We start from the raw sequence: 57,671 nt of genomic DNA, 5'->3' as shown, positions 1-57,671 counted from the left end.
CGATGCCTGCGCGGTGCCGGGACCGCCGGGCTGCCGGTGCGATGTATTATCCGCGATCGCCATCGCCCTCGTCCCCCCGGTCGCCCGAGCCGTCGGCGGAGACGGCCGAGCCGCTTTCGGACCCGCCGACCTCCTTGCCGGACCCGCCGACCTCCTCCCAGAAAACACTGCGCCGGGACTGCGCGCCCTGTGTCAGGGGCATCGGGTCGGAGGCCACCCGGCGTGCGTTCTGGCGAAGGAACTCCACGACCACCATGGCCTGTTCGCCCAGTTCCCAGCGTTCCAGCAGCCCGCCGTCGATCAGCCGGGACATCACCTCCATCACGTCCTGGCGCTCATCCCGCTGCTCCTTGCGGAACATCTGGCGGATCGCCTGCTGATCCTTCGGATTACCCGCGATCATCCGCGCCATCATGGCGTCGTCGTCGGCCTCCAGCGCACGCTGGAAGTCGCGGGCCCAGCCTTCGATGAGTTCCCTCTTGCTCTCGTCCCGGCCCAGGCTCTCGCCGTGGTCCTGGATCAGCTGGTCCGAGGAGATCGTGACGAAAACGTCCAGCTCCAGGCCGAACCGCCCGCCGAGCCGCTGCCCGCTGAGCGCCTCGTGCACGGCGTCGCGGACCCTCTCGGCGTGGCGGATGGAGAACGTGCGGGAGACGTCGCGCAGCCGCTGCTCCAGTTCCGGCAAGAGCAGCGTGGCGACATCGGAGACCTGGCTTCTCGCCACCAGGCAGGGGTCGTCCACCTGCCAGCGGACGCGCACCTCGGCGGGGAAGGACCGGCCGGCCTCGGCCGCCGGCAGCTGGGCCTTGAACGACACGGTGTGCCAGCCGAGTTGCAGCTCGAAGGCGGTGTAGGGCCGGGTGAGCCAGCGCAGCAGGAAGCCCTCCTCGCCCTCGGGGCCCACGGCCCGGGGGGGGCGGTTGCGGTAGTAGAGGACAGCCACGACCTGGGCGCTGCGGTGCCGGTACGGCCAGACCGGTCGGTACTCCCGCAGGAACGGCCCCGCCAACTCCTGTGACGCGGCGGGAAGTTCGGCGGGCTTCGTCGAAGACCGCAGTGTCCAGGCGGGTGTCGCCGACGCGTCGGCCGATGCGACGGGCCGTGCCGCAGCGGCGACGAGAGAGGCCGGAGCAGCGACCTGGGGCGCGGCCGTCGGAGTCGGCGGGGCGACGTGCATCGGGTTCTGGGCGTTCATCTCACTCTGCCTTCTCTGCGCTCCGGCCGGACGGATCCGGCTGCCTGATCACGGTCACATCGCCGGGCGGCTGCCCGGGTATCGCTGCACGCAGCCGACGTACGGTCGCCTGCGTCAGAGCTTCGTCAGGGTCGCGTTCCATACGACGCACGACGTTCAGCAGCCGCTCCGCGTCCCCTGCGCTGCTCACCAGCCGGGGCAGGAAGTGGCACAGGGTGTCCAGCAGTTCGGCATTGTCGTCCGCCCGGCGCATCCACTCGGCGAGGGACGCCTCGAGCTCCGCACGCCACCGCGCGGTGTCCAGCCCGCACCACACCAGGTCGGCCACCATGCGTGCATCGTTGATGCGCGCCGCGAGCAGGGCCGCGATCAGCGGCCAGTTGAGGTGGCTCTCGAGCTCGGGGACGTTCCCCAGTCCCCACAGACGCGAGGGGCGCTGCCAGACCAGCCGGTCCACGGTGCACAGGGCCAAGTCGCGGCGGTTCTGGCGACGGTCGCCCAGCCAGGCGCCAAGACGCCGCAGCACCGTGCCCGGCTCGGTCCCGGCCGCCAGCCGCGCCACGCTGTGCGAGGCGTTGTCGAGCAGGTCCCAGTCCTCCCGGCCGACCAGTAGGCCCAGCTCGTCCAGCGAGGCGGAGACCGACGGCTCGACGGTGCCGTATCCGTGGACCAAGGCCGCCGTGCTGAGGCGCGCCACGTCGTCGTCGTACCGCGCCCAGGTCCGCACCTCCTCCCGTACGACGCGCCGGACCGAGTCGTCGAGGGCCGCCGCCTGGGCGAGTGCCGTGGCGGCCGCCATGCGCTGGGAGAAGGAGTCGGCGGACGCCATCGGGAACAGAACGTTGTGCCGTACGTAGGGGTAGTCGAGAGTGCACAGCGTTCCGGCCGTGATGGCGGCCGGGATCCACACCATGGGGCGGGAGTCGTCGCACAGGGTGCGCAGCCAACGGCACATCGGTCCACGGGCGTTGTGGTACTCGTCCCAGACATGGGACAGCACGGCCCAGGACAGGGCCCGTCCCTGTAGCCGTACGCTGCGGGTCTCGAGCCGGCGGTCGTCGTACGTGACCGTGCCGGTGACGATTTCGGCCCGTGCGGCCGCCAGTCGGGACTGGCGGTGGTCGTGGAAGACGGCGCGTCCGGGCTGGTGTTCGGGGTCCAGGGTCAGCGCGAGCTCCCAGGACAGTTGCTCTGCCGCCTCGGCGGCCACGCTGTAGGGGGCGCCGTTGTAGACGGCCAGTGCAGTGCGGAAGGCCGACTGCCGTGTCGCCGCCGCCACGGCGTCCCGGTTGCGCGGGTCGGTCCGTCCGGTGGCGGCGAACCACATCCGCGCCTGCTGCCTCGAGAAAGAGCGCAGGGCGGCGAGGAGTTCGCCCTCGGAGGTCTCGCCGCTCAGGTGCGCGACCAACAGCCGGGCCAGCGTCTCGACCTCGTGCGGTCGCAGCCGGTCGAGGCCCGTCGCGTCCACCACGTCCTGCCGCCGGGACAGTGCAAGCGCCTGCTCCAGCCCCTCCTCGTCGGCGTGGCCCAGCAGGGACACGAGATGCTTGCGCAGCATCCCGTCGGCGGACGGCGGTCGGAACAGCCGGCCGTAGCGGCCGCGCAGCAGTTCGTCGGCGAAGCTGCCCGCGTCGATGACGAGGACGGCGTAGGCACCGCGTCGCTTCAGCAGGTCGCTGAGCCGGTCCAGGTGCAGCTCGGCGGGACGCTCGGTGTGGCGCCGCCGCTCCTCCTCGCGTCTGTCGTGCTTCGGGCGGTGGGCGGGGGCGAACAGCTCGTCGCCGCTGATCGCCACGTGGTAGCCGTGCTCCGCCTCCAGGTCGGACTCGGTGATCCGGTCCAGTTCGGTGCGCGGGTCCATCCGCTCGACACGACCGTGGGTGACCGCGTCGAGCAGGGACAGCGCCGCGTATTTGCGCCCGCTTCCCGGGTCGCCGCACAACGCGATCAGCCGCTGCTGCTTGAGGAGTTCGAGTAGTTCCGCATGGTCGGGCGGCTCCTCGAAGACCAGGCGCAGCCGCCGCAGCTCGTCCCGGTGCACGGCACCGGACACCAGGCGGGGGGCGCCGTCCTGGGCTCCATAGTGGTGATGGTGGTCGCCCAGATTCACATCACCGTGGCTGCCGTCGACGATCGCGTTGCGCCCGTGCACATCGACGAAGTTGGCGAGCGTATGCCGTATGGCGTCGAAGGCGCCGACTTCCGCATGGTCTCCGAGCGGACCGCCGCGTTGCGCACCGGACTTGCGGCCGTCGTCGGACTGTGCGCCCCGACCGGTGCCGGCCGCGGGGCCGTCCCCGCGGCCGGGCGCGCCGCCACCGGCCTTGCCGCCCGCGCCCTTTCCCCCGCCGCCACCGCCGCCCTTGGGGCCCCTGCCGCCTCCGGCGCCGCCACTCTGCGGACTCTTGCCGCCACTGTCGCCGCTCACGCCCGCTCACCCCCGTCCACGCTGTCGTCCTCCCGTGTCACCCGCACGCCGTTGATGTCGCCGTGCACCTCTGCTCCGTCCACGACCTGGTTGGTTCCTCCGTTGACGGTGATCGAGTACTTCGTCGGCCGCTGCGGACCGGAGTCCGCGCCGGGCCGCCCCGCAGCGGCCGGGACATCGCGCCGGCCGGGGCCCTGCGGCGCCTCGGCCTGCTCGGGCTCGGGCAGCGGCGGTCGGCTGCGGCGCGGCACATGGAACCAGGCTGTCTCGTCGGTCTCCTTGCTCCGCACCCGGTGCGGCCGGTAGTGCTCGGGCTCCACGAACCGGCCGCCGTCGGCGACGACCGAGTGGTAAAGGCTGTCGGAGACCACGAAGACCAGGTCGATACCGTCGTCGGCGTCCAGGACCGCGCGGGCGGGTTCGCTGTCGCACAGCCGGCAGGTCAGGTCCACGGCCCGGCCCACCAGCCCCCGACCGTCGTGGCTGACGGGGCCGCCGTGCATCGCGATCCGCAGCCGCAGCGGGTCTCGCTCGCCCGCGTTGTGCTCGCGCAGCCCCTGGTAGACCTCTTCGAGCCAGATCCCGACCAGGAGTGACGGCGGTACCTGGGGTGCCAGCGCGGCCAGCACTCCGTCGCCGCGGTCCTCCAGGTGCAGCAGGTTGCCGCTCGCCCCGACCGCGTCGAAGGCGGCCTCGAAGACCTCGTACATCCCCCGGCGCGCCCGGAGTCTGGCCTGCTGCCCCAGGCTCCCGGAGCCTTTGAGATCGGCGCTGACCACCAGCCGGTGGACCGCCTCGTGACCGTTCACTTCGCTCCCCCTCGACGACGTTCCGGCACGGACAGGATGGCCCCGGGCGGCTGCGGTGTATGTAGCCGTTTACACAAGCCGCGGTGCAGGGCCTGTTCACACGGCGGGGCCTCCCGGCGGGGCACCGTCCCCGGCCAGCAGCCGCAGCGGTTCGACGTCCATGACGACCAGACGCCGGGCGGCGGTGCGCACGATGCCGCGCTCCCGCAGGACGCGCAGCGCCTTGGCGACCGCCTCGCGGGTGGCACCGACGGAGGCCGCGAGATCGTGCTGGGGCAGCGCGAGGTCGATGGTGACGCTGCCGTCGGGGTTGGGATGCCCGGTCCGGTGAGCGAGTTCGAACAGGCGCGCCGCGAGCCGCTGCAGCACCTTCTCCGAGGCAAGCGAGCGGCGTTCACCGTCGGCGCTGCGCAGCCGGGAGCTGAGCTGCCGGAGCACCAGGGCACCGGCCGCGGGATTGCCGGCGAGGAACCCGCGGAACCGGTCGCCGGGAATCACCACGGCGTCCATCCGGCCCAGCGCGGTCACCGTGGCGCTGCGCGGCCGGCGGTCCATCGCCGACTGCTCGCCGACCAGTTCACCCGCGCCGCGCAGCGCGAGGATGACCCGGTTGCCGCGCCCGGTCTCCACGAAGACCACGGCCAAGCCGCTGAGAATCGCGACGACGTACGAGGTAGTGGCCTGCTCGGAGAGGATCACCTCGCCGGCACCGTAGCGGCGCGGGACACCCAGCGCCAGCAGGGCCACCCGGTCCTGGGGCCGCAAGGCGTCGAGGAGGGGCTGTCCCTGTTCTATGAGACTCACCGTGACCACTCCTGACCGGCACCGACCTGGAATACACCGCACGACCGTCAAACTCCCCTGAAGTTACAGGAGTTGCTTCAAGAGGGGGACGGCTTCGCCGGGCGGTGGAATGACGGGTGCGCTTGGGGAGTCTTTCCCGTGGCGTCGGTGATCAGGCACCTGACTCCGCACCATGGGAATGCAGAAGAACTCCCGGCCATCCGAGGGCCCGTCCGGGATTGACCACCAGTGCCGCCTGCCGCTGTCGAGTGCCCCCTCCGCAGCCACCTGGTCCACGTTCCGGCCCGGATCGCCCGCTCAGCGCGACGCATCACCCTGCACCTGCCATACAAACCGCGAGGGCAGCGCCCCCGACCGGGGCCTCGTCGTCGCCATGGGCCTCGACAACGACTACTACCAGACCTTCCAGACGAGCGGCCTCGGCAGCCTCGAGCTGCGCGTTCCCCAGGGGACGTACGCCCTCTTCGGCGGGCTCACCACCGGGGATCTGACGAAGGTCGCCGGGGCGAAGGTCTCGGTGAGCTACGACGGTGGCAAGACCTGGCGCCCGGCCACGGTCGAGCGTGCGGACGCGGACTCCTTCGGAGTCTCCTACCGGCAGCCGAAGCTCTCCGAAACCAATGGATACGTGGCCGTCAAGGCCGAACTCTGGGACAACGCGGGCAGCCGCACCGTCGAAACCCTCGACCAGGCCTACACGCTGAAGTAGCCCGGGGCCGAGCGTGGGCGCCGCACCGGAGCCCCGTCCGGTGCGGCGCCATCACGACCGGGGCCGGAAAGAACCACGAGGACGATCAGAACCACTCCTCACGCGCGGGTGGTTCACAGAGCTCGAAGACCACCTCGCCCGCATCCGGATCGCCACCGGCGACCGGGCGGACCCGGGCGCCGGCCGACACCAGGTGCGGCGCGGCGCCGACGACGCGGCAGCGGAACACGAAGCCCTCGGGGAGCCGGACGAGGGACTCATTGCGCGCCGCTTCCGTGTAGCGGTGCACGACCCCGGACCTCACCACGACGCCCAGCCCGGCGCTGTGTTCGGGCTTCAGATCACTCGATGCGCACACCGGACACAGCAGCCTCCGGAAGGAGGCCGTGCCACACCAACGGCACCGGTGGTAGTGCAGGCCGGCTTCCTCATGCACCGTCTGCACGGTGCCACTTGATGACTGGGACATGTTCGACCCCCTGCGCTCGGCTCGGATGCGCCGCGCCTGCGCGTCGACGCGTCCGCACCATAGGACACTGAGTGCCGAAACGTAAAGGCACTCAGTGCCTTTAGGCGGTGCGGTCCGGTGTCAGTCCTGCCCGATGGCCGACTCGATCTGCTGCACGACGCGCCACATCGGAGCACCCTTCGCCGCGACCATGACGACCACATCGCCGTCGGGCGAGGGCGTGGACGCGCCCCCGGCCGTCGCGCTCCCCCACACCTGGCGCACCAGCCCGAGGGCGTGATCCACCGCGGCCTCCGCGTCCCCGTGTCCGCCCGAACGCAGCCAGGTCCGCAGCCCGTTGTTGTGCGCGGCGACGACGGACGCGGCGATCACCTCGGCCCGCAGCGCGCCGTCCCCCGACTCGCCGTACCGGTCCCGGAGATAGCCGGCCAGCGTCTGCTCGTACCGGCGCACCACGGACAGTTCGTAGGTGCGCAGCCCGGGCACCTCCCGGGTGAGCCGGTAGCGCTGGACGGAGAATTCGGGGTTGGCGGAGTACATCCGCAGGACGAGCCGGGCCGCGTCGCACACCGCGTCGACCGGCTCCGCGTCACCGACCGCCGCCAGGAAGGCGGTCATGTCGGCGAGGCAGCGTTCGTGGTCCGGGAAGACCGCGTCGTCCTTGGACGGGAAGTACCGGAAGAACGACCGGCGCCCGACCCCGGCCCGCGCCACGATGTCGTCCACCGTGGTCTGCTCGAAGCCCCGCTCCAGGAAGAGCTGGAAGGCCGCTTGGGCGAGCACCTCCCGCATGGGGGCCTTCTTCGCCGGTCTGCGTGCGTCAGTCATGCGGGGAACGTAGCACCGGAGAGCCTCTTCTGGCACTAGGTTCCTTTACAGAGGGTACTGAGTGCCATATCGTCATCCCTGCGAACCATACCCAGGTAGGAGAGCCGGCGTGAGCTTGAGGATCGTTGTCTGTGTGAAGTACGTGCCCGACGCCACCGGGGACCGGCATTTCGCCGATGACCTGACGCTGGACCGTGAGGATGTCGATGGTCTGCTGTCGGAGCTCGACGAGTACGCGGTGGAGCAGGCGCTGCAGATCGCGGACGAGGCGGCCGATGCGGAGATCACTGTGCTGACGGTGGGTCCGGAGGATGCCAAGGACGCGTTGCGCAAGGCGTTGTCGATGGGTGCGGACAAGGCTGTTCATGTCGAGGACGACGATCTGCACGGCTCGGACGTGATGGGTACGTCGCTGGTGCTGGCGAAGGCGATCGAGAAGGCCGGTTATGACCTGGTCATCGCCGGTATGGCGTCCACAGACGGCACGATGGGTGTGGTTCCGGCGCTGCTGGCGGAGCGTCTGGGTGTTCCGCAGGTCACGCTGCTGTCCGAGGTTTCCGTGGCGGACGGGGTCGTCAGGGGGCGTCGTGACGGTGACACGGCGTCCGAGCAGCTGGAGGCTTCTCTCCCGGCGGTGGTGTCGGTGACGGACCAGTCGGGCGAGGCGCGGTACCCGTCGTTCAAGGGGATCATGGCGGCGAAGAAGAAGCCGGTGGAGTCCTGGGATCTGGAGGATCTGGAGATCGAGGCGGACGAGGTCGGTCTGGCGGGTGCCTGGACCGCGGTCGATTCGGCGGCGGCGCGTCCGGCCCGTACGGCGGGCACGATCGTCAAGGACGAGGGCGAGGGCGGCAAGCGGCTGGCCGAGTTCCTGGCGGGCCAGAAGTTCATCTGACCCCGGTCCCCCCGTTCCGTTCCCGTTCTCGTTTTTCTTCGCAACTCGCAGGAGATTGAAGTCCCATGGCTGAAGTTCTCGTCTTTGTCGATCACGTGGACGGTGCCGTCCGCAAGCCCACGCTGGAGCTGCTGACGCTGGCGCGCCGTGTCGGTGAGCCGGTCGCGCTCGCGGTGGGTTCCGGTGCCGCGGGTACGGCCGGTGTGCTGGCGGAGCATGGTGCGGTGAGGGTTCTGACGGCTGATGCGCCGGAGTTCGCCGAGTACCTGGTGGTGCCGAAGGTCGATGCGCTGCAGGCGGCGTACGAGGCGGTGTCGCCGGTCGCGGTGCTGGTCCCGTCGTCCGTGGAGGGCAAGGAGATCGCGGCCCGTCTCGCGGTCCGTATCGGTTCGGGGATCATCACGGACGCGGTGGATCTGGAGGCCGGTGAGCAGGGCCCGGTCGCCACGCAGTCCGCGTTCGCCGCGTCGTTCACCACCAGGTCCCGGGTCTCCAGGGGCACCCCGGTGATCACGGTCAAGCCGAACTCGGCGCCGGTGGAGGCCGCTCCGGCCGCGGGCGTGGTGGAGGCGCTGGCCGTGTCGTTCTCCGAGAAGGCCACGGGTACCAAGGTCGTCTCCCGTACCCCGCGTGAGTCGACGGGGCGGCCGGAGCTGACCGAGGCCGCGATCGTCGTCTCCGGTGGCCGGGGTGTCAACGGCGCGGAGAACTTCGCGGTCATCGAGGCGCTGGCCGACTCGCTCGGTGCGGCGGTCGGCGCCTCGCGTGCCGCGGTCGACGCGGGCTGGTACCCGCACTCCAGCCAGGTCGGCCAGACCGGCAAGTCCGTCTCGCCGCAGCTGTACATCGCGTCCGGCATCTCCGGGGCGATCCAGCACCGGGCGGGCATGCAGACGTCCAAGACGATCGTCGCGATCAACAAGGACGCCGAGGCCCCGATCTTCGACCTCGTCGACTACGGCGTCGTCGGCGACCTCTTCCAGGTCGTGCCCCAGCTCACCGAAGAGGTCAAGACCCGCAAGGGCTGACCCGCCCGCTTGAAACAGTGTCCCCACGGTCCGGGGCCGCGTGGTGTGCACTCACCGCACGGCCCCGGACCGTCCTGTCGATGAGACTCACCCCGAACTCGCCCCGGCGGGAGGGCGTCAGCCGCTGTCGGCGGCACGGGCCGTCCAGCGTTCCTCGACCTTCGCGATCCTCCAGTACGCCAACGCCACCGCCCACACCAGCACGAAGAGCCCGACGATGATGTATCCGACGTTGCCCAGGTCGAGGCCGGAGATCCGGCCGGTGACCGAGTCCCGGCAATGGCAGGCACAGGATCGCGTACCAGGGCACACCGGCCGCGGCACCGCTGCCCGCCAGGACCATCAGGGTGACCTCCGTGGCGGTGTCGAAGCCGAGACCGAAGAGGAAGCCGAGCGGATACATCTGGCCGGGCCTGGTGATGGAGCGGGTGAACCGGCCGAGGATCCGGTTCATGAACCCTCGCGAGTCCAGGTGCTGCTCCAGTTCGGCCTCGTCGAAGCGGCCGGCCCGCATCGCCCTGAACACCCGCAGGATGCCGACGAGCGCGACGAGGTTCAAGGCGGCGATCAGGGACCCACTCGGCGGTTGGCAAGGCCAGCGGCCCGACATGCCGCTCGGCTGTTCGTAACCACGTCTGTTCGGACATCGGACTGCGTCCTCGCTCGTACGGGCGGTGTGGGACAAAACTCACCGCCGGCCTGGGCGCGCTCGCCCCGGTGCGCCCGCACACCTCTGGCTGCCGCCCCGGGCCAGCGACTGGGGCCGGAGCCGGAGCCGTTGCGGCTCGTGTTCGAGGCTCTGGCCGGGGCGGTGACCTGGGGGACAGGGCCGGGGCGTTGTAGTGCCGGATGCGCACGGTCGCCGTGGGCTCCCCGGGGGTTCACGAAGGGCCCTCTCCTCACAAGGCTTTCAGGGCGAGCCACAATGCGGCCAGATCACCGGTATTCGCGACCTGCCTGCCGGTCAACTGCTCCACGCGCCGGACGCGGTAGAGCACCGTCTGCCGGTGGACGTGCAGGGCTTCCGCTGCCCGCTGCCAGGACCTGCCGTTCTCCAGGAAGACCCGCAGGGTCATCAGCAACTCGTTCGCCTGCTCGGAGGGGAGGTCGAGGACGGGACGCAGCACGCGATCAACGAGTGCCCGTGCCTCGGCCGGGTTGCGGGGGCCGAGGAGTGGGATGGCGTCGGCGTAGCGCAGCAGCAGCGTGCCTTGCTCCTTCGCGATCTCGAGTGACCAGGTGGCCTCGCGGGCCGCGTCGACCATCCGGTCGGAGCGGACGATCAGGTCGCTGACTCCGGCCTGACCGCCCTGTCCGAGAGCCTGCACGAGCACCTGTACAGCAGCGTCGTCGGGCAGCACCGTGAGCGACGTGCCTCCGCGGTGCACCGTGACGTGGCTGACGGCCGAGCGCCATAGGCTGAGGTGCACGCTGCTGAGCAGGTCCGGGTCGTCGTCGTTCCGTGCCGCCACGCACACTGCTCCCTCGAGCCGCAGGCCGAGTTCTTCCAGCTGGCGCTGGGCTACGGCAGGCGCCAGCTGCGCATCGAGGATCTGGAGCAGAAGCTCTGCACCTGTCCTGCGGTCGTACTCGATCGTCAAGCGGGCTTGGGAAAGCGCCAGCGCACACACCGTCGCGGCGTGCTGCAGGAGCAGCGCATCCGGCTGCTCTGTGGGCTCGGGGAGGGCGACGAGAACCGCGTCCGGATGCGTCGGCACGTCGACCAGGAGTGCGCGACGGTCTCCACCGAGACGGACCGCGATGACGCCGGCGCGGAGCCTTCCGCGGTGCTCGGCCACGGCGCCGCGGATCCCCTCGGGGAGCGGAGCGACGCCGGGGTACCAGTCGAAGCCGGTGGCGCGGTCGCACACGCGGACGTCGCAGTCGATCTCGCGGGACAGTGCACTCGTGAGCGTCTTGAGCCCGGAGTTCTGCAAGGAGATCCGCTGCAGCGCTTGATAGATCCGCTCGGTCCGAATCAGACGTTGGGACTGTTCCAACAGGGTCGCCTCGGCGACGGTGCGAGAGATCGCTACGAACGGCATGGGGTAGGCGATCCAGAGCACCGGGAAGCCCAGCTCGTCGCTCGTCCGCGTCAGCCGCTTGGTCAGCGGCGGGGCGTACATCTTCTCGCCGATGGCCAGCGCAGCGACGCCGTGCTCGACCAGTTGGCGGACGAATTCTTCCTGGCCGGACGCGCTCCGGGGAATCGGCATGCCGTTCGTCATGAGGAGCTCGCCGCCGGCCACCCAGCGCCATGGCTCGGGCAGGTCGGTCGTGTGCGTCCACGAGACAGGCCGGTTCAGCGCACCGGCCCCTGAGTGGAGTCTCAGGCGCAGGTGGGGCATCTCGAGCAGCTCGCCCACTGTGATCGGCATGGGACCACGGTACGACGGGCCTGATCGACCGCATAGCAGTGTTGTGCAAATGTATAAGAACCGGCGAGAGCTTTGAGCGCTGCGGGTCTGCTCGACCGCTGGTCACACGGCGTACATCTGGACGCAACACTTCCGCATGGTCGCCGCGAGCCAAGGACCTTCCATGACTGCGAGATCGAACCTCATTGACGACGCTCCACTGACGCGCTTCCACAAGAAACTGACCGCCTACTCCTCGGGCGGACCGTTCATCGACGGCTACGCGATCGCGATTGTCGGTGTCGCCTTCGCGACGCTCACCCCGGCCCTCGACATGACCACGGCCGACAAGGGCCTGGTCGCTGCCGCAAGCCTGGTCGGCATCTTCTTCGGTGGGGCGGTCTTCGGATACGTCACCGACAAGATCGGCCGGCACATCATGTACATCGCCGACCTCGCCGCGCTCGCGCTGTTCTCCATCCTGTCCGCCTTCGCGAACGAGGTCTGGCAGCTCGTGCTGCTCCGCTTCCTCCTCGGCGCGGCCATCGGTGCCGACTACCCGATCGCCACGTCCCTGTTGGCGGAGTACCTCCCGCGGAAGTTCCGCGGCCGGATGCTCGGTGCCACCTTCGTGGTCTGGGCACTCGGTGCCGCGGCGGCGTACGTCGTGGGCGTGGGCCTCGAGGGGCTCGGCGTGAACGCCTGGCGCTTCATGCTCGCCAGCCCCGCCGTGTTCGCCCTGGTGACCTTGTTCCTGCGGCTCGGTACGCCGGAGTCGCCACGCTGGCTGCTCAGCAAGGGGCGTGTCGACGAGGCCGACCGGTCGATCAAGAAGGTCTACGGTCCGCAGTACGGCGTGGCGGACCTCGCCGAGGAACCGACCGTGGCGAAGACCAGCTACACCACGGTGTTCCGCTCGCCGTATCTCAAGCGCACCCTGTTCGTGGGCGTCTTCTGGACCGCCCAGGTGATCCCGCTGTTCGCGCTCTACTCGTTCGCCCCCGACCTGCTGGCGGGCATGGGAATCACCGGAAACACCTCGGAGATCTTCCTCGCCGCGCTGTTCGTCATCGGCGGCATCCCCGGACTCTGGCTGGTCGAGCGCATCGGCCGTCGGGCGTTGCTGCTGTGGTCCTTCGGGATCATCGCGGTAGCCCTGGCCATCCCCGGTCTGGTGCCCGGACTGCCGACCTGGGTCTCCTTCGTTTCGATCTGCGTCTTCGCGCTCGCCTCGGGCGGCTCCAGCTTCCTCGAGGTGGTCTACCCCAACGAGCTGTTCCCGACCGAGGTCCGCGCCACCGCCGTCGGCGTGGGGACAGCCGTGTCCCGCATCGGGGCAGCCGCGGGCACCTACCTGATGCCGTTCGCACTGGCCAAGAGCCAGAGCCTGCCGCTCCTCGTCGGCGCCATCGTGTCGGTCGTCGGGCTCCTGATCACGCTGGCCTGGGCAACCGAGACCCGAGGCCGGTCGCTCAGCGACACCGCCGCAGGCGCCGGCAACCCGGCCGATCCGGCCTACCCCTCCCTTGCCACCACCATTACGAACTGACTGGAAACTGTGATGAACCACGACAACCGACCCTCCCCGATCGGAGCCCTGGACGCCACGAAGGTCCCACGCTTCGCCGGCCTGGGTACCTTCGCCCGGATCCCCGACATCGGCTCGGTCAGCGACTACGACATCGCGGTCCTGGGCGTGCCGTTCGACGGGGGTACGTCGTACCGGCCGGGCGCCCGCTTCGGACCGATGGGCGTCCGTCAGGCATCGCGTCACCTGCGCCCGAAGTTCCACGTCGAGCTCGACACCGCACCGCTCGAAGCGCTCCAGGTCGTCGACGCCGGTGACGTTCCCTGTACGCCGTTCAGCATCGACGAAGCAGTCGCCCAGATCGAGGGCTACGCCCGCGACGTCGTGGGACAGTCCGACCGGCGCATCGTGAGCATCGGCGGTGACCACACGATCGCGCTGCCCATGCTGCGCGCGGCCAGGGACAAGTACGGCCCGGTCGCGTTGGTCCACTTCGACGCGCATCTCGACACCTGGGACACCTACTTCAACGCTCCGGTCACGCACGGCACGGTGTTCCGCCGGGCCTTCGAAGAGGGCCTGCTCGCCGAGGACAAGTCCATACACCTGGGCATCCGTGGACCGATCTACGACCGGATGGACCTCGTGAACGACAAGGCGTTCGGCTTCCGGGCGATCCGTGCCGGAGACCTCGACGTCATCGGGATCGACGGGGCGGTGGACGCCGTACGGCGACGCGTGGGCGACGCACCGGTGTACATCTCGATCGACATCGACGTGCTCGACCCCGCGTTCGCGCCCGGGACGGGTACACCGGAGATGGGCGGGCTCAACAGCCGCGAGCTGTTGCGTCTGCTCCGCAGCCTCGACGGGCTCAACATCATCGGTGGCGACGTGGTCGAGGTCGCTCCGGCCTACGACCACGCCGAGATCACCTGCGTCGCTGCCGCCACCGTGGTGTTCGACCTGATCACGCTCATGACGAAGAACCAGGTGTCCGGCCCCGTGCTGACGGCCGCGGACCACGCCTGATTCCGGGCGCGACTCAGCAGGCACCAGGGGCCGTCAAGGCGCTGACCCGCCTCGACGGCACCGCCACCTGACCTCGCGGTCAGGCCCGACAACTCAACATCGCGCCGCTCGAACCGAAGCGGGAGAGCCCTCGCCCATCCTTGGCGAGGCGCCGAAGGAGCAACTCTCCCCAGAATCTCTCAGGCACAACTACCGCTTCGGCGAGGCGACTCTGGAAAGTCAGGACCTCATGTCCTGCGCCCACGGTGCAAACCGCCGGACCCGGTGGTGAAGCTCTCAGGTACCGATGACAGAGCGGGGAGGTCATCCGTTCACGGCGCCGCGTCCGCGGTGTCCCTCCAGGGAGCCTCCCACCATGACCTCACCCGAGTCCCGCGCGTCGGGCGCGTTCGCCACCCGGCACATCGGCGTCAGCGACGCCGACCGCACCAAGATGCTGGCCGAAGTCGGCTATCCGACGCTTGCCGGCCTGATCGACGCCGCCGTCCCGAGCGGCATCCGCAGCACCTCCGGCCTGAACCTGCCCGCCGCGGCCACCGAGGCCGAGGCGCTCGCCGAGTTGCGCGAGCTCGCGGGCCGGAACACCGTGGCCGTCCCGATGACCGGCCTGGGCTACCACGCGACCGTCACGCCCGCGGTGATCCGGCGCAACGTGCTGGAGGACCCGGCGTGGTACACCGCCTACACGCCGTACCAGCCGGAGATCAGCCAGGGCCGGCTGGAGGCGCTGCTCAACTTCCAGACCATGGTCGGCGACCTGACCGGGCTGCCGACCGCCAACGCGTCGCTGCTCGACGAGGGCACGGCGGTGGCCGAGGCCGTCACAGTCATGCGCCGCGTCGCGGGGAAGGGCCGGCGCCGCGTCCTGGTCGACCACGACACCCTGCCGCAGACCCTCGACGTGCTGCGCACACGGGCGGCCGCCGTCGGTATCGAGGTCGTCGAGATCGACGTCACCCAGCCGCTGCCGGAGGACGGTTTCTTCGGGGTGGTGCTGTCCTACCCCGGCTGCTCGGGCGCGGTCCGTGACCTGCGCGAAGTGACCGCCGCGGCACAGGCACGCGGGGCGCTCGTCACCGTGACCGCCGACCTGCTGGCGCTCACCCTGCTCGTGCCGCCGGGCGAGTACGGCGCCGACATCGTCGTGGGGTCGTCCCAGCGGTTCGGTGTCCCCCTGTTCTACGGCGGGCCGCACGCCGGGTTCATCGCGGTCCGCGAAGGGCTCGAACGTCACCTGCCCGGCCGGCTCGTGGGCGTGTCCGTGGACGACACCGGCCGGCCGGCGTACCGCCTGGCACTGCAGACCCGCGAGCAGCACATCCGGCGTGACAAGGCGACCTCGAACATCTGCACGGCGCAGGTGCTGCTCGCGGTGGTCGCGTCGATGTACGCCGTCTACCACGGTCCCGACGGACTGACCGAGATCGCCCGGCGGACGCACCGGCAGGCCGCGCTCGTCGCCGCGGGTCTGCGGGCGAGCGGGATCACGCTGGTACACCGCGAGTTCTTCGACACCCTGCTGGTGGCGGTCCCGGGTCGCGCCGAGGAGGTCGTCGCGGCCGCGCACGACAAGGGCCTGCGGCTGCGGCTGGTGGACGGCGACCACGTCGGCATCTCCTGCTCCGAGGTCACCACGGACGAGCACGTCCGCCTCGTGCTCGACGCCTTCGGCCGAGCCGGCGGCGGCCTGGACACCCTGACGCCCGACGTCTCGGCGGTGCTCCCGCCGGAGCTGCGTCGTACCTCCCCGTTCCTCACCCACCCGGTCTTCCACCAGCACCGCTCGGAGACCGCGATGCTGCGCTACCTGCGCAAGCTCTCCGACCGTGACTTCGCGCTGGACCGCGGCATGATCCCGCTCGGGTCCTGCACGATGAAGCTCAACGCGACCACGGAGATGGAGCCGCTCAGCTGGCCCGCGTTCGCTGACCTGCACCCGTTCGCCCCGGTCACGGACGCGGCCGGATACCTGACCCTGGTCGAGCAACTCGAGACGTGGCTGGCCGAGGTCACCGGTTACGCCAAGGTCTCCATCCAGCCGAACGCCGGATCGCAGGGCGAGCTCGCGGGCCTGCTGGCTATCCGCGCCTACCACCGGAGCAACGGCCGGGCCGAACGCGACGTGTGTCTGATCCCGGCGAGCGCGCACGGCACCAACGCCGCCTCGGCCGTCATGGCCGGGATGCGCGTCGTCGTGGTGGCGTCGCGGCCCGATGGCACGGTCGACCTCGACGACCTCCAGTCCAAGTGCGCGAAGCACTCCGACGAGCTGGCCGCGATCATGGTGACCTACCCCTCGACGCACGGCGTCTACGAGGAGAGCGTCACCCGGCTGTGCGAGCTGGTGCACGAGCACGGTGGACAGGTGTACGTCGACGGCGCCAACCTCAACGCGCTGCTCGGGGTCGCCAAGCCCGGTGAGTTCGGTGGCGACGTGTCACACCTCAATCTGCACAAGACGTTCTGCATCCCGCACGGCGGCGGGGGGCCGGGCGTCGGTCCGGTCGCGGTGGCGGAGCACCTCGCGCCGTACCTGCCCACCCACCCGCTGCACCCCGACACCGGGCGCCGCGACGGGATCGGGTCGGTGAGTGCCGCGCCGTTCGGCAGCGCCGGCATCCTGCCGATCCCGTGGGCCTACATCCGGATGATGGGCGCCGAAGGGTTGACCGAGGCGACCCGGACGGCCGTGCTGAGTGCCAACTACGTGGCTCGGCGGCTCGCGCCGCACTTCCCGGTCCTGTACGCCGGGGAGGCCGGCCTCGTGGCGCACGAGTGCATCCTCGACGTGCGCTCGCTCACCGCGGCCACGGGTGTGACGGTCGACGACATCGCCAAGCGGCTCATCGACTACGGCTTCCACGCACCGACGATGAGCTTCCCGGTCGCCGGAACGCTGATGGTCGAGCCGACGGAGAGCGAGAACCTGCAGGAACTGGACCGCTTCTGCGAGGCGTTGATCGCCATCCGCGCGGAGATCGAGCTGGTGGAGAGGGGCGTCTGGTCCGTCGAGGGAAGCCCGCTGCGACGGGCGCCGCACACCGCGGCCGCGATCGCCGGCGAGTGGTCCCGTGCGTACTCGCGCGAACGGGCCGTCTTCCCGGCCGGCATCTCTCCCGACAAGTACTGGCCGCCGGTCGGCCGGATCGACCAGGCGCACGGCGACCGGAACCTGGTCTGCGCCTGCCCGCCTCCCGAGTCGTTCGCGTCGTGACCGACCGTGACGATCTGAGAGGAGCCACCATGTCGAAGAAGACACCCCTGCACGACATCCACACCCAGCTCGGTGCGTCGTTCACCGACTTCGCCGGCTGGTCCATGCCGCTGCGCTACACCTCCGAGCTGGCTGAGCACCACGCCGTACGGACCACCGCCGGAATCTTCGACCTCACCCACATGGGCGAGATCGAGGTGTCCGGCCCCGAGGCGGGCCGGGCGCTCGACCACGCCCTGGTCGGGCAACCGTCGAAGATCGCTGTTGGCCGCGCGCGCTACTCCATGCTGGTCCACGAGACGGGCGGAGTCCTCGACGACCTCGTCGTCTACCGTTTGGCCGAGCAGAAGTACCTGGTCGTGGCCAACGCCGGCAATGTGCTGGTGGTGCTCTCGCACCTGCGTGACCGCATCGACGGCTATGCCGCCACGATCCGGGACGTGTCCAGCGAGTGGGCGCTGATCGCGGTCCAGGGCCCCACGTCGCCGGCGATCCTCAGCGCCGTGGTCGACGTCGACGTGCCGTCGCTGAAGTACTACGCCATCGACCCGGCGCGGATGGCGGACCACGACGTCCTGCTCGCGCGCACCGGCTACACCGGCGAGGACGGCTTCGAGATCTACTGCCGCAGCAAGGACGCGGTTGCCGTCTGGCAGGCCGTCAGCGCAGCGGGCGCGGAGCACGGGCTGGCCCCGTGCGGCCTGGCCTGCCGTGACACGCTGCGTCTCGAGGCCGGCATGCCGTTGTACGGCCAGGAACTCACCGTCCGCACCACCCCGTTCGAGGCCGGACTGGGCCGAGTCGTGGTATTCGGGAAGCCCGGCGGGTTCGTCGGCGAGGCGGCCTTGGCCGCCCGTCAGGACGAGGCACCGGCCCGTGTGCTGGTCGGGCTGACCTCGACCGGCCGGCGAGCGCCGCGCACCGGTTACGCCGTACTCGACCTGGACAGCGGCGAACGCATCGGCGACATCACCTCCGGCGCGCTCGCGCCCACCCTTGGCCACCCCGTGGCGATGGCCTACCTGCCGCCGGATCGCAGCGAACCCGGCACGAAGGTGCTCGTCGACATCCGCGGTGCTCGGCAGTACGCCGAGGTCGTCCCGCTGCCCTTCTACCGCCGCCAAACCTGACCACGTTCAGAAAAGGACAGATCATGAGCCTGCCCACCGAGCTGAAATACACCCGAGACCACGAGTGGATCGCGACCGACGGCAACCTGTCGACGATCGGTGTCACCGCCCACGCCGCCGACGCGCTCGGCGACGTCGTCTACCTCGACCTGCCCGCTGTCGGCACGACCACGAAGGCCGGCGAGGCGTGCGGAGAGATCGAGTCGACCAAGTCCGTGAGCGACCTGTTCGCTCCTGCCGACGGCGAGGTCGTCGAGATCAACGAGGCCGTGGTCGCCGACCCCGGCCTGGTCAACTCCGACCCGTTCGGAGCGGGCTGGCTGTTCCGGATGCGGATCACCGGAGAGCCGGACCTGCTGGATGCCACCGGCTACACCGCTCTCATCGAAGGGGCCTGAGATGTCCGTGCTGGACCGTCGGCTCGCCGACCTCGACCCCGCCGTGCACACCGCCGTCCGCGCCGAACTGGCGCGTCAGCAGAGCACGCTGGAGATGATCGCAAGCGAGAACTTCGCACCGGTCGCGGTGATGGAGGCGCAGGGCTCCGTCCTGACGAACAAGTACGCCGAGGGCTACCCGGGCCGCCGCTACTACGGCGGGTGCGAGCACGTCGACGTGATCGAGTCCCTCGCCGTCGAGCGGGTGAAGGCGCTGTTCGGCGCTGCCTACGCCAATGTGCAGCCGCACTCGGGCGCCCAGGCGAACGCCGCCGCCATGACGGCACTCCTCAGCCCCAAGGACACCATCCTGGGCCTGGACCTGGCCCACGGCGGTCACCTCACGCACGGCATGCGGATCAACTTCTCCGGCAAGCTCTACAACGTCGTCGCCTACCACGTCTCCGCGGACGACAACCGCGTCGATCTGGCGGAGGTGCGGCGAATCGCCGAGGAGCACCGGCCGCAGCTGATCATCGCGGGCTGGTCGGCGTACCCCCGGCAGCTCGACTTCGCCGCCTTCCGGCGGATCGCGGACCAGGTCGGCGCGTACCTGATGGTGGACATGGCGCACTTCGCCGGGCTGGTGGCCGCCGGGCTCCACCCGAACCCGCTGCCGTACGCCGACGTGGTCACCACGACCACGCACAAGACGCTCGGCGGCCCGCGCGGAGGCGTGGTGCTGACCAACCGTCAGGACGTGGCGAAGAAGGTCAACAGCGCGGTCTTCCCCGGCCAGCAGGGCGGCCCGCTGGAGCACGTGATCGCGGCCAAGGCGGTCGCGTTCAAGATGGCGGCCGAGCCGGAGTTCCGCGAGCGCCAGGAGCGCACACTCGCGGGCGCTCGGCTCCTCGCGCAGCGGCTGAGTGCTCCCGATGTCGCCGCCGCGGGTGTGTCCGTGCTGTCGGGCGGCACCGACGTACACCTGGTGCTGGTCGACCTGCGTGAGTCGGAGCTCGACGGGCAGCAGGCGGAGGACCGCCTGCACGACATCGGCATCACAGTGAACCGCAACGCCGTACCGTTCGACCCCCGCCCGCCGATGGTGACCTCGGGATTGAGGATCGGTACGCCGGCCCTGGCCGGCCGCGGCTTCGGGGAGGCCGCATTCGCGGAGGTCGCCGACATCATCGCGGAGGCCCTCGAGCCGGCGTACGACGAGGGCGTCGCCGCCAAGCTGCGGGCTCGCGTGACGACGCTCGCCGACGCCCACCCGTTGTACCCGGAGTTGTGAGATGAGCGGCACCGTCACACCTCCCGCTTCGCCTGACGGCCGCAGGTTGCTGCGGCTGGAGGTGCGGAACAGCCAGACCCCCGTCGAGCGGAAGCCGGAGTGGATCAAAACCCGGGCGCGGATGGGACCGGAGTACAACGCGTTGCGATCGCTGGTGAAAACCGAGGGCCTGCACACGGTGTGTCAGGAGGCGGGCTGTCCGAACATCTTCGAGTGCTGGGAGGATCGCGAGGCCACCTTCCTGATCGGCGGTGACCAGTGCACCCGGCGGTGTGACTTCTGCCAGATCGACACCGGCAAGCCCCGCCCTCTGGACCGGGACGAGCCGCGCCGGGTGGCGGAGTCGGTGGCGAAGATGGGTCTGCGGTACGCCACCATCACCGGGGTGGCCCGCGACGACCTGCCCGACGGTGGTGCGTGGTTGTACGCCGAAACGGTCCGGCAGATCCATGCGCTGAACCCGGACACCGGGGTGGAGAACCTGGTCCCGGACTTCAACGGTGTCCCGGAACTGCTGACCCAGGTCTTCGAATCCCGCCCGGAAGTGCTGGCGCACAACGTGGAATCGGTGCCGCGGATCTTCAAACGGATCAGGCCCGCGTTCCGCTACGAGCGGTCACTCGGTGTGCTCACCGCAGCGCGGGAGTTCGGGCTGGTCACCAAGTCGAACCTGATCCTGGGCATGGGGGAGACACGGAAGGAGGTCTCGACCGCGCTGCAGGACCTGCACGACGCCGGGTGCGACCTGATCACCATCACCCAGTACCTGCGGCCCTCGGCGCGGCATCATCCGGTGGACCGGTGGGTCAAACCCGAGGAGTTCGTCGAACTCAAGGAGGAAGCCGAGCAGATCGGCTTCGCCGGAGTGATGTCCGGCCCGCTGGTCCGCTCCTCCTACCGAGCCGGCCGCCTCTACCAGCAGGCACTCGGCAAGAGGCCTCGGCAATAACCGGACAACTCAATACACCGCTGACGATTCTGCGCGGGAGAGCCCACTCCCCCGAAAGGTGTGGCGCCGAAGGAGCAAATCCTCCCCGGAAACTCTCAACGGCCACTGCCTGAACGACCTGCTCTTCCGCGTCAGCACGGGCGCCCTCAACATCGAAGTCCCGGCAATCGTCGCCAACCACCGGGACTTCGAGCCGCTCGCGCACAGCTACGGCATCCCCTTCCACCACATCCCGGTGACGCCGGAGACCAAGGACGAGGCCGAGGCGCGGCTGCTGGACCTGGTCGACGAGCTCGGCGTCGACATGGTGCTGCTGGCCCGCTACATGCAGATCCTGTCGGACGACCTGTGCAAGCGCCTCGACGGCCGGGCCATCAACATCCACCACTCCCTCTTGCCGAGCTACAAGGGCGCCCGGCCCTACCACCAGGCCCACAAAACGCTACCCGGCGCCGGTCGGTTCACCGCGCCCACGTCGCATTTCCCCTGCCCACCCCCGTTCAATGGGAGCCCGCCCGTGGCCATCTCCGTATTCGACCTGTTCTCCATCGGTATAGGCCCGTCCAGCTCGCACACGGTCGGCCCGATGCGGGCCTCCCGAATGTTCGTCGGCCGTCTGAAGAAGGACGGTCTGCTCGCCCAGACGGCCTCGGTACGGGCGGAGCTCTTCGGCTCGCTCGGCGCCACCGGCCACGGACACGGCACTCCGAAGGCCGTCCTGCTCGGCCTGGAGGGCAACGAGCCGCACACGGTCGATGTGGAGACCGCCGACGCCGAGGTCCAGCGGATCACCGCCACCCGCAGGCTGCGGCTTTTACGCACGGACCTGGGCGACGCCCACGAGATCACCTTCGACGCCGACTCCCAGCTGCTCCTGCACCGCCGCCGCTCCCTGCCGTACCACGCCAACGGCATGACCCTCTTCGCCTACGCAGCGGAAGGACTCCCGCTGCTGGAGAAGACCTACTACTCGGTCTGCGGCGGCTTCGTCGTCGACGAGGACGCAATCGGCGAAGACCGCATCAAGCTCGACGACACGGTGTTGAAGCACTCCTTCCGCACCGGCGACGAGCTGCTGCGCCTGGCCCGCGAGACCGGCCTGTCGGTCTCCGCCCTGATGCTGGAGAACGAAAAGGCCTGGCGCACCGAGGCCGAGATCCGCGAGGGGCTGCTGGAGATCTGGCGGGTGATGAAGGCGTGCGTGGCCCGCGGCGTGGCCCGGGAGGGCATCCTGCCCGGCGGGCTGAAGGTCCGCCGCCGGGCGGCCACCTCCGCCCGGGCGCTGCGCGCCGAGGGCGACCCGGGCGGCCACGCCATGGAGTAGTCGCCTCGATCTCCGGGGCAGAGGTGGGCTGTCAGGGCGAGGTCGGGTCGGCCTGCTCGATGGCCGCGGGCGGCCTGGCCGAGGTCCTGGGCGGCTCGCCGGAGCAGGTGGAGAACGCCGCCGAGATCGGCATGGAGCACAACCTGGGGCTGACCTGCGACCCGGTCGGCGGCCTGGTGCAGATCCCGTGCATCGAGCGCAACGGCATGGCGGCGGTTAAGGCGGTGACCGCGGCCCGCATGGCCCTGCGCGGCGACGGCCGGCACCACGTCTCCCTCAACAAGGTCATCAAGACGATGAAGGAGACCGGCGCCGACATGAAGGTCAAGTACAAGGAGGTCAAGTACAAGGAGACGGCGCGCGTCTCAGGGTGTGAGTGCAGTCGGTACACGCCAGGTAGCGAGACCTACGCATGACGAGACCGTGAGCGTTCGTGTGACGTGATGCCGCGTCGTGTCGCCGGAGGTCACGTCCGGTGGCGTGGTGTAACGACGGCCACGGTGATCCACTGTGAAAGCTAGGCGGTGAGGGCTGCCGGGTTGGTTGTCCCGGCGGTATTTCCTTCGATCAGGTGAAGGCGGCTGCGGCCGAGGATCTCGGGTCCCATGTAGCGGCGTTGGCTTGTCTCACCGGCCGTGCTGTCCACGAGTAAGCATTCAGAAGGAATGCGTACCTTGGGGCTGCGTATCCGCTCGCTACGGGCGAGCATTAAGCTGCAATCCGAAAAACATGTGCGCATCTGTCCGAATGTCAGAGCAACAGGCTCAGGACACACGCCGCGCACTGGAAGGGAACGAAGCCGTGCATGGCTCGTACAAGGTGCCCGGCGGCAAGCTGGTCGTCGTAGATCTGGATGTCGAGGAAGGTGTCCTGCGCAACGTGCGAGTCGCCGGAGACTTCTTCCTGGAGCCGGACGAAGCGATCTTCTCGATCAACACAGCCCTTGAGGGTGCGCTCTCATCGACGGACGCTGCAGGGCTGGCCACCCGGATCACGGCGGCGCTGCCGGAGTCGACCGTGATGCTCGGGCTGACCGCGGAGGGCGTTGGCATCGCCGTCCGGCGTGCTCTGGCCCACGCGACCGAGTGGAGCGACTACGACTGGCAGCTGGTGCACGTGGAGCCGCAGGCACCGGCACTGCACATGGCGCTGGACGAGGTGATCACCGCCGAGGTGGCCGCTGGGCGGCGAGCCCCGACTCTACGGGTATGGGAGTGGGCCTCGCCTTCTGTGGTGATCGGCAGCTTCCAGTCCCTGCGGAACGAGGTGGACCCCGAAGGGGCTGCGAAGCACGGGATGACCGTGGTTCGCCGTGTTTCTGGTGGTGGGGCCATGTTCGTAGAGCCCATGAGTACGATCACGTACTCCCTGTCCGTGCCGGAGTCCCTGGTCTCGGGCCTCTCCTTCGCAGACAGCTACGCCTACCTCGACGACTGGGTGCTGGGCGCACTGGGCGACATGGGGATCAAGGCCTGGTACCAGCCCCTGAACGACATCGCCACCGAGGCCGGCAAGATTGCCGGTGCCGCCCAGAAGCGCATGGTCGGCCCTGATGGCGGCCCTGGAGCCGTCCTCCATCACGTGACGATGTCCTACGACATCGACGCCGACAAGATGCTCGAGGTGCTCCGCATCGACAAGGAGAAGATGTCCGACAAGGGGACCAAGAGCGCCAAGAAGCGCGTCGACCCGCTCCGCCGGCAGACGGGCCTCGCGCGGGAGCAGGTCATCGAGAACATGATCGCCTCCTTCCGCAACCGCTACGGGCTGACCACCGGCGAAGTCACGGCGGAAGAGATGGCCCGCGCGGAGGAACTGGTGCGGACGAAGTTCGCCACCGAGGAGTGGACCGCTCGGGTGCCGTGAGCGGGACCCCGTGAGCGAGCGCCGGATTCCGTGAGCGGGTGATGCACGGAGCCGAAGACAGAGGCGTTGCTGTGATGCCGGTGCTGTGGACGGTCCGTCGGGAGGACCGTCACGTTGCCGTCGCCGGGAGTTCCTGCTCGGTCCAGATGATCTTGCCTTCGGGCGTGTAGCGGGTACCCCAGCGGCGGGTCAGCTGGGCGACGAGGAAGAGACCGCGACCGCCCTCGTCGGTCGTCCTGGCGTGCCGCAGCCGGGGAGAGGTGCTGCTGGCGTCGGAGACCTCGCAGATCAGGACGGACTGGCGCAGCAGCCGCAGCCTGATCGGGCCGGTGGCGTAGCGCACCGCGTTGGTGACCAGCTCGCTGACGATCAGCTCGGTCGTCGTCTCCAGTTCCTCCAGGCCCCAGGTCCTCAGCACGCGCGCCGTGCGGGCCCGGGCGCCCGCGACGGCGGCCGGGTCTGAGGGCACCTCCCAGGAGACGACGTGGTCGGCGCGCAGCTCGTGCGTACGGGCGAGCAGCAGGGCGACGTCGTCGGGCTGCGGTACGGGGAGCAGCTGCTCGACGACCGTCGCGCACAGAGCATCGAGGGATAGTCCGCACTGGGACAGCGAGGCGCCGAGGCGGGACATGCCGAGATCGGCGTCCCGGTCCCTGCCTTCGATGAGGCCGTTGGTGTAGAGGCCGATCAGGCTGCCTTCCGGCAGCGTGACCTCCGCCGTCTCGAAGGGCATCGCACCCAGGCCGAGCGGGGGCCCTGCGGGAAGTTCGGGGAAGCTGACCCGGCCGTCCGGGAAGACGACGACGGGGGGCGGGTGGCCGGCGCGGGCCATCGTGCAGAGCTGGGTGACCGGGTCGTAGACCGCGTACAGGCAGGTGGCGCCGAGCACGGTCGTGCCGCTGGCCTCGCCGTCGGGTTCCTCGTCGCCCAGCCGGAGCACGAGGTCGTCGAGGTGGGCCAGGAGTTCGTCGGGGGGAAGGTCCATGTCGGCGAGGGTGTGCACGGCGGTGCGGAGCCTGCCCATGGTCGCGGCGGCGCTGATGCCGTGGCCGACGACATCGCCGACGACCAGGGCTACCCGGGCGCCGGACAGCGGGATCACATCGAACCAGTCGCCCCCGACTCCGTCCTTGGCGTCCGCCGGGAGGTACGAGGACGCCACGTCCAGGGCCATTCCTCCGGGCAGCGTGTGCGGGAGCAGACTGCGCTGGAGGGTCAGTGCCGCGGCGTGCTCGCGGGTGTAGCGGCGGGCGTTGTCCACGCACACCGCCGCCCGTGCCACCACTTCGCGGGCCGGCAGGACGTCGTCGGGTTCGAACGGGGCCAGGTTCACCGATCGTACGAAGGTGGTCAGGCCGAGCACCGTGTCCCGGGCCCGCATGGGTACGGCGATCAGGGAGTGGAGACCGAACTCGCGGATGGTCGCCGCCCTGGCAGGCTGCTCGACGTCCCAGAGCCGCCTGACGGCGTCGAGGACCGGGATCAGGACGGGTTCGCCCTCCCTGAGGAACCGGACGTCGTGGGGCGGGGGCACGGAGTCCACCATGTCCCCGACCTGGTGGACCGCCTCCGGACAGCCCTCCCGCACCGACCTCATTCCCGCGCGGCGCAGCATCGGCCGGGCCGACGCGCCACCCGCAAGACCCGTACCGGCGGGCCCCGTGCCCGAAGGTCCCGTACCGAGGGGCCACGGGCCGGGCTCCTCCGGGCTGGCAACCGGATCCAGCAGGTCGACGACGACGAAGTCGGCGAACCGCGGCACCGCGAAGTCGGCCAGCTCCTGGGCCGTGCGCAGTACGTCCAGGGTGGAGCCGATGCTGGCTCCGGCGTCGTTGACCAGGGCGAGGCGCTGCTGGGCCCTCCACCGGTCGGTGACGTCCAGGACCATGTAGCAGATGCCGGTGACGGTGCCGTCGCCCTCGGTCAGGGGGAAGAACGAGGTGGAGTAGGCGCGCTCCCGGTGCGGATCGGCCCAGCTCCAGCCCCGGTACTCGTAGTCGATGACGGGGACCCCGGTGTCCAGCACCCGCCGCATCAGGGTCTCTATGGCGTCGGCCGCCATTCCCGGGAGCACTTCGCTCAGTCCGCGGCCCACCCGCTGTTCCCGCGGGACGCCGCCGATGCGTTCCAGGGTGTCGTTCAGCCAGACGTAGCGCAGCTGCGGGTTCAGCACCGCCAGCCCGATCGGTGAGCTGGTCAGGAAGGCGTCGACCACAGACTGCCCGACCGTCCACTCCGGTTTCCGTTCACGCCCGGAGACCAGGAAGCACTCCCGGCCGTCCAGGTGGAACGCGGCCGAGACCCGCAGATCCACTTCGATCCGCTGCCCGTCGCGCCGCCGCACTGCGGCGACACCGCTCCACCCCACGCCCGTGCGGCAGCGCTCGGCGATGCCCGCCACCCGTGCCGGGTCCCCGGGCATGGCGAGGAGGAAGCCGGCGGGGCGCCCGACCACCTCCGTGGCTTCGTAGCCGAGCAGCTCCTGCGCGCTGTGCGTCCAGCCGGTGATCGTTCCGGTCGCGGCGACCACCGCGGTCGCGTCGTTCGCCGCGTCGAAGGAGTGCTGAGGGTTGCTGGGTTGCGACGGTTCGGCTCCGGGCGCCGACTGCGGGCCTGCGGACGCCATACTGGTCACCACCCATCCACTCCGTTCGGTTCCATGATCCTGCGTACGGCGCCCGGGTGCGAACGTCCGCGGCCGCGGTTCGGGGGGCCGGCGCGCTGCGGCCCGGCGACAGACTGGCCTTCATCTGCCCGCAGCCCCCGCGGGCCGACGGCGAGGAGAGCAAGGCGCTGGGCCTGCTGGCCTCGCTGCTGGGTCGGGACCACACCTCGGAGAACGCGGTGGCGACGGCGATGGCCTCCCTCTCGGATCCGGAGCGCCTCCACGAAGTGCTGGGCGCGGCCGGGTTCACGGAGATCTCCGCGGTCGCCGTGGACGCGGCGACCCGCTGGGGCCGGGACGCGGCGGACGCGGTGGAGTTCTTCGTGTCCCGGACGCCGGGGCCCGCCGTCTCCGCTGAGACCCGGGCCGCGATGACAAAGGTGCTGCTGCCGCACGAGACCCCGGACGGTGTGCTGCTGCGGGCCGGGGTGTGGGTGGTCAGCGCCCTTAGCCCGGCCTGACCTGGGTGGGCGGCCGGTGCTCGTACCAGCGGCGGTCGGCCTCCAGCTGGGCGGCGAGGGAGATCAGCCGTTCCTCGCTGCGGGAAGGGCCGAGCAGTTGGGCACCGACGGGCAGCCCGTCGGCGGTGAACCCGGCCGGTACGTTGATGCCGGGCCAGCCCAGTACGTTCCAGGGCCAGGCGTACGGGCAGGCCTCGGTCATCGCCACATCGGTGCGCCAGGCGCTCAGCCCGTCGAACCGGCCGATCGGGGGCGGTGGCAGGGCGGTCGTCGGGGTGAGCAGCACGTCGTAACCGGCCCGGGCCCGGGACGTACGGAAGAACGCGCCGATCCTGCGGTGCTGGCGGACCTCCCGCTCCCTGGCCGCGCGCACCACCCGGCCGCCGAGCCGGGTGCCGGTGCGCAGGGCGCTGCGGGTGCGCGGGTCGAGGAGGGCGGGGTCGGGGTGGCGGGCGGCGAGTTCGGCGATCCCGGCGGTGGCGCGGGGGACGAAGCCGAGGCCGATCAGCCCGTAGCGGGGCCTGGCCTCCTCGACGTCGTGGCCGAGGCGGGCGAGGGCCTCGGCCAGTTCGGTGACGGCCCGCCGCACTTCGGGGTGGGGCGCGGTGCGGGTGAGGGTGAGCGGGGGGCGCCAGGCGACGGCGATGCGCAGTCTGCCCGGGTCGCGGCGGGCGGCGGCCGAGGCCGCGACGGGGGGCGGGCGGTGCGGGTCGTCGGGGTGGGGTCCGGCGACGGCGTCGAACAGCAGGGCGGCGTCGGCGACGGTCCTGGCCAACGGTCCGTTGACGGTCAACCCCTGGAAGGCGTCGCTCTGCGGGTGGACGGAGATCCGGCCGCGCTGCGGTTTGATGCCGACGAGGTGGGTCCAGGCCGCCGGGATCCGGACGGACCCGGCGCCGTCCGATCCGAGCGCGGCGGGTACGAGCCCGGCGGCGACGGCGGCCGCGGACCCGCCGGACGAGCCGCCGGGGGTGTGTCCGGTGTGCCACGGGTTGCGGGTGGCGCCGAAGGCGGGGCCCTCGGTGAACGGCCACTGGCCCAGCTCGCAGGAGTTGGTCTTCCCGACGATCACGGCCCCGGCGGCCCGCAGCCTGCGCACGGCCTCGCTGTCGGCGGTGGCGGCGGGCAGATCACCGTCGCAGCCGAAGTAGGTCGGCATGCCGAGGACATCGGTGTCGTCCTTGACGGCGACCGGCACGCCGAGCAGGGGCAGCCGCTCCCCCGCGGCGAGCCTGCGGTCGGCCTCGGCGGCCTCGGCGAGCGCGGCCTCGGCGCGCAGGTGCCGGAAGGCGTTCAGGGTGCCTTGGCTGGCCTCGATGCGGCGCAGGGCCTCGGCCACCTGCTCGGTCGAGGTGGTACGGCCTTCGGCCAGCTCCCGTGCGCTGTCGGCCAGTCCGGTCGGGCCGGCCGGTTCGGCCGGTTCGGTGGCTTCGACGGCTTCCGTTGACGACATGGGCTGCCCGCCTTCCTCGCCTCGGCAGGTGCGTACGCCCGCACCTGTACGCCCGAACGAACTTACCGGAGAGTAACGAGTCGTGGGAGGTCCGCTCAACCGTTCGGAGGAGGGTTGGGTGGCGGGGGACGGTTGCCGACGCCCCACCGCCTGCCGCCTACGGCTGGACGCTGATCCCGCCGATCCCGGTCCCGAGGCCCGCACAGTGGGCGGTGGACTGACCGGACTGCCCGGGGTTGAGGGTGACGTGCTCACCGTCCACGTCCGGGGACCAGCCGCAGACCAGATGCACCCAGAAGGTCTGGGCCGTGCTTCCGTCGTTGCGGCAAAGCGCGTAGCCCGTGTAGTCGTCGATCTCGTGCTTTCCGGTCTCGCAGGACAGGCCGGGCGGCGTCGCTCCGGGTGCCACGGCGGTGGCGACGGTCGCGGGTACCGCGAGCGCCGCGGCCGCCCCTGCGACGACGACGCCCCGGAGCACGGTCCCGGACACGCTCCCCATCGACAGCTTCATGTCTTCCTGTTCCTCCTCGTCGGTGACGAACCCGGTGCGTCGGCAACCGTCCCCCACCACCTATGACACAAAACGAGGCAAAACATCACCGTGCGTATGCGCTCGGTGGGCGGTTCGCCGTCGCGCGACCCGCCCCTGCCCGGCGTACGCTCAAAAGGATCGGATCGCACACCTGAACAGGCCTGATGGGCCCTTCGAGGGAGGCGCCGTGACCGGCCATCTCATCGGCACACGCCAGGCCGCCTGGGCGGCGGTCCTCGTACTGGGAGTCACGAGCGGCGGTGTCGTCGGCGGCGGTGTGGCCCGGGCGGACAACGGCATCGACAAGCTCTCCGCCCAGCAGATCGCCGACCGCTCACGTGACGCGCTCCTGAGCGCCCACTCCTTGCACCTCAGCACGCGCGGCACCCTCGGCGGGGGCAGCCCGTCGACGACCCTGGAACTCACCCTCGACCGGAACGGCAACTGCACCGGTTCGGTGGACCTCGGCAGGAGCCAGGGGTCGGTCCGGATCGTGAAGCGCGGCAACGACGTCTGGGTCAAGCCGGACGCCGCCTTCTGGAAGAACCAGGTGCCGGACGGCGGAGCGGCCTTCGCCGCGATCCTCAACGGGCGCTACATGAAGGGCTCGGCCACCGACCCGAGGCTGCGCGAGGTGACGAAGGGATGCGATCTGGACACCTTCCGGAAGCTGGTCGGCGATCATGCGGACAACGACCGGGGCACGCTGAACAAGGGCCGCAGGACCACGCTCGCCGGCGCTCCCGTGGTGCCGGTGACCAGGCTCAGGGACGGCAGGACCCAGACGGTGTACGTCGCGGCCACGGGCAAGCCGTACCCGCTGAGGATCACGGTGCGGGGCGACGGGGCGAACGCGGTCGTGGGCCTCTCGGCCTTCGACAAGCCGGTGCCCACGGCCACGCCGCCGCCGGATCAGACGTACGACATCAACGCGCTGCTGACCCGTCGGACCGCTCCGCTGTGACGCCGGAGCCGGAACGCCCGCTCAGCACCACGTACAACACCAGTGACGAGGTTCGCCAGGTCGTACGCGGGTGACACGACGTTCGCCGCGATGTTCACGGAGACCGTTGCGACCAGCACGGTGACCAGGGCGTACAGCAGCCCGAAGACGTTGTCGGTCCGGGCGACGAGCTGGACCGGGTCCCAGATCGCCTCCCCGTACACCGCCTGCGAGCCGGAGGTGACCAGGACCGAGAGCAGGGCGAAGAGCGTCATCGTGGTCGGCAGGCCGAGCGACTGGCCCCGGATCTGGGCGCGTTGGCCGGCCCCGAAGCGGGTGAAGTCGGGGATGTTCAGGGAGAGTGTGGCCCAGAAGGCGATCATGCCCATCAGGGAGGGGAAGAAGACCGGCCAGAACTCCTTGCCCCAGCCGAGCTTCGAGGGCTGGTCGAGCAGCGGGCCGAAGCCACCGGCCTTGACGGCGACCCAGATGAGCAGCACCACGGCACCGACGATGACGAACGGGGCCGCCCAGTTCTCGAACCGGCGCAGGGCGTCCATCCCCCGGTAGATGATGGCGAGTTCGAGCACCCAGATACGCCGCCATGAACTGACCGATGCCGAGTGGGACTTCGTGGAGCCGTCGTGCCCCGGACGTCGATCGAGCGGCCTCGGCTGGATGACGACCTCGGCGACGGCAACGCCTGCGGCGGCCACCGGGTCACCACCTTCCTCACGGCGGGCGAGCTCCCGGCGCGGGAAGCGTACTGCGCGGACCGAGTCCCGACTGCCGCCCCGGGGCCTGCTGTTGGCCCACAATGGCTGTGGGTAAGGCGACGGGAGATGTGGATGCGGGCGCTCGTGGTCGGGGTGGAGTCTTACGAGGCGGGGTCGGCCTGGAACCTCGACGGGCCGGTGCACGACGCACTGGGGTACGCGCGCTGGCTGCGGGAACTCGGAGTGAGGGACGAGTCGCTGACCCTGTTGCTCTCTCCACTCGACCGCAACCGCGAACTCGCCGACGGCTTCGGTCTGCCGTACCGCCCGGCCGACCGGAACACCGTGCACCAGGTGCTGACCAGGGAGCTGGCGGACGAGAGGACTGACTGGCTGTTCGTCGCCTGGTCCGGGCATGGCCTCATCGACGCCGATCGCAGCCGCCGACTGCTTTTTGCGGATGCGGTCCACCGGGATCTGCGTGGTCTGGACGTGGAAGCGGTGCTTGCTATGTACCGGTCGGACGGCGCACCGGGACATCCGCGTCAGCTCTGGCTGTTCGACGCCTGCCAGACGTACGCTGACCCGGCGACGACGGCTGGGGCCCTGCGGCCCGACCCCATACCGCGTTCGACTCCACGTCAGCAGGCCGATCAGTACGCGCTGTTCGCCTGTGGTCCCGGTGAGGCGACGCGCAATGGAATGCGCTCGGGTGTGTTCAGTGCCGAGGCTCTGCGGATGCTGCGCGAGCACCCCGACTGGCGGCGGTCTCCCCGGCCACTGGCCGAAGCGCTGCGCAGCCGGTTCGGGACTACCACCTCTCTCTGGTTCGAAGGGGACGGGGAGGCCGGGCGGACCGCCGTGAGGCGGAAGATTCCGGGGCGGAGACTCGATCTGTCCGACAAACGTCGTCTGCGCGACGCACTGGCCGCGGTGGGGGTGATGCGGCAGCCGGAGTCGCGTAGCCAGGTCATTGGCTTGCTTCCTGATGAGATAGCGGGAAGTGTCGCCAGATCAGGGGTAATGCTCCTGGAGATCCTGGATCTCGTCGAAACCTGTCTGACATTTGGTGACGGATTGACGCACTTGTGGTCGGCGGTGTCCCTGGTTGATCCTGGTACGACTGCGCTCGACGACCTCCTGGAGGTCTTCCGGAGTTATCCGGAGTGGTTTACTCCGCCTCGTCTCGACGCGAATTGACGCTTCGTGATTCGGCCATTTCAAGCCTGTGATGGCGCAGGCTGACCGGTTGAGCATGTTTCCAGCAGCGCATGCATAGGACATCATGTAAGTGCGGGTCGAACATCGCATCGCACTGACTCGGGGGAGGTCTCACGGCAGTGGTAAAGCCGAAAAGCGCCGCCATATCGGATCTGCCTGATCTCACTGGCACGTCCCTGGAGGCGTTGCGCGCTCGATCGAACGACGACAGAGCGGCCGCCAAGAAGCGGCTGCTGGAGGAAGTCGGGCGGTCGGCCAGAAGCCTGTCCACCGGCGGGGAAAACAGCTGGACCGCCTGACATCCCCGGTCTGTCCCGATCCGGTGCCAAGGCAGAGGGAGCGTATGCGCCCTGACTCACTGCACGAAGCGGAGTCGCGGCATTCACTGACACCCCAGCAATTCCGTGAACTCGCGCGCGGCGACGGCAGTCCCGCCACGCTCGCTGCGCTGTCGCGAGCCGAGTACAGCCACCGCCTGCTGTTGTTCGATCTGCTGATGGATACTCTCAGCCCTCTGGCCGGGGTGACCGGCCGGCTCCCTGCCGCCCAGCGGGCCTGGGACCTGCTCGCCGCGGCACAGCGCCAGAATCCGGCAGCGGTGGAGGAATTGCTCCTCCTTCCGGAAACCGGGCTGTGGCTGACCCGGCTGTTGACCCGGCTGCGCTCCGCCGGCCGTGCCGAGACCCCTTTGTGGGCAGAGGCAGGACATCTGCACACCCTGGCCGCCGTGGCCGCGGCACGGGCGCGCCTCACCTTCAGCTTTCCCGTCCCTGCCCTCCAGGAGAGGGTCTGGCTGCCCACGATGGGACTGGCGCGGCTGCCCTCGGCGCACCGGCAGCGGAACACCTGGACCGTGGCAGAGGTCCGATCGGTGTGCGGCCGGCTCACCCTCATCGGCGCATACGGCCATCTGCGTCTGCCCTCCGGCCCGGAGCACCCGGCGCGTGGCTGGCTGCCCCAGCGTCGGCCGGCTCTCGGCGCAGGCGCTGCCCGCCGGATCACGCTGGACGACCTCGGCCACCACCGGCTAGCCCCGCTGCCGGACGGTGCAGCCCAGCGGTTGACGCAGAGCGCGTACGACTCCTGGAGCAGACTGCTGCAGGACGCGTACGGGCTGTTGACCACCATGGATCCGCCGACGGCCGACGCGGCCGCCGGGTTGCTGCGCTCCCTCCAGCCGATGCAGGCCCACGAACGGTTCCGGGTACGCAGCGTCAGCAGCGGGCACGGCGTCGGCGGACTGGCATCGTCCATGCCGGATACGGCGCCCCTCTGCGCGGCCACGCTGGTGCACGAACTCCAGCACAGCAAGCTCAGCGCGCTGATGCACCTGTACCCGCTCCACGAGCCCGCGCCCCCGGGCGCGGCGCAGCGGCTCTACTACGCTCCCTGGCGCGATGACCCCCGACCGCTCGGGGGAATGCTGCAGGGCGCCTACGCCTTCACGGCGGTAGCGCGGTTCTGGAGTGCTTGCGCCGTGCAGCTCACCGGACACGTCAGCAGCCTCGCCCGCTTCGAAAGTGCCCTGTGGCTCGGCCAGTTGGCCGACGTCTTGCCGGACCTGGCCACCGACCCCGCGCTGACCGCGCTGGGACGTGACGCCTTACAGGACCTGCTCGGGGCCGTCGTCCGGCTGCACGACCGGACCGGTGAAGGCCCCGAGGTGACGATGGCCCGCCGGATGGCCGCCGATCACCGGGCGACGTGGAGGCTGGCCCATGTGCGGCCTCATCCGGACGACGTGGGGCGACTGGCGGCCGCCTGGTGTGCGGGCCGGAAGCAACCGCCCGCGCTGCCACCGCGTCCGCACCCGGAGATCCGGGAATCCGGGGCGCGGCACCTCGACGCCCGCGCCATGCTGGTGCGCGTCGGCCTCGCCGACCCGGCGGCACTCTACAAAATGCGCGGCAGCCAGGGTGACCACGTGCCCGGGGTCGCCGGGGCCGGGCCGGCCGATGTCCTCTGGGCCTGCGCCGAGTTCGCCGCTGCGCGGCGCCTCTACTCACAGGACATCCAGAGCGCATCCGCCGGCCCCGGGGCATGGACGGGTCTGGGGCTGGCCCTGGCGGACGCCGGCCGTGCTCCGGAGGCCGTCAAGGCCCTGACGGCGGTGCCTGAAATGGTCGCGGGCGTTCACGGTGCCGCCCGGCGGATATCACAGCGGGCGCCGGACCCGATCGTCCTGGCCAGTTGGCTCGGCCAGGGCGATGCCGGTCCGCCCGGCATCTGTTAGATCGGCATGGGGTCGACGTCGCAATTGGCCCGGCGCCAGGCGAGCGTGTCAGCACTGGCCCGGTGATCCGGTCCCAACTGCTCGTTGATCGCGTCCACAGCATTCCGGTGCAGTTCCTCCGCCTCCCCGGTACGGCCCAGCGCCCTCAGGTCCGACGCGGTATTGCCACGCAGCACAAGCACAGTGGGGTGGGATTCGCCGAACTTCTCGATCAGCGCTGCCGTCGTCTTCCGGTCGAGTTCCAGAGCCGCGGCAGCATCTCCCTGGGCGAAGAGATCGTTGGCCAGGTTGATCGCGCAGATCAATGCGTGCGGGTGTGTGTCGCCGAGCGGTGCCCGGAAACGGGTCAGTGCCGACTCGTTCAGCTTCCGCGCCTCGTCCACCCGGTCAAGCAGCCGCAGCGTGACGGCGAGATTGGCATCGGCCGCGACGGTGTGCGGATGGTCCTTGCCGAATACCTCCGCGTACAACGCCCGGGTTCGCTCCCCCAGCTTCAGAGCCTCCTGGAGCTTCCCGTTCTGCCGCAGGTCGATGGAGAGGTTGAGCGAAGCCTGCAGGCCGTCGGGGCTGCGCTCGCCGTACCGGTCGATGAGCGCGGTCCGGGCCATCTCCGTGCTGGCCTGTGCAGCCTCGTGATGGCCCGCCTTGCGCTGCGCCACCCCGAGCCTCGCCACCGCCCGCAGTGCGGACGGGTGGAGGTCGCCGAACGTACCGCGGAAAGTGTCGACCGCGTCCTCGCAGGCCCTCTCCGACGCGGCGTACTCCCCGAGTTCCTGCTTGTCCAGGGTGAGTGAGACCTCCGAGTTGAGAGTGGTGGGCGCGTCCGCGCCGAACATCTGCACCTTGGTGCGCCAGCTCGCCTCGTCCAGGTCCCGCGCTTCGCGGAAGAGGCCGTTGCCGCGCCGGGTCACCGCGAGGTTGTGGGCATGGAGCAGGGTCTCGGGGTCCTCGTCGCCGTACGACCTGACGGCCCGCGCGTAGACCTCCTCGTCGAACTCCAGCGCGCCTCGGAAGTCCCCGCGCGCTCTGCGGTCACCGGACACCTGGCCCTTGACGCGCAGGTACTCCTCCTCGAGATCCGGGCCGGCCTCCTCCAGCGTGGCGAGCATGCGCTCCCCCAGGGCCGCAGCCTGCGGATAGCGGCCCATCGTCCACATGATGTAACGCACATGCCGACCCAGGATCAACGTCTGCTGGTCGTCCTCGCCGAAGAGCCGGCACCAGTTCTCGTACGTCTCGCTGGAGAAGTCCAACGCCGCCTCGTGATCGCCCCAGTAGAAGAGGTATTCCGCGACGTTGTAGACCATCTGGCGCACATTGCGGTTGGGCGAAAGCGACGCCTGGGAGGCGATGACATGCGGGTAGAGCTCACCGAAACGCGTCCAGTTCTGCGGGGCACGCGGGTCGCTGGGGGCGTTCGCCGCGAGGAGCAGGTGCGCCCCGTGCCGGAATGTACGGCGTTGCTCCTCCGCCATGCGCGCTTCGAGCACCGCCTGGACCAGCCGGTGCATCTGGATCGAGTTGGTGCGATGGTCGATCTTCGCCAGGGAGTAGCGGCTGATCTCGCGGATGGCCCGGCTGAGCCGGATCGGGTCGGTGAAGATCCGGTCCAGCTCCGGGGCGATCGGCTCGGAAACCGCGTTGGTGAAGAACTGCCTGGAAACTGGTTCCGGCGCGAAATAGGCGCAGAGTTCCAGGAGCTGGATGGCCCCGGCGTTCTTCCCTTCGACGTGGTCGAGGGAGACGTTCCACGCGGTGGCGACGGTCTTCTCGTACTGAGTCGGCGGGGACACAGCCATCAGCTCAGCGCTCTTTTCTTCGAACACCCTCAGATATTCGGCCGGAGGCATGCCGGTCTCGGCGCGCCACGCCGATGCCTGCTCCACCGCGAGCGGCAGGTCGCCGAGGACCTCGGCGAGCATGTCCGCGTCCTCGGTGGACAGATCGGGGTTGCGCCGCCGGAGCAGCTGGATGCTTTCTTCCCGCTCGAACACATCGACTTCCAACGGGTGGGCCAAGGTGTTCCACTGGGGATTACGCGATGTCACGATTACGGAGCCTACCGGTCCGCCCGCAGGCGCGCTCGGGAAGTATTCCTGCACCGCCGCCGGACTCTCGGCATTATCGAACACCAGAAGCCATTTACTGTACGGGTTTCCGATGCGCAGCGCCTCCAGGACGGCCGGCACTGCGGTAATCGCCTCACTGCTCACCGGAAGGTGGAGTCGCCGGGCCAGTTCGACAAACGCCTGCTGAATTTGTGTGGGCCGTTCTGCCGGGATCCAGCAGACCACTTCGTATTCGGCGGCGTGCCGGTATACGTATTCGAGTGCGAGTTGCGACTTCCCGACACCGCCCATTCCGTGCAGTGCATGCGGGAGCACCGCGGTGGGGCCGTCCTGCAGACCGCGTTCCAGGTTGATCAGCAATTCTTCGCGTCCGGTGAATACGAGGTTCCTCGGCGGCATGTTGCCCCAGACGGCGGGCATGGGCGGTCGCGCACCGCCTCCGGCCGGGGGTGCCGGGGCCGGGCTCTCTACCGAGGGGCGGACCGTACTCACTTGTGGGCCTCCAGGGGTGGGGATCGTACTGTCGGTGTCGTCGGGGAGTGTCTCATCGGGAGAAGGCCGCAAAGCGTTGCGCCGGGCCTCGGATCCGGGCGTGTTCGCAGCGGTCGGCGGGCCGGCCCCGATGTGCTCGCCAAGACGCCGGGCGCGGTGGAGATGGTTTCCGGAAATCGCCTGCAGCGCCGCGTGTTCGGCCTGCCGGAAGCGAAGGTTCTCCTTGGTCGACTCGACTGTCGTGAGCGCTTCCTCACTATGCGGCGACTCTTTGGAACCATGTAAGTAGCCGAGGAACTCACGCGCCGCTTCATTGCGCGGGGCCAAAAACTCTGCCGCCTTTTTCAGTGCTCTTGCAGTGGCCGTTCTGCTGCCTGCAGCAAGTAATTCCTCGCGGGCACCGTCAACGAATACGTAGGATTCCCCGTCACACCCGGGCAGCGGATCGACCAATGGGCTGATCAGCAGCTCCGCCAGATGCGCTCGCGAGGCGCGCGGCATGACCTGCCGCTTCACCTCGGACATGGTTTCCAGGTCAAGCTGTACCGCAGCCAGGCGCGTGGCCAGCGCGAACGCCTCTGCCGAAGCCCTGGTGCGGAACCGCGCAACCAATTCGGCGGCGGTCAGCCCCTGAACGGGTGACGGCGCGGGAGACGGCAGCGGCCGGGTACTGGTGAGGATCGCCGCCATATCCGCCCAGCGCGGCGTCGTTCCCGCGACGAACCGGGCCCACGGACCGAGCCACTCGGCGCTCAGTTCCAGCACCGGGACGAGGACGACCTGATCGGAGGGATCGCGCGGGAGCGATGCGGCAAGCGGCTCGGCGGGCTCCCAGTGCACCTGCCCATTGACCGACCAGGGCCCTTGGGCACGGAGTCTCACCCGTACCGGAAAGAGTCCTGTGCTGGGCCACAGGCGCTGTGGCAGCAGCTGGAGCACCGCCACGGGCTGGAACCTCCCCCAGAGAGCGGCCAGTCGCTGCGCGGCCCCGGAACGCCAGGCGGGCGCGACCCCGTCCGTCACCAGGAAAACGATCTGCCGCGCCGTCGGGTCGACAAGGCCGCGCGGCGGCTGCGGGTGCGACGCCTGCCCGTGGCCGCGCAGCAGCGCACGCGCGGCATCAGCGGTGTCGAGCGTCATCATCTTCACGTCGCGCATCCCGCCGTACCGGCTCAGCATCGTCCGGAAGTGCTTCACTGCCGGCCGCCACATGGTCATGTGCGGGGCACTGTCGACCACCAGGACCGCGCTCCGTTGCCGCTCCGGCTCGGGCGTGAGCACCGGTGGCAGATGCGGGGCGAATGCGATCCGTTCCGCCGTCGCCGACTCGTCCAGGACGTCGGAGTGGGCGGAGGCGACAAAGGAGCGCAGCGGACGCAGCGCACGACCGAGGCTCAGACGGTCGCGCGGGGGGCGGTCACCTGCGCCGGGGCCGACGGCGGTCCGCAGCTGCGAGGCCGCGGGCAGTTCGGCCGTCGGCGCGAGGGTGTCCCTCGTACCCGGCCCGGCGACGGGTGGCGGTCCCTCGTCCCGTGCGGAAGGCGGCAGCGGTTCGGGCCCCGGAGGCCGCTGCTGTTCCGGCTGCGGCTCCTCGTCCCGATCCGGCTGCTCCGGCTCGGTCACCCGGTCGTCGTCCTGCTGCGCGGGGGCAGGCTCCGATGGCTCGGCGTCCTCACGACCGGTGTCCGCCAGGTCCTCGTCGGTGGCCAGCCCAGGATGGTTCGCCGCCAGCCATAACGAGTCGGCCACTTCCCATGGGTACAGACCGGTGAGAGGCAGCGGTCCGCCGTCAGGCGGGCTCATCGGACCGTCGCGGCGGTGCTGCGCACCAGTGCCTCCGACCCTCGAAGATTCCCCGATCACCCCGAATCCGCCCCTTCACCGCCCAGCGGGTGCCAAATAGCGGCGAGGACCGATTGCCACTCGTTGGCGTCGCTTCCGTCCCGCTGGTAGAGGCCCGATGTCGCCAAATGCGCGGCATTCAGCAGCTGATCGGCGGCCAGCCCGCCCATCCGGGAGCTCCGTCGGAGAAAATCACGGATCAGCGCGTCCTGGCTGTCGCCGAGGAGATCTCCGAAATGTCCGGAGACGAGGTCTCCCAATGTCTCCGCGTCGGGGTCCGGAATGTTGAGCCGCAGACAGCGCCGCATAAACGCTTCGGGGAAATCGCGTTCACCATTCGAGGTCATGACGACGACGGGGAAGACGTGAGCCCTGACCACTCCGTTTTCGACCACCGCGCTGTGGCCGGGATCAGCCGTATGGACGGTGGTCTTTGCTTCCGTCTGCTTCACCCGTACGAGGGGTGGTACTTCGAACCAGGCGTCCTCGAACAGGGTCAGAAGGTCATTGGGCAGATCGGCGTCGCACTTGTCGATCTCGTCGATGAGGACCACTCGCGGCAGCCGGTAGGGGAGCATTCCCGTGCCCAGCGGCCCCAGCTGGACGTAGTTGCCGATGCTGGGCCGTCCGGTGCTTTCGGCGGCGTCCTGGGTGGCCTGCGCGCGTCCGATGGCGTCGTACTCGTACAGACCGGAGGTCAGCGTCGTCCGGCTGGTGACGGGCCAGTGCAACACACGTCCGAGCCGCAGCTCCCGGGCGATCCGGTAGGCGAGGCCCGATTTTCCCACTCCTGGCCGGCCGGTGACCAACAGGGGCCTGCGGAGCAGGAGCGCGGCGTTGACCAGGCGAAGCTCCTCGGCACGAGGGACGCGCCGACGCCCGGGCGGGCCGAGCCGGCGGTCGGCCTCGTCGTCGTCCGGTGGCTGAGGCATGGTCGCCGTGCTGCGGAAGGTGCGCCAGGGCGGCCCCTTGGGCCAGGTGCGTTTCTCGTACGCCTCGTCCGGTAATGGGTCTCCGGTGCCCCGGTAGAGCCGGCCGTCGTTGTTGTCCGCCGCGTTCACTCGGTCCCCCCTACAAAGGTGGCGGGAGCGTTCTGCCCGCCCTCAAGAAGATGCTCGGGGTCGTCCCAGATCATGCTCATCGAACGGATCGCGTCAACGTCTTGCTCCCGAACAGCACTTGACTCGTCTGCGACCGTGGCACGGACGGCAACGTCGGACTTCCACTGTTGCGCACTTTCGGGAAGGTGTGCCAGCCCCTCATTGGCCAAGCTTTCACGAATAATGCTCCGGAACACCGCTGACGCGGGATCCGCCCGGTGGTAGACGACTATGGGCACTCCGAGGTCCAGGGCGAGACTCAGCTCGCGCAGGCCCAATTCGCTCTCGCGGTGCGGCGGCCTGCTGAGCACCATGCCGACCACGTCGTCGTCCCGCCCGATCTTCGCGTCCAGCAGAGCCAGGTGCTCGGCGTCCGTCAGCCCCTCGGGAGCGCATTCGTACATCTGGCCCTGGCCGTCGCCGGTCCGCCAGTGCGCCCAGCGGGCGCGCCACGCGTTGTGGAAGGTAGGACGCTGTACGCGCTCCAGGCTGTGCAGCATGATCTCCCGGTATCGGCTCAGCAGAGCGTTGGGAAAGCCCAGCGAGGGATCACGGTCCCACCACTCCACGGGCTCGGTGAGCAGCTCCGCCGGAAGAAAGACCTCCAAGGCGGCGTTGTCCGCGCGGGAGTGGCGCAACTGCGTCATGTGACTGAGTAACTTGGCTATCTCGTAGGGTAGTTGAGATCTGGTCACTGATTCCAGCGGCTCGATGTGAGGATCTCGTTGGAGTGCGTTCGAATCCGGATATCTGACACAGGCGGAGACGTAGTAGCGCTGCGCCCTGCCCATCCGCCGCCTGCCCGCTCCGCTGTGGGGCGTACGGTCCGGCTCCACCTTGACGTAGATCCTGATCAGCGGCCTGGCCGGGCCACCGCGACCGGCGTGCGGGGCGTCAGGGGAACCGGCGATCCGGGGGTCGGTGCCGTCCCTGAGGTCGGCCCGCAGTTCGGCCAGCGGCGCCGGCATGTTCCACAGCTCGGCGAAGTGGTCGTTCCACGTACGTAACTCGCCTACTCCCGACGCCACTTCGGGACAGAGTGACAGGTGTTCCAGGAAGGCCATGGCGGGCATCAGCTCGCCGGGGCGCCCGTTGTGGTCGGCAAGATGGAGAAATGCCTCCCAGGGCGTGGCGCAGTTCTCGGGCAGGCGTGCCAGACCGTCGGTGGCCCGGTCCACCAGGGCGCCGAAATCGGCCACCGGAACATCCAGCACGCGGCGCAGTGGCTCCCAGTCGGGCCCCGGGAACGCCAGCCGCGCCTTCCATTGCGACAGCAGGAGGAGCAGCGCCGGCTCCAGCGCAGGCGTGACCAGGCAGGTGGCCTCCACCAGGAGGTCCATGCCGTCGTCCAACGTGGCGCAGCTGTAAACGATGCTGACGAATTCCTGACGCGTCACGGTGAAGCTCGCAGGCGTCAGGCCAGGAATGTGCTGGTGGATCATCTGACGCCACAGGTCCCGGCTGCTGTCGTTGATGAGCCGTCCCGCCGGGTCCTCCAGCGCTTTGATCACCGCACGCAGGACCCGGTGTTGTACGGCATCGAATCCTCCCGTGGCCACGCGCGTCCTCTCTTGCACCGTGACGTGTGTTCGAATCGAGGTGGGAGCCCAGGGTAAGGGCTCCCCGATCAGCCGGGAAGTGCATCGGCCAGGACCCGGTAGAGATACGCGTTGGCCCAATACGAGCTGTGGGCCGCGGATACCGGCTGGCGGTTGTCCACCGCCACATCGGTGATGCGCGGGTCATTTCCGAAGGCCTCGGCTGCGACGTAGGAAAGCAAGTCGCGGCGGTCGTGGACGTTGAGCCAGCGGGGGAACGCGCCGGGCAGTCCGGTGCCGTAGGGAAGGGACGGCAACGCGTCCAGTTCGTACAGCAGCGGCGCTTGCGAACCTACTGTCACCAGCATGTCCGCGACGGGGTTCGAGGCCTGGGCCGCCAGCAGGTCGAAAGCGATGATCCCGCCCAGGCTGTGCCCGAGCAGGACCACAGGCCCCCGGTCGGGAAGGGCCCGAAGCGTGTCGGCCACGTGGTCACGTACTGCCTGACCACGCGTCAGATAGCTGAGTACGTCACCGAAGAAGCCCACCGAGCGATTGCTGAGCCGGGCTCGCCGGGCCACCAGCATCCGAGAGCCGAACGAACGCTCGAAAAGCCGTGCCGAGTATCCGAGGGCGGAGACCAGGACGTCGTTCAGTCCCTTGGCGTCGCCACCGAGTTCGTTCGTGAGAAGGTCCACGAGATCGTCCCGCTCCGGGACCGGAAACGTGCCGGCCTCCCTGGGCGACTGCGCCATCGCCCAGGCGGTCAGAGCACGGGCAGCCAGCCGGGGAAGGGCGTCGCCCTCGGCGGGCGCGGCAACGACGGCCTGGCGCAATTCCTGGGTGGCCAGCAGGGCGGCGATCCCCTCGGTGACTGAGGGGCTGGACACGAAGGCCCGCCACGCGTCACGCACCGCGTCGGACGCCCCCAACCGGGACAGCACTCCCAGGAGCTGGTCGCCACTGGAGATCACGCCCGGGGTGAAGAGGGCGGGGGCCCCGGAACCGGACGGCTTCCCCGACATGGCGTAGACGCCGAGCTCGGCGAACGGATCGGCGTACAGCATCGCCCAGCGCTGCCGGTCCTCGTCCGTTTCGCTGCCGCCCTCGAAGCCGTCGGAGGGCAGCGGGTACGGCCCGGCTGCCACCACCCCGAATTCCGCTGTTTCGGCTCCTGCCTCCTCGGCCGTTGCCAGGTACTCCGGGTATCCGGGTATCGATACGCCGCCCGCCCTCAGGTACGAGCCGAGTGAGGAGCCCCAGTCGCAGGGTTCGACACGTACGTCGGGGCGGACGCGGGCCAGGCCGTTCCGTATCCCCTCCAGCGCCTGGGTGTAGGACGGCTCGCGTACGCCCGTACCGTGTACGAATAAAACCGTGACCATCTTCCTGGCCCCCCGTTCGAACTAGCCCGCAACGCGGGTCACTTGGTGATTCTAACGGGGCTCGTGACGGCGTGCAGCAGGGTCGAAGCGCCTGTCAGGTCACGCGTCGCGCAGCCTGAAGACCGCCGCGCCCGCCAGCGGCGCCGCCGCCCAGGCGGCCGCAGGACACCGAGGGCCCGGCCAGGGGCCGATCGGCAGGGCGTCCAGGTTCCGCGTGGCCTGGACGGCAAGTCCCGCCGAGGCGGGGGCCAGCTCCTGGAGGTGCTCCCGCCACTGCTCGTCGACGACCATCATCGTGACGACGGGAAAGGCGTAGAACAGGCCGAGTACGGCCGTGATCGCCCCCGCCGTGCCCGTAGGAGCGCCGCCACCCCCAGGGCGAGCAGGGCGATGTAGAGCACTGTGCCCGCGGTGGCGCGCAGCGTCGGGCCTCGGCGAGGGAGAGCGACCCGCCACTGAAGCCGTTGCCGGGGAGGAGGAGGCCAGCGAGCAGTGAGCCGAGGGTCGCCAGCGAGCCGGCCGCCAGGGCGGCCCGGCGACGACAGCGGCCTTGGCGGCGAGGACGCGGGCGCGGCCCGGCACCGCTGTCAGGGGGGCGCGGATGGTCCCCGTGCCGTACTCGCTGCTCATCGCCAGCACCCCGAGGAGGGAGTGTCTGATTCCAAGCCTCGATCCACCGAGGTGGATCGAAAGCCATGGAAAAGACCGCCTCTCTCGTCAGGTCGCCCCGCTGGACCGGCCTGCGCAGTCTCGCCCCTACGCCGCCGAAGCCCTCCCTGCCCCGCCCGCCAAGGACTGGGCCTGCCTCCGGACGCGGTCAACGTCGGCAGTTGGCAAGCGAGGCCTAACCTGCGGTTTCCCATGGAACCACCTCGGGATTCGAGCCCGAGACCTACACATTACGAGTCCACCTGCCCACGGCAGTTACAGAGCCGCGAGCCTGGAGAAACAGCGGCCTGTCCCATGGGATCCAAACCAGCCCGGAGACGTCTTCCGCCCCTCCGCTCCTGGGACTTTTCAGGGACTTCCAGCGCTGTCTGAGGGACTTCCGAGGGACCTTTCGCTACCTGACGGGGCAAGCCCCCTAAAGATCGGTGAGGACTTCCGACGCAGGTCAGAGGCTCTTTCCAAGGCAAAGCCGCAGGTGGCGGAGACGAGTCTGGCTGTACGCCGGGTACACACTTCCGACCCCGGTGTCACAGCAGCAAGGCCGGCTCTCCCCTGCCGCAGGAGACCACCCCCCGGGTCCTCGCCCTGCGGATGGCGTACACGCCCCCGCCTCGCGGCGAGGCGCCGCGAGGCGGGGGCAGTTGCGGGGATTCGGGCTCTCAGCGCCTGGTTCGTTCGCCGAGGTTGAGGAAGGTGTAGAGGAGGAGGGAGGAGGCGAGGCCGACGGCCCAGCCGTAGTCGGCGAGGGGCTTGAGGAAGGGGATGAGGCCGTCGACGGGGAAGGGGCCCTGTGCGGTGCCATTGGCGTCGATAGTGGAGTAGGAGCCGCCGATGGCGAGGACGCCACCGACGAGGAGGGCCAGGACGGCGCGCAGGTTCCAGCCACCCGTGTACCAGTAGCGGCCGGCAGGGCTGTACAGCTCGTCCAGGGCGAGTTGGGTGCGGCGGACGATCCAGTAGTCGGCGATCAGGATGCCCGCGACGGTGCCGAGCAGGCCGCCGACGACGCCCAGCCAGGTGAAGATGTAGACGTGAGGGTTGGCGATCAGTTTCCACGGCATGATGGCGATCCCGACCACGCCCGTGATCAGCGCGCCGGTACGGAAGTTGATGAAGCGTGGGACCAGGTTGGCGAGGTCGTAGGCCGGGCTGACGACGTTGGCGGCGATGTTCACCGACAGGGTGGCGACCAGGACCACGAGCAGGGCGAAGAGGGTGCCCGCGACGCTGTCCATCTTCGCGGCGAGCGCGATCGGGTCCCAGATCGGGACACCGTAGACCGCCTGCGAGCCCGAGGTGACCAGCACCGAAAGCAGCGCGAACAGCGTCATGGTGGTGGGCAGACCCAGGGCCTGACCACGCATCTGGGCGCGCTGGCTGCCGCCGAAACGGGTGAAGTCCGGAATGTTGAGCGACAGCGTGGACCAGAACCCGATCATGCCCATCAGAGCCGGGAAGAACACCTTCCAGAAACCGCTTCCCCACCCCAGCGCCGACGGCTGCGACAGCAGCGGACCGAACCCACCCGCCTTCACCGCGATCCACACCAGCAACGCCAGCGCGCCCACGATCACGAACGGAGCGGCCCAGTTCTCGAACCGCCGCAGGGTCTCCATGCCCCGCGCGATCACCGCGATCTCCAGCGCCCAGAACAGACCGAACGACAGCCACAGTGTCCACGGCTGCCCGGCGACCTGACCAGCGCTCTGCCAACCGCCACCCAAGAGCTTCCCGGCCAGCAGGAAGATCCCCTCGCCACCGATCCAGGTCTGGATACCGAACCAGGCACACGCCACCGCCGCCCGAATCAGCGCCGGCAGATTCGCACCCCGCATCCCGAACGACGCCCGCGCGAACACCGGGAACGGAATCCCGTACTTCGTCCCCACATGCCCCGTGAGCAGCATCGGCACCAGCACGATGAGGTTGGCCAGCGCGATGGTGAGGACCGCCTGCTTCCAGTCCATGCCGAGCGCGACCAGACCGGAGGCCAGGGTCCAGGACGGGATGTTATGAGCCATTCCCACCCAGAGACTCAAATAGTTGTAAACACCCCACGTACGCCTCTCGACGGGCACCGGCGCCAGGTCGTCGTTGGCGAACCGGGCGTCGTCCAGGACGACCCCCTCGGCGAGGGCGACGCGACCATCGGGATAGGTCTGCTGGATCGTGGACGTCTCGGGTATCGACGGTGCGCTGGAGGACATGAAGCCACCTCGGTTCGCGGAGTCTCGTGCGGGGGAACGTGACCTCCCCGAGAGCTTGGCACTGGGCCCTCGGGGTCGTACGACGGAGCGGGACGACAGTCAGCCCCCTGGTGCTGCTCGCGGAAAATGGGCCAAGGCCGCAGGCACCGGCTCAGCCAGACGCAACAGCAGCAGCACACGGCGACAGGCCGAACCCGGACGAACCGGACCCTGCACCACCCGCCTGACGAGCACCCCCACGAACCCGCAGGTCAGCGCCCCGCGCCAATGTTCGTGTTTTCTCTTGCGCGATACAGAGCGCGGCGAAGTTGTACGTCGTCCAGCGGCGCCGTTCCAGCGGGACGGGCAGCAGGTCCTCGTTGACGAAACGGTTGTCGGTGGGGACGGCCCCGGGGGCGAGTTCGATGCGGCCCGACGCGTCGGATATCCGGCCCTGCGGTGGGACGGGTGGAAGGGGTGGTGTGGGTGGAACGGTCGATGTCATGGCGGCTGGACCCTTCGCATGGGAGCGGTGCCGTGCGGGGCGGTGCGGGGCGGTGCGGGGGGGGTGCGGGGGGGTGCGGGGGGGTGCCCCTATCTGTTTCGTCAACCCTGTCAGGGTCGGTTCGTGGGAGTTGGTGCTGGTTTTTGGGAACGTCCCGCGAAGCGGGACGTTCCCGGCGGATCGGGTGCCTGATGGGCAGCCCGGTGGCCGGCACGGCGGGGGTGGCCGTGCCGGTGCGCGCGTGATGGGGTCAGGAAGGTAGGGACGGTGGTGCTGTCAGGCCGCGAGGCCGATGTCGCCGGGGGTTCGTGGTTCGTAGAGGGCCCCGGTGCGGATCATCGCGTGGATGACGTTCACACGTTGGCGGGCCAGGCGGAGGATCGCTTGGGTGTGGGTCTTGCCGCGTGCGCGTTGACGGTCGTAGTAGGTGCGGGAGGAGCGGTCGGATTTGCAGCCGATCGCGGCGAACGCGGCCTGGAAGAGGGCGCGTTTGAGGAGCCGGTTGCCGCGGTGGGGTGCGTGCTCGCCACGGATGGAGGTGCCCGAGGACTTGGTGGCGGGGGCGAGTCCGGCGTAGGAGGCGAGGTGTCCTGCGGTGGGGAAGGTGGTGCCGTCGCCGATGGCGACGATCACGGCGGCGGTGGTCCTGACGCCCATGCCGGGCATGGAGGTCAGGAGGTGGAAAAGAGGGAGGGCCTCCAGCAGGGCGGCGATCTCCTGCTCGGCCTGGCGGCGCTGGGTGTGGGCGGCGGCGAGCTGGGCGGCAAGTCCGGGCACGATCAGCGCGCTGGCCTCGGTGCCGGGCACGATGACGGTCTGCTCGGCAAGCGCGTCGAAGATCTCCGCGGTGAGGTGGCGGGCCTTGCGCGAGCCGTGCGCCTTGAGCAGGGCCTCGCAGCGGGTGCGGCCCAGTTTCTTCAGCCTGGCCGGGGAGCCGTGCCGTTCAAGGAGGGCCAGGATGTAGGGGTAGCCCAGCCGGGGGCCGACCACCCGCTCCAGGGTGGGATGGATCTGGGAGAGCAGGCCGCGCAGCCGGTTGGAGGTGCGGTTGACCTCGCCGGCCAGGTCGTTGTCGTAGCCGGTGAGCATGGTCAGCTCGGCCAGCTTCTCGTCGTCGCGGTCCACCACGCGCAGGGTGTGCGGCATGGTCCGGGCGGTGTCGGCGATGACGAAGGCGTCGCGGGCGTCGGTCTTGGCTTCGCCCGGGTAGAGGTCGGCGGCCCGGCGCATCGAGAGTCCCGGCAGGTAAGCGACCCGGCAGCCGGTCGCGCGGGCCACGGTCAGTGGCAGCGCGCCGATGTTGGCGACCTGGTCCACGATCACCAGGACGGTGCCGAACTTGGCCCTGAGCTTGTCGAACAACTCCCGCAGGCGGGCCTCGGTGTTGGGCAGCTTCTTGTCGTGGACGGTCTTGCCCTGCCCGGTCAGGCCGCGGGCGTGGTGGAACTCCTTGCCCAGGTCCAGGCCGAGGAACAGACCTATGCCGGAGATATCGATGACGGTGTCGGCCATGCGCGATGCCCCTCTTCGGTCGTGCCTTTCGCATCCGTCCCGGCCGTCCCTGCGGCACCACACGCCGGCAACCACGTTACGCAGACATCCCGCCCGTGAAGCGGTCCGGCGTTGCACCGGACCAGGCAGTCGTCAGGCCCCTCATCAGCGGTCAAGCGGTGCCCCGAAGCCCGGCGGCAACACCCCCCAGGTCATCGACTTCGACAGGGGGCACACAGCCATACCGGACCCGGGGGCCAGGCGCCCCATTTCGGGGCCACAGAAAAGGTAACGGGGTGCGGAGGTGCGGGGGTGCGGGGGTGCGGGGGTGCGGACGACCGTGGGGCGGACGGGTCCGGCGGTCAGGCTGTCACGTCGTCAGGGCGGGGATGATCTGCGAGCCGTAGGCATCGATCGTCGCCTCGCGCGCGTCGTGCATGTTGTAGACGGCGAACTGGTCGACGCCCAGGTCGCGCAGCGCCCGGAGCTTCTCGATGTGCGCCTCGGCGGGGCCCAGCAGACAGAACCGGTCGACGATCTCGTCCGGCACGAAGGCCGTGTCGGGGTTTCCGGCGCGGCCGTGGTGGCTGTAGTCGTAGCCGGACCGTCCGGCGATGTACGCGGTCAGGGCCTCGGGGACGAGTCCGGAGTGCTCTCCGTACCGGGAGACCAGGTCCGCGACATGGTTGCCGACCATGCCGCCGAACCAGCGGCACTGCTCGCGGGCGTGGTCGAGGTCGTCGCTCACATAGGCGGGGGCGGCGACGCAGATCGTCACGGAGTCCGGGTCGCGGCCCGCCTGTGCCGCCGCGTCCCGTACGGCCTTGATCATCCACTCGGTGAGGAACGGGTCGGCGAGCTGGAGGATGAAGCCGTCGGCCTTCTGCCCGGCGAGGGCGAGCGCCTTCGGGCCGTACGCGGCCATCCAGACGGGCAGTCTGCCGTTCTTCACCCAGGGGATCTGGACCGGCTGCCCGTCGACGGTGGCCTCCCGGCCCTCGGCGAGGTCGCGGATGGCGTCGATGGCCTCGCCGAGGCGGGCCAGGGTGTTGGGTTTGCGTCCGGCGACGCGCATCGCCGAGTCGCCCCGGCCGATGCCGCAGACGGTGCGGTTGCCGAACATGTCGTTGAGGGTGGCGAAGGTGGAGGCGGTGACCTCCCAGGTGCGGGTGGACGGATTGGTGACCATGGGGCCGACGACGAGGTGTTCGGTGTGTTCGAGGATCTGGCTGTAGATGACGAACGGCTCCTGCCAGAGCACCGCCGAGTCGAAGGTCCAGCCGTGGCGGAAGCCGTTGCGTTCGGCGCGGCGCATCAGGCCGACGACGGCCGAGGCGGGCGGGTCGGTCTGGAGGACGAGTCCGAATTCCATGACGGTGCTCCTAGTCCAGGTACTGGCAGGTGGCGCGCGGGGTGTACATGCCGTGACCGGCCCGGCCGGTGAACTTCCGTCCATCTATGACGACTTCACCGCGCGAGAGCACGGTGTCGACCTGGCCGGTGATCCGCTTGCCTTCGTACGCGGAGTAGTCGACGCTCATGTGATGGGTCTCGGCGGAAAGGGTCTGTTCGCACGCCGGGTCGTAGATGACGACATCGGCGTCGGCGCCCGGGGCGATGGTGCCCTTCTTCGGGTAGAGGCCGAACATCCGGGCCGGGGAGGCGCAGGCGATCTCGATCCAGCGGCGGCGGGAGATGTGGCCGTCCACGACCGCCTGATGGAGGAGATCCATCCGGTTCTCGACGCCGGGCATGCCGTTCGGGATCTTCGAGAAGTCGCCGCGCCCCATCTCCTTCTGGCCAAAGAAGCAGAACGGGCAGTGGTCGGTGGAGACGACCTGGAGCTCGTTGTTCCGCAGGCCGCGCCAGAGCGCCTCCTGGTGCTCCTTGGGCCGCAGCGGGGTGGAGCAGACGTACTTCGCGCCCTCGAAGTCCGGCTCGGCGAGGTTGTCGGTGGAGAGGAAGAGGTACTGCGGGCAGGTCTCGCCGAAGACCGGAAGTCCCTTGTGGCGGGCGGCCGCCAGCTCGGCGACGGCCTCGTCGGCGGAGACGTGCACAACGTACAGCGGGGATCCGGCGACACGGGCGAGCTGGATGGCACGGTGGGTGGCCTCGGCCTCCAGCGCCACCTTGCGGACGTCGCCGTGGTAGCGCGGGTCGGTGCGGCCCGCGGCCAGCGCCTGCTCGACGAGGACATCGATGGCGATGCCGTTCTCGGCGTGCATCATGATCAGCCCGCCGTTCCCTGCGGCCCGTTGCATGGCGCGCAGGATCTGGCCGTCGTCGCTGTAGAAGACACCGGGGTACGCCATGAACAGCTTGAAGGAGGTGACTCCCTCGGACACCAGCAGGTCCATCTCCTTGAGCGAGGACTCGTTCACGTCGGAAAGGATCATGTGGAACGCGTAGTCGATGGCGCAGTTGCCGTCGGCCTTCGCGTACCAGGCGTCGAGCCCTTCGCGGACTGCGTGGCCCACGGACTGGATGGCGAAATCGATGATGGTCGTCGTACCGCCCCAGGCCGCAGCCCGCGTGCCGGTCTCGAAGGTGTCGGAGGCATAGGTGCCGCCGAACGGCATCTCCATGTGCGTATGCGCGTCGACACCGCCCGGGATGACGTATTTACCGGTGGCGTCGATCCTCCGGTCGGCGCTCCAGCTCTCGGCCGCGTCGGTGTCGGGTGCTGCGAGGGCGGCGATGCGGCCGCCCTCGATGAGTACGTCGGCATGCATTTCGTCGGACGCGGTGATGACGAGACCACCGTGGATGACGGTGCGGGTCATGTACCCCTCCTCACTGTGGCGGAACGGGTCTACGCACGTAGACGAGGTGCGTGTGAAGAACGTAGAAGTGGGTTACCCACTGTGGCAATACCGCTGCGGCTAACCACTGAAGACGTTTCGGTTTCCCCCGTCCGGCACTCCACCGGCCCACAGCGCGACGCGTCGTATACGTACCGTCCGCGAGTACCGGACCGCGTACGGGTTACTTGGTACGGGTCGCCTCCGGCACGGAGGCAGCGGACTGCTGCTGTCCCCGCCGGCGACCGGGGCTGACCGGCCGGCCGGGCCCCGGACGCACCGTCCGGGGCCCGGCCGTATCAGGTGACAGCCGCACGGGGGACGTGACGGCGGCCGGTCGGCACGGTCACGTACTCCGGCCGCCGCCCACACCCCCGTCGCTCAGCCGCCGCTTCTCATCCCACCGACCGCAGGGCCTCGGCCAGGATCGCCGCGCCCTCCTCCGCCTCCGGGATGGTCAGCGAGAGCGGCGGGGCGATCCGCAGCACGCTGGTGTTGTGACCGCCGCCCTTTCCGATGAGCAGGCCGCCCTCCCGGGCCGCTTCGAGCACGGCGGCGGCCGCCTCCGGGTCCGCCTCGTCGGTGCCGGGCTTCACCAGCTCGATGCCGATCATCAGGCCCCGGCCGCGCACCTCCCGTACACACGCGGAAGCAGCGCCGACCGCACGCAGCCGCTCGATCAGCAGCCCGCCGACGCGCCGGGCGTTGCCCTGCAGATCGTGCTCGAGGAGGTACGAGAGGTTGGCGAGGCCGGCCGCCATGGTGACCGGGGAGCCGCCGAAGGTCGAGATGGAGTTGGCGTCGAGGCAGTTCATGACGTCGGCGCGGGCCACGACACCGCCGATCGACATGCCGTTGCCGATTCCCTTGGCGAAGGTCAGGATGTCCGGCGGCCCGTTCTCGCCGTGTGCCTGCCAGCCCCAGAAGTGTTCCCCGGAACGGCCCCAGCCGGTCTGCACCTCGTCGGAGATCCACAGGACGCCGTGGCGGTCGAGGACCCGGCGGAAGGCCGCGTACAGACCGTCGGGCGGTGAGGTGAACCCGCCGACGCCCTGGATGGGTTCCGCGATCAGGGCGGCGGGCTCGCGGATGTGGCCGAGCAGGTCCTCCAGGTCGGCGACGCAGGCCGCGATGAAGTCGGCGTCGCCGAGGTGCGCGTACGGCCCCCGGGTGCGGACGCCGCCGTGCACGTACAGCGTCTGCAGCGGCGACAGACTCGTGGGCGACCACGCGTTGTTGCCGGTGATGGAGACCGCGGAGAAGGACCTGCCGTGGTAGCTGTTGCGCATCGCGAGGATCTGGTTGGACCTGCGGTACGCGGTGGCGAGGAGCAGGGCCGTGTCGTTGGCCTCGGTGCCGGAGGTGGTGAAGAAGACCCGGGCGTCCGGGATGCCGGAGAGCGTGGCGATGCGTTCGGCCAGCTCGACCATCGGCCGGTTGAGGTAGAGCGTGGAGGAGTGGATGATCCGCCCGGCCTGCTCGCTGACCGCCTTCGTCACCTCGGGCAGTGCGTGCGCGGTCATGGTGGTGAGGATGCCGCCGAAGAAGTCGAGGTAGCGCCTGCCGTCGGCGTCCCAGACGTGGCGGCCCTCGCCGTGGGTGATCTCCAGCGGGTGCTTGTAGTAGAGCGCCAGCCAGTCGGGACTGACGGCCAGATGGCGTTCGTGCAGGCTGCTCAAGGCTCCACCAGTCCTTCGTACGCGTCGGGCCGGCGGTCCCGGTAGAACGCCCACTGCTGACGGACCTCGTCGATGAGGCCGAAGTCGAGGTCGCGGACGACGAGTTCCTCTTCCTTGTCGCTGGCGACCTCGCCCACGAACTGGCCGCGCGGGTCGACGAAGTAGCTGGTTCCGTAGAAGTCGTTGTCGCCGTACTCCTCCTGGCCGACGCGGTTGATCGCGGCGACGAAGTACTCGTTGGCGACGGCGGACGCGGGCTGTTCCAGCTGCCAGAGATAGCTGGACAGGCCGCGCGAGGTGGCGGACGGGTTGTACACCAACTGCGCTCCGTTGAGCCCGAGTTGACGCCATCCCTCCGGAAAGTGCCGGTCATAGCAGATGTAGACGCCGACCTTGCCGACGGCGGTGTCGAAGACCGGCCAGCCGACGTTTCCGGGCTTGAAGTAGTACTTCTCCCAGAAGCCCTTGACCTGGGGAATGTGGTGCTTGCGGTACTTGCCGAGATAGGAGCCGTCAGCATCGATGACGGCGGCGGTGTTGTAGTAGAAGCCGGACTGCTCGATCTCGAAGACCGGCACGACGATCACCATGCCGGTCTCGCGGGCGAGTTCCTGCATCCGCCGGACGGTGGGCCCGTCCGGGACGGCCTCGGCCCAGCGGTAGTGCTCGGGTTCCTGCACCTGGCAGAAGTAGGGGGCGTTGAACACCTCCTGGAAGCCGATGATCTTCGCGCCCCGGCGGGCTGCCTCGCGCGCATGCTCCTCATGCTTGGCGATCATGGATTCGGTGTCACCGGTCCAGGTCGCCTGGACAAGTGCGGCGCGTACGACTTGGGACATGAGCTGCTCCTTCGGCGCGGCGTCAGAGAGCCTCTACGCGTTTCTACGCCCGTAGACACGTGCGTAGAGGAGAACGTAAGCCCCGTCACACAGCGGGGCAAGACCATCGCCGTGAACCGACGGAGTCGATCATGTTTCACACCCGTGCGGTCCACATGTGCGCGCCGGTCGACGCCGTACGGTGGCCCGAGGATCTCGGAACGGTCTGGCGCCTGGTGACGCTCAAGATCGCCTCGACGCTGGAGACCACACCGGGTGCACGGGGGATGGGCGCGCCGGACTTCCCGGAGCCGTACCGGGTCTTCTCGCGGGGGCACGCCGCCGAGCCCAGCGCCGGACTTGGTCGCCGACTGAGCCCGAGGGCCGGGCCCGGTCGCAACCTGAGCCCGGGACCGGATCAGGTCGCCGACTGAGCCCGGGGCCGATCACATCGGCCCCCGCGCGGAACACGCGCGGAATCCCGCGCCCCTACCCGGCCAGCGGCACCGCATCCGGCTCCGGGGCGCAGCGCGTGAGCAGTTCGTCCATCGAGAGTCCGAGCGCCCCGGCCAGCGCCGCGACAGTGAAGAACGCGGGGGTCGGGGCGCGGCCAGTCTCGATCTTGCGGAGCGTTTCGGAAGAGATTCCGGCGCTCGCCGCGATCTCGACCATGCTGCGCCCGCCGCGCGCCTCGCGGAGCAGCGCTCCGAGGCGTTCGCCGCGGCGGCGCTCTTGCGGGGTGAGGGGCGTTCGTACCATGCCGTCATTCTAATACCGCCAGGACCGGTATAGTAATTGGCATGGTGCAACTCAAGACAGACACATCCATCGAAGCGATGCGCGAGACCGGCCGGGTCGTGGCGCAGCTGCTGACGGCCGCACGGGAGGCGGCGGCGGTCGGCGTCTCGTTGCGTGAACTCGACGAGGTGGCCCGCGAGGTTCTCCGCGAGGCGGGCGCCGGGTCGCCGTTCCTGAACTACCGGCCGCATTTCGCCCCCACTCCGTTCCCCGCCGTGATCTGCGCGTCGGTCAACGACGCGATCGTGCACGGCATCCCCACCGATCAGCGACTGCGCGACGGCGACCTGGTGAGCATCGACGCGGGCGCGACGCTCGGCGGCTGGGCGGGCGATTCGGCGATCAGTTTCACCGTCGGGCGCGCCCGGCCGGCGGACACCCGGCTGATCGACACGGCGTTCGCGGCTCTGGGGGCGGGAATCGCGGCGGCGGTCGTCGGGAATCGGATCGGTGACATCTCCCATGCGATCGGCACGGTGTGCCGCAGCGCCGGTTACGGCATCCCGGAGGGGTTCGGCGGCCACGGCGTGGGCCGGTCCATGCACGAGGACCCGGGCGTCCCCAACGAGGGACGACCGGGTCGCGGCATGCCGTTGCGGCACGGAATGGTGCTGGCGATCGAGCCGATGCTGATCGGCGGCGGCAAGGACGCGTTCCATCCGGACCGGGACGGCTGGACGCTGCGTACGTCCGACGGCAGCCGGGCCGCGCACGTCGAGCACACGGTGGCGATCACCGACGACGGGCCGCGGATCCTGACCGCGCTGTGATCAACCCCCGCTCCCGCGTGCCTGGTTGTTCTCCATAAACTGCTTGGCGAGTGCTTCACCGGCGGTGACGGCGGCGCTGTGGCTCTCGATCGGCGAGGATGACGATTGGGAGTGCCCTTCCATCAGGTCTGTTAGGACCTTTCCTTACCGAAGCGGCCAAGATGCCTCTGAGTCATGCGCCCGTCAAGGCCGAGGGGCTGGTTCCTCGCGAATTGCCGCAAGGAACCAGCCTCGCACAGACGATTATTGACGGACCCTCAAGGACGCCCGCTCGGCTTCACGACCATCGCGGAGCCCCCGCCCCGGCGCACCTTCTCGGCGGCCGCCAGCCACCGTCCGTCCGGCAGCCGCTGCACCCCCGTCGCCGCGCCGATCTCCGGGTTCAGCTTGAAGGCATGCCCCAGCGACTCCAGTTGGGACCGCACCGGGCTGTTCCACAGCCCGGGTTCGAGTTCCGTGGTCGCCGAGTTGCGCTGGCTGGCACGCGGCGCCGCGATGGCGTCGACCAGGGGCAGCCCGCGGTCGACCGTACCGATGAGCGACTGCAGCACTGTCGTGATGATCGTGGCACCGCCCGGCGACCCGAGGGCCAGCACCGGCTCACCGTGCTTCAACACGATCGTCGGCGAGATGGACGAGCGCGGGCGCTTGCCCGGACCGGGCAGGTTCGGGTCGTGGACCGCCGGGTTGGCGGGCGCGAACGAGAAGTCCGTCAGCTCGTTGTTGAGCAGATAGCCGCGCCCCGGCACGGTGATGCCGCTGCCGCCCGTCTGCTCGATCGTAAGGGTGTACGCGACGACGTTGCCCCACTTGTCGGCGGTCGTCAGATGGGTGGTGTTCTCCCCCTCGTACGTCGTCGGGGCGGCCGTGCCACCGGCCGCGCAGTCGGCCGGGTGGCTGGGGTCGCCCGGAGCCAGCGGGCTCGTCAGCACCGCGTCGTCCCTGATCAGGCACTCCCGCGAGTCGGCGAACCGCTGGCTGAGCAGCCCCTGCGTCGGTACGTCCTCGAACGCCGGGTCGCCGACCCACCGCCCGCGGTCCGCGAACGCGATCCGGCTCGCCTCGATGTACCGGTGCAGGTACTTCGCCTCGCTCAGCTTCGAAAGGTCCGTGGACTCAAGGATGTTGAGCGCCTCACCGACGCTCGTGCCGCCGGACGAGGAGGGCGCCATGCCGTACACGTCGAGGCCGCGGTAGCCGACCTTCGTCGGTGCCTGCCGCAACACCCGGTAGGACCGCAGGTCCTTGGCCGTGAGGTCGCCGGGCCGTACGACCCGGCCGGCCTTCGGGTCCACGGGCGGATTGCGTACGGTCCGTACGACGTCGTCGGCCAACTCGCCCTTGTACAGCCCGTCGATGCCCTCGCGGCCCACCTTTTCGTACGTACGCGCCAGATCCGGGTTCTTGAACACCGAGCCTACGACCGGCAGTTGGCCGCCCGGCAGGAAGAGTTTCCGGCTCGCCGGGAAGTCGGCGAACCTGGCCTGGTTGCCCTCGGTCTGCGAGCGGAACGTGCTGTCGACGACGAAGCCGTCCCTGGCGAGCCGCTCGGCCGGTTTGAGTACCTGCCGCAGCGATTTGCTGCCCCAGATGTCGAGCGCGGTGGCCCAGGTGGCCGGGGTTCCGGGGGTGCCCACGCTCAGTCCGCTGGTGACGGCATCCTCGAAGGCGAGCGGCTTGCCGTTCTCCAGGAACAGCGAGGAGTCCGCACTGCGCGGTGCGGTCTCGCGGCCGTCGATCGTCTCCACGGTGTGCGTCCTGGCGTCGTAGTGGACGAAATAGCCGCCACCCCCGAGACCCGACGAGTAGGGCTCGGTCACACCGAGCGCCGCGGCGGTCGCGACCGCCGCGTCCACCGCGTTGCCGCCCTTGCGAAGCACCTCGATGCCGGCGGCCGACGCATCCGCGTCGACGCTGGCGACCGCCCCTCCGTACCCCACCGCCACAGGCGACTTGGGCGGTGGCTCGGACGGTGGTGCGGACGAGGACGGGGCCGCCGCCCCCATCGTGACGACAGCGGCGAGAACGACCGGCAACGACACATACCGCGCGACGGGACGTCGCATGCGCACCTCCAGTGAAGGATTGTCCGCCGCAGGGTAACGCCGCGCCCCCCGCCCCGTCAGGACCACCCGTGAACCGGCATCCGGTCACCCGCTGACATGCCCGCCCGTAACCGACGACGTACGCAACATCGTGCTGGGCGTGATAGCCGCCGGCATCAGCGCCGCGCTGGATCGCCCGCACCGGTTTGCGCGGTAATTGCTTTCCCTCGCTATGGACGAACGCCGCGGGAACTTGGACTCATTCGCAGGGCATATAGGGCCGGACCCATTCGTTCCCGACATAGGCGACCGGCGCGGCGTCGACCGGGGACATGTCCCGCGGCACGCCGCCCTCGCGCAGGAACCGGGTGCCCGGCCAGGAGAAGTCGGTCATAGCGGCATCAGGGCCTCGATTCCTCATATGTATCGTAAGGGCGAGCCGACGACCGGGCGGTGCCGAGCAGATGGGCTCCGAGCACCTTCGAAATCCCGGAAGCGCCGAGTAACGAGGAGTCACATGAGCGAGACCGAGGTCGTCACCGAGCCTCGCCCGCTGCTGCTTAGCGACGGCCGGCCTGCCGCCGCAGCCTGGTCACTCGACCCCGGAATGCTGCACCTCAACCACGGCTCCTTCGGCGCCGTCCCGTTGATCGCACAGCAGCGGCAGCACGAACTGCGGGACGAGATGGAGCGTGCTCCCGTCGTCTGGTTTCCCGGGCTACCCGCCCGGATCGCCGCCACGCGCGGCGAGATCGCCCGCTTTCTGCACGTCGACGCCCAAGACCTGGCACTCGTACCCAACGCCAGCGCGGGCGCCAGCGCCGTGTACGCCGCCCTGACCGCGCATCCCGGCGGAGACATCGTCGTCACCGATCACGGCTACGGCGCGGTCACCATGGGAGCGGAACGCCTCGCCCGCGGCTGGGGCCGCCGGGTACGCACGGCCCGGGTGCCGCTGACAGCCGACGCCGACCAGGCATATCGGGCGGTGATGTCCGAGGTGGACAACCGGGTCGCGCTCGT

The 57,671-nt window shown here is 69.8% G+C and carries 43 protein-coding genes, 4 pseudogenes and 1 riboswitch (2 of these 48 cut by a window edge); of the genes and pseudogenes, 20 read left to right on the top strand and 27 right to left on the bottom strand.

The genetic code is table 11. From position 1 onward, the window contains the following. From OH735_RS31625 to OH735_RS31605, 5 genes are all read right to left on the bottom strand, one after another. Positions 1 to 63, bottom strand: partial view of a Pycsar system effector family protein gene (locus tag OH735_RS31625; protein WP_406385081.1) — the 5' portion only. It extends 483 nt beyond the left edge of the window; only the first 63 of its 546 coding nucleotides appear in the window; its start codon is at positions 61 to 63; its stop codon lies beyond the left edge, outside the window. Beyond that, positions 47 to 1,195 carry a hypothetical protein gene (locus OH735_RS31620; protein ID WP_406385080.1) on the bottom strand — a complete coding sequence of 383 codons (1,149 nt, stop codon included), beginning with the start codon at positions 1,193 to 1,195 and terminating at the stop codon, positions 47 to 49. Before OH735_RS31620 ends, OH735_RS31625 begins: the two co-directional genes overlap by 17 nt. 1 nt (position 1,196) lies before the next feature. Next, positions 1,197 to 3,623, bottom strand: coding sequence for a hypothetical protein (locus OH735_RS31615; RefSeq protein WP_406385079.1), 2,427 nt, complete (start codon positions 3,621 to 3,623; stop codon positions 1,197 to 1,199). Continuing rightward, positions 3,620 to 4,432 (bottom strand): hypothetical protein, encoded by an 813-nt coding sequence (locus OH735_RS31610; protein ID WP_406385078.1) that lies wholly within the window; start codon positions 4,430 to 4,432, stop codon positions 3,620 to 3,622. The genes OH735_RS31615 and OH735_RS31610 overlap by 4 nt, the downstream gene beginning before the upstream one ends. A gap of 96 nt (positions 4,433 to 4,528) precedes the next feature. Beyond that, positions 4,529 to 5,236: a Crp/Fnr family transcriptional regulator gene (locus tag OH735_RS31605; protein ID WP_406385077.1), complete on the bottom strand. Its 708-nt coding sequence runs from the start codon at positions 5,234 to 5,236 to the stop codon at positions 4,529 to 4,531. Between the two features lie 178 nt (positions 5,237 to 5,414). Here OH735_RS31605 and OH735_RS31600 point away from each other — a divergent pair, with 178 nt between their 5' ends. After that, on the top strand, positions 5,415 to 5,945 hold the full coding sequence (locus OH735_RS31600) for a hypothetical protein (protein WP_406385076.1): 531 nt from the start codon (positions 5,415 to 5,417) through the stop codon (positions 5,943 to 5,945). Between the two features lie 85 nt (positions 5,946 to 6,030). On the opposite strand, the gene OH735_RS31595 is transcribed toward OH735_RS31600, so the two are convergent. Continuing rightward, positions 6,031 to 6,414, bottom strand: a complete 384-nt coding sequence (locus OH735_RS31595) for a Zn-ribbon domain-containing OB-fold protein (protein WP_406385075.1) — start codon at positions 6,412 to 6,414, stop codon at positions 6,031 to 6,033. A gap of 120 nt (positions 6,415 to 6,534) precedes the next feature. After that, on the bottom strand, positions 6,535 to 7,206 hold the full coding sequence (locus tag OH735_RS31590) for a TetR family transcriptional regulator (protein WP_406386838.1): 672 nt from the start codon (positions 7,204 to 7,206) through the stop codon (positions 6,535 to 6,537). Between the two features lie 145 nt (positions 7,207 to 7,351). On the opposite strand from OH735_RS31590, the gene OH735_RS31585 reads away from it, so the two are divergent. Both OH735_RS31585 and OH735_RS31580 read left to right on the top strand, forming a co-directional pair. Further along, the gene (locus OH735_RS31585) at positions 7,352 to 8,137 is read left to right on the top strand and encodes an electron transfer flavoprotein subunit beta/FixA family protein (protein WP_406385074.1); all 786 of its coding nucleotides are present in this window, start codon (positions 7,352 to 7,354) and stop codon (positions 8,135 to 8,137) included. 65 nt (positions 8,138 to 8,202) lie between these two features. Then, entirely contained in the window at positions 8,203 to 9,165 is a 963-nt protein-coding gene (locus tag OH735_RS31580; RefSeq protein ID WP_406385073.1) for an electron transfer flavoprotein subunit alpha/FixB family protein, read from the top strand. A 117-nt stretch (positions 9,166 to 9,282) separates the two neighbouring features. On the opposite strand, the pseudogene OH735_RS31575 reads toward OH735_RS31580, so the two are convergent. Together OH735_RS31575 and OH735_RS31570 are read right to left on the bottom strand one after the other, a co-directional pair. Further along, a pseudogene (locus OH735_RS31575) lies at positions 9,283 to 9,736 on the bottom strand (HoxN/HupN/NixA family nickel/cobalt transporter); the annotation flags it as partial. A 328-nt stretch (positions 9,737 to 10,064) separates the two neighbouring features. Continuing rightward, positions 10,065 to 11,543, bottom strand: a complete 1,479-nt coding sequence (locus tag OH735_RS31570; RefSeq protein WP_406385072.1) for a PucR family transcriptional regulator — start codon at positions 11,541 to 11,543, stop codon at positions 10,065 to 10,067. Between the two features lie 163 nt (positions 11,544 to 11,706). On the opposite strand from OH735_RS31570, the gene OH735_RS31565 reads away from it, so the two are divergent. From OH735_RS31565 to OH735_RS31520, 10 genes and pseudogenes are all read left to right on the top strand, one after another. Continuing rightward, positions 11,707 to 13,071, top strand: a complete 1,365-nt coding sequence (locus OH735_RS31565; RefSeq protein WP_406385071.1) for an MFS transporter — start codon at positions 11,707 to 11,709, stop codon at positions 13,069 to 13,071. A 12-nt stretch (positions 13,072 to 13,083) separates the two neighbouring features. Then, on the top strand, positions 13,084 to 14,082 hold the full coding sequence (gene speB, locus OH735_RS31560) for an agmatinase (RefSeq protein WP_406385070.1): 999 nt from the start codon (positions 13,084 to 13,086) through the stop codon (positions 14,080 to 14,082). 109 nt (positions 14,083 to 14,191) lie between these two features. Further along, positions 14,192 to 14,287, top strand: a riboswitch (glycine riboswitch). A 150-nt stretch (positions 14,288 to 14,437) separates the two neighbouring features. Further along, a complete protein-coding gene (gcvP, locus tag OH735_RS31555) occupies positions 14,438 to 17,296 on the top strand; it encodes an aminomethyl-transferring glycine dehydrogenase (RefSeq protein WP_406385069.1) in 2,859 nt (952 codons plus the stop codon). 29 nt (positions 17,297 to 17,325) lie between these two features. Further along, the gene (gene gcvT, locus OH735_RS31550; RefSeq protein ID WP_406385068.1) at positions 17,326 to 18,426 is read left to right on the top strand and encodes a glycine cleavage system aminomethyltransferase GcvT; all 1,101 of its coding nucleotides are present in this window, start codon (positions 17,326 to 17,328) and stop codon (positions 18,424 to 18,426) included. A gap of 23 nt (positions 18,427 to 18,449) precedes the next feature. Next, the gene (gcvH, locus tag OH735_RS31545) at positions 18,450 to 18,824 is read left to right on the top strand and encodes a glycine cleavage system protein GcvH (protein ID WP_406385067.1); all 375 of its coding nucleotides are present in this window, start codon (positions 18,450 to 18,452) and stop codon (positions 18,822 to 18,824) included. Position 18,825: 1 nt separating this feature from the next. Further along, positions 18,826 to 20,097 carry a serine hydroxymethyltransferase gene (gene glyA, locus OH735_RS31540; protein WP_406385066.1) on the top strand — a complete coding sequence of 424 codons (1,272 nt, stop codon included), beginning with the start codon at positions 18,826 to 18,828 and terminating at the stop codon, positions 20,095 to 20,097. Between the two features lies 1 nt (position 20,098). Beyond that, entirely contained in the window at positions 20,099 to 21,046 is a 948-nt protein-coding gene (gene lipA, locus OH735_RS31535; RefSeq protein WP_406385065.1) for a lipoyl synthase, read from the top strand. 97 nt (positions 21,047 to 21,143) lie between these two features. Next, positions 21,144 to 21,539, top strand: a pseudogene (locus OH735_RS31530) (formyltransferase family protein); the annotation flags it as partial. A 24-nt stretch (positions 21,540 to 21,563) separates the two neighbouring features. Continuing rightward, positions 21,564 to 22,786: pseudogene (locus OH735_RS31525) on the top strand (L-serine ammonia-lyase, iron-sulfur-dependent, subunit alpha). Between the two features lie 385 nt (positions 22,787 to 23,171). Beyond that, positions 23,172 to 24,236, top strand: a complete 1,065-nt coding sequence (locus OH735_RS31520) for a biotin/lipoate A/B protein ligase family protein (protein WP_406385064.1) — start codon at positions 23,172 to 23,174, stop codon at positions 24,234 to 24,236. 109 nt (positions 24,237 to 24,345) lie between these two features. Here the strand turns inward: OH735_RS31520 and OH735_RS31515 are convergent, their stop codons facing one another. After that, positions 24,346 to 26,862, bottom strand: a complete 2,517-nt coding sequence (locus OH735_RS31515; RefSeq protein WP_406386836.1) for a SpoIIE family protein phosphatase — start codon at positions 26,860 to 26,862, stop codon at positions 24,346 to 24,348. A 56-nt stretch (positions 26,863 to 26,918) separates the two neighbouring features. Between OH735_RS31515 and OH735_RS31510 the strand changes: the two genes are divergently transcribed. After that, positions 26,919 to 27,362, top strand: coding sequence for a hypothetical protein (locus OH735_RS31510; protein WP_406385063.1), 444 nt, complete (start codon positions 26,919 to 26,921; stop codon positions 27,360 to 27,362). On the opposite strand, the gene OH735_RS31505 is transcribed toward OH735_RS31510, so the two are convergent. Beyond that, on the bottom strand, positions 27,349 to 28,815 hold the full coding sequence (locus tag OH735_RS31505; protein WP_406385062.1) for an amidase: 1,467 nt from the start codon (positions 28,813 to 28,815) through the stop codon (positions 27,349 to 27,351). The two genes, OH735_RS31510 and OH735_RS31505, sit on opposite strands and share 14 nt — an antisense overlap. Positions 28,816 to 28,972: 157 nt before the next feature. Further along, a complete protein-coding gene (locus OH735_RS31500) occupies positions 28,973 to 29,326 on the bottom strand; it encodes a hypothetical protein (protein ID WP_406386834.1) in 354 nt (117 codons plus the stop codon). Between the two features lie 208 nt (positions 29,327 to 29,534). Between OH735_RS31500 and OH735_RS31495 the strand changes: the two genes are divergently transcribed. Further along, positions 29,535 to 30,311 (top strand): hypothetical protein, encoded by a 777-nt coding sequence (locus OH735_RS31495; protein ID WP_406385061.1) that lies wholly within the window; start codon positions 29,535 to 29,537, stop codon positions 30,309 to 30,311. Positions 30,312 to 30,358: 47 nt separating this feature from the next. Here OH735_RS31495 and OH735_RS31490 read toward each other — a convergent pair. Beyond that, a pseudogene (locus OH735_RS31490) lies at positions 30,359 to 30,883 on the bottom strand (cytosine permease); the annotation flags it as partial. 255 nt (positions 30,884 to 31,138) lie between these two features. On the opposite strand from OH735_RS31490, the gene OH735_RS31485 reads away from it, so the two are divergent. Together OH735_RS31485 and OH735_RS31480 are read left to right on the top strand one after the other, a co-directional pair. Further along, on the top strand, positions 31,139 to 32,206 hold the full coding sequence (locus OH735_RS31485; protein ID WP_406385060.1) for an effector-associated domain 2-containing protein: 1,068 nt from the start codon (positions 31,139 to 31,141) through the stop codon (positions 32,204 to 32,206). A gap of 364 nt (positions 32,207 to 32,570) precedes the next feature. Then, complete coding sequence (locus tag OH735_RS31480; protein WP_406385059.1) at positions 32,571 to 34,460, top strand: HEXXH motif domain-containing protein; 1,890 nt, start codon at positions 32,571 to 32,573, stop codon at positions 34,458 to 34,460. Here the strand turns inward: OH735_RS31480 and fxsT are convergent. The 11 genes from fxsT to OH735_RS31425 all read right to left on the bottom strand — a co-directional run bounded on the left by fxsT (position 34,457) and on the right by OH735_RS31425 (position 53,056). Further along, a complete protein-coding gene (gene fxsT, locus OH735_RS31475; RefSeq protein ID WP_406385058.1) occupies positions 34,457 to 38,770 on the bottom strand; it encodes an FxSxx-COOH system tetratricopeptide repeat protein in 4,314 nt (1,437 codons plus the stop codon). The genes OH735_RS31480 and fxsT overlap by 4 nt on opposite strands. A 110-nt stretch (positions 38,771 to 38,880) precedes the next feature. Further along, entirely contained in the window at positions 38,881 to 39,924 is a 1,044-nt protein-coding gene (locus OH735_RS31470; RefSeq protein WP_406385057.1) for an AAA family ATPase, read from the bottom strand. Next, the gene (locus tag OH735_RS31465; protein WP_406385056.1) at positions 39,921 to 41,522 is read right to left on the bottom strand and encodes an effector-associated domain 2-containing protein; all 1,602 of its coding nucleotides are present in this window, start codon (positions 41,520 to 41,522) and stop codon (positions 39,921 to 39,923) included. Before OH735_RS31465 ends, OH735_RS31470 begins: the two co-directional genes overlap by 4 nt. 68 nt (positions 41,523 to 41,590) lie before the next feature. Next, positions 41,591 to 42,886 (bottom strand): alpha/beta fold hydrolase, encoded by a 1,296-nt coding sequence (locus tag OH735_RS31460; RefSeq protein WP_406385055.1) that lies wholly within the window; start codon positions 42,884 to 42,886, stop codon positions 41,591 to 41,593. A 99-nt stretch (positions 42,887 to 42,985) separates the two neighbouring features. Then, complete coding sequence (locus tag OH735_RS31455; protein ID WP_406385054.1) at positions 42,986 to 43,516, bottom strand: hypothetical protein; 531 nt, start codon at positions 43,514 to 43,516, stop codon at positions 42,986 to 42,988. Between the two features lie 698 nt (positions 43,517 to 44,214). After that, entirely contained in the window at positions 44,215 to 45,762 is a 1,548-nt protein-coding gene (locus tag OH735_RS31450) for an NCS1 family nucleobase:cation symporter-1 (protein WP_406385053.1), read from the bottom strand. Between the two features lie 760 nt (positions 45,763 to 46,522). After that, complete coding sequence (locus tag OH735_RS31445) at positions 46,523 to 47,758, bottom strand: IS110 family transposase (RefSeq protein ID WP_406378948.1); 1,236 nt, start codon at positions 47,756 to 47,758, stop codon at positions 46,523 to 46,525. A gap of 349 nt (positions 47,759 to 48,107) precedes the next feature. Next, the gene (locus OH735_RS31440; protein ID WP_406385052.1) at positions 48,108 to 49,109 is read right to left on the bottom strand and encodes a TIGR03842 family LLM class F420-dependent oxidoreductase; all 1,002 of its coding nucleotides are present in this window, start codon (positions 49,107 to 49,109) and stop codon (positions 48,108 to 48,110) included. A 10-nt stretch (positions 49,110 to 49,119) separates the two neighbouring features. After that, positions 49,120 to 50,520 carry a dihydropyrimidinase gene (gene hydA, locus OH735_RS31435; protein WP_406385051.1) on the bottom strand — a complete coding sequence of 467 codons (1,401 nt, stop codon included), beginning with the start codon at positions 50,518 to 50,520 and terminating at the stop codon, positions 49,120 to 49,122. Between the two features lie 413 nt (positions 50,521 to 50,933). Continuing rightward, positions 50,934 to 52,217, bottom strand: coding sequence for an aspartate aminotransferase family protein (locus OH735_RS31430; RefSeq protein WP_406385050.1), 1,284 nt, complete (start codon positions 52,215 to 52,217; stop codon positions 50,934 to 50,936). Continuing rightward, positions 52,214 to 53,056: a nitrilase-related carbon-nitrogen hydrolase gene (locus OH735_RS31425; protein ID WP_266749869.1), complete on the bottom strand. Its 843-nt coding sequence runs from the start codon at positions 53,054 to 53,056 to the stop codon at positions 52,214 to 52,216. The genes OH735_RS31430 and OH735_RS31425 overlap by 4 nt, the downstream gene beginning before the upstream one ends. Before the next feature lie 131 nt (positions 53,057 to 53,187). Between OH735_RS31425 and OH735_RS31420 the strand changes: the two genes are divergently transcribed. Continuing rightward, positions 53,188 to 53,469 (top strand): hypothetical protein, encoded by a 282-nt coding sequence (locus tag OH735_RS31420; protein WP_406385049.1) that lies wholly within the window; start codon positions 53,188 to 53,190, stop codon positions 53,467 to 53,469. Between the two features lie 55 nt (positions 53,470 to 53,524). Here the strand turns inward: OH735_RS31420 and OH735_RS31415 are convergent, their stop codons facing one another. Beyond that, positions 53,525 to 53,794, bottom strand: a complete 270-nt coding sequence (locus OH735_RS31415; protein ID WP_406385048.1) for a helix-turn-helix domain-containing protein — start codon at positions 53,792 to 53,794, stop codon at positions 53,525 to 53,527. 41 nt (positions 53,795 to 53,835) lie between these two features. Between OH735_RS31415 and map the strand changes: the two genes are divergently transcribed. Next, positions 53,836 to 54,603 carry a type I methionyl aminopeptidase gene (gene map / locus OH735_RS31410; RefSeq protein ID WP_406385047.1) on the top strand — a complete coding sequence of 256 codons (768 nt, stop codon included), beginning with the start codon at positions 53,836 to 53,838 and terminating at the stop codon, positions 54,601 to 54,603. Positions 54,604 to 54,860: 257 nt separating this feature from the next. Here map and ggt read toward each other — a convergent pair whose 3' ends face one another. After that, on the bottom strand, positions 54,861 to 56,669 hold the full coding sequence (ggt, locus tag OH735_RS31405; protein WP_406385046.1) for a gamma-glutamyltransferase: 1,809 nt from the start codon (positions 56,667 to 56,669) through the stop codon (positions 54,861 to 54,863). Between the two features lie 238 nt (positions 56,670 to 56,907). After that, the gene (locus tag OH735_RS31400; RefSeq protein ID WP_406385045.1) at positions 56,908 to 57,042 is read right to left on the bottom strand and encodes a hypothetical protein; all 135 of its coding nucleotides are present in this window, start codon (positions 57,040 to 57,042) and stop codon (positions 56,908 to 56,910) included. Between the two features lie 123 nt (positions 57,043 to 57,165). On the opposite strand from OH735_RS31400, the gene OH735_RS31395 reads away from it, so the two are divergent. Beyond that, positions 57,166 to 57,671, top strand: the start of a protein-coding gene (locus OH735_RS31395) for an aminotransferase class V-fold PLP-dependent enzyme (RefSeq protein ID WP_406385044.1). It continues 727 nt past the right edge of the window; 506 of the gene's 1,233 nt are visible here — the first part of the coding sequence; its start codon is at positions 57,166 to 57,168; its stop codon lies beyond the right edge, outside the window.

The sequence above is a fragment of the Streptomyces sp. NBC_01618 genome, from assembly GCF_045209435.1.
Classification (GTDB): Bacteria; Actinomycetota; Actinomycetes; order Streptomycetales; family Streptomycetaceae; genus Streptomyces.
The sequence above is the reverse complement of the archived record's forward strand: the minus strand, read 5'-3'. Positions and strand labels throughout refer to the sequence as shown.

What these genes read in the sequence shown, in the direction of transcription:
- OH735_RS31580 (WP_406385073.1), top strand. Translation starts at nt 8,203, where the DNA reads ATGGCTGAAGTTCTCGTCTTTGTCGATCACGTGGACGGTGCCGTCCGC.
- OH735_RS31400 (WP_406385045.1), bottom strand. Translation starts at nt 57,042, where the DNA reads ATGACCGACTTCTCCTGGCCGGGCACCCGGTTCCTGCGCGAGGGCGGC.
- speB (WP_406385070.1), top strand. Translation starts at nt 13,084, where the DNA reads ATGAACCACGACAACCGACCCTCCCCGATCGGAGCCCTGGACGCCACG.
- OH735_RS31515 (WP_406386836.1), bottom strand. Translation starts at nt 26,862, where the DNA reads ATGGCGTCCGCAGGCCCGCAGTCGGCGCCCGGAGCCGAACCGTCGCAA.
- gcvH (WP_406385067.1), top strand. Translation starts at nt 18,450, where the DNA reads ATGAGCCTGCCCACCGAGCTGAAATACACCCGAGACCACGAGTGGATC.
- gcvP (WP_406385069.1), top strand. Translation starts at nt 14,438, where the DNA reads ATGACCTCACCCGAGTCCCGCGCGTCGGGCGCGTTCGCCACCCGGCAC.
- ggt (WP_406385046.1), bottom strand. Translation starts at nt 56,669, where the DNA reads ATGCGACGTCCCGTCGCGCGGTATGTGTCGTTGCCGGTCGTTCTCGCC.
- map (WP_406385047.1), top strand. Translation starts at nt 53,836, where the DNA reads ATGGTGCAACTCAAGACAGACACATCCATCGAAGCGATGCGCGAGACC.
- OH735_RS31480 (WP_406385059.1), top strand. Translation starts at nt 32,571, where the DNA reads ATGCGCCCTGACTCACTGCACGAAGCGGAGTCGCGGCATTCACTGACA.
- OH735_RS31570 (WP_406385072.1), bottom strand. Translation starts at nt 11,543, where the DNA reads ATGCCGATCACAGTGGGCGAGCTGCTCGAGATGCCCCACCTGCGCCTG.
- OH735_RS31500 (WP_406386834.1), bottom strand. Translation starts at nt 29,326, where the DNA reads ATGAAGCTGTCGATGGGGAGCGTGTCCGGGACCGTGCTCCGGGGCGTC.
- OH735_RS31485 (WP_406385060.1), top strand. Translation starts at nt 31,139, where the DNA reads ATGCGGGCGCTCGTGGTCGGGGTGGAGTCTTACGAGGCGGGGTCGGCC.
- OH735_RS31415 (WP_406385048.1), bottom strand. Translation starts at nt 53,794, where the DNA reads ATGGTACGAACGCCCCTCACCCCGCAAGAGCGCCGCCGCGGCGAACGC.
- gcvT (WP_406385068.1), top strand. Translation starts at nt 17,326, where the DNA reads ATGTCGAAGAAGACACCCCTGCACGACATCCACACCCAGCTCGGTGCG.
- glyA (WP_406385066.1), top strand. Translation starts at nt 18,826, where the DNA reads ATGTCCGTGCTGGACCGTCGGCTCGCCGACCTCGACCCCGCCGTGCAC.
- OH735_RS31455 (WP_406385054.1), bottom strand. Translation starts at nt 43,516, where the DNA reads ATGAGCAGCGAGTACGGCACGGGGACCATCCGCGCCCCCCTGACAGCG.
- OH735_RS31460 (WP_406385055.1), bottom strand. Translation starts at nt 42,886, where the DNA reads ATGGTCACGGTTTTATTCGTACACGGTACGGGCGTACGCGAGCCGTCC.
- OH735_RS31420 (WP_406385049.1), top strand. Translation starts at nt 53,188, where the DNA reads ATGTTTCACACCCGTGCGGTCCACATGTGCGCGCCGGTCGACGCCGTA.
- hydA (WP_406385051.1), bottom strand. Translation starts at nt 50,520, where the DNA reads ATGACCCGCACCGTCATCCACGGTGGTCTCGTCATCACCGCGTCCGAC.
- OH735_RS31620 (WP_406385080.1), bottom strand. Translation starts at nt 1,195, where the DNA reads ATGAACGCCCAGAACCCGATGCACGTCGCCCCGCCGACTCCGACGGCC.
- OH735_RS31425 (WP_266749869.1), bottom strand. Translation starts at nt 53,056, where the DNA reads ATGTCCCAAGTCGTACGCGCCGCACTTGTCCAGGCGACCTGGACCGGT.
- OH735_RS31450 (WP_406385053.1), bottom strand. Translation starts at nt 45,762, where the DNA reads ATGTCCTCCAGCGCACCGTCGATACCCGAGACGTCCACGATCCAGCAG.
- OH735_RS31505 (WP_406385062.1), bottom strand. Translation starts at nt 28,815, where the DNA reads ATGTCGTCAACGGAAGCCGTCGAAGCCACCGAACCGGCCGAACCGGCC.
- OH735_RS31445 (WP_406378948.1), bottom strand. Translation starts at nt 47,758, where the DNA reads ATGGCCGACACCGTCATCGATATCTCCGGCATAGGTCTGTTCCTCGGC.
- OH735_RS31595 (WP_406385075.1), bottom strand. Translation starts at nt 6,414, where the DNA reads ATGTCCCAGTCATCAAGTGGCACCGTGCAGACGGTGCATGAGGAAGCC.
- lipA (WP_406385065.1), top strand. Translation starts at nt 20,099, where the DNA reads ATGAGCGGCACCGTCACACCTCCCGCTTCGCCTGACGGCCGCAGGTTG.
- OH735_RS31565 (WP_406385071.1), top strand. Translation starts at nt 11,707, where the DNA reads ATGACTGCGAGATCGAACCTCATTGACGACGCTCCACTGACGCGCTTC.
- OH735_RS31440 (WP_406385052.1), bottom strand. Translation starts at nt 49,109, where the DNA reads ATGGAATTCGGACTCGTCCTCCAGACCGACCCGCCCGCCTCGGCCGTC.
- OH735_RS31600 (WP_406385076.1), top strand. Translation starts at nt 5,415, where the DNA reads ATGCAGAAGAACTCCCGGCCATCCGAGGGCCCGTCCGGGATTGACCAC.
- OH735_RS31590 (WP_406386838.1), bottom strand. Translation starts at nt 7,206, where the DNA reads ATGCGGGAGGTGCTCGCCCAAGCGGCCTTCCAGCTCTTCCTGGAGCGG.